This is a genomic window from Lutimonas vermicola (assembly GCF_038433205.1).
GTDB lineage: Bacteria > Bacteroidota > Bacteroidia > Flavobacteriales > Flavobacteriaceae > Lutimonas > Lutimonas vermicola.
In genome coordinates, this window is the sequence record NZ_JBCDNA010000001.1 from 1,551,725 (window position 1) to 1,609,395 (window position 57,671).

Here is a 57,671-nt window from a genome sequence, read left to right on the forward strand (position 1 = left end):
TAGGATCTGCCCAGTTCATCCAGGACTCGAGAATAGCAATGTCTGCATTTTCATCAATTCTCACCAGATTGACGTCATGCCCGACAAAATTCTCATGAGTGATTTGATCTTTAAAGTAGACAGAAAAAACCTGGCTTCCACTCGATACGGTATCCTTAAAAATGATGCCATCATTACTTGATATCAAAACATTCAAAGTTGGTTCGGGAGGAGTTACCTGGCTAATTTCATTTGTCACAACAAGTGCTTTTGCCATTCCCATGCTGGAGTGAAACTTTCCATTCTGCATTTTCACATAACATTCTATAATATAATATCCAGGGTCCAATTTCAAAGTAGTCAGACTGCTGTTCTGTGGTGAGACCAAACCTGAACCTCCTACAAAAGCAACTTTGAAGAACCATTCAGGCAATTTATTAAAGGCTTCAAAACCTTCTTTTGCTTTACCTTCATTGATCAGGTCCATTCCCAATTGAAATACCGGTCCTATTTCCTTTTCAGTATCTTCTATGGTTCGGCCCTCGGGATATTTATCGAGCAGGAAAAAATGTGTTTCGCTGGACCTGTTATCATATTTAAAAGTATGCCAGCCCGAACTAATACTATCAGCTACTTGAAAATCCATGCTATTTGTTATAATTTCAACAACCTCACGAACCGGTTTCGCTTCCAGTTCCTTATCAACTTCTTTTTTTTCGGTCTTACACCCGATGAAAAGATAAAACAAAGCGAACACAGCAAGTCCGGCTATTTTATTTTCTCCTTCTTTGATGTATCTGAATAATGCCATAGTATATATATATTAATTTAAGTCTCAATAAATGAAAAAATCGAGTACTGTGCAAAAGACTTTGGACCAATCTACCAATTCTCTTTCCGAAGGCACTTATTTTCTTTTCAAAATATTTGTTTAACTTTTTTTGTTATAAGTTAAACATTTAGTATCTTTACCGGGAATTTGATTCATAAAGTATGATTTTAAATACCACGTATACCAATAAAGAACATGATGCTCTAATCAATAATCTAGTAGGATCTCCTTATAGTTTTTTGAAAAAGTTTAAAATGAAAGGTATTGGTTCAAGTAGGATGATTATTGATAAAGTAAGCCCAAAACTTCAAAGAGCATTGCTCAACGGACCCGACATCAACTACGCTAATATTGAATTAAGACCAAAAGGTATCCTTGTAAGGATCACAAGAAGACTGGATAATTTCACTTGGGCGATCCCTTATTATCAGCTGTATACCTATATGACAAGCGGGTTTAGTATTCATGGACAGGGTGAATTTTTGCAGTTTAAAAATGATAGATTCCTGAAAAACAACAAAGAGTTCATAAAAAAAATGTTAGACCTAAAAGTGGTATTTACAAAAGACTATTACATTTAAAAAGAAACCAAAATGAAAGTATTAAGCCTCATCATTATTTCAGTAACCTTATTCGTTTTTTATAACCTGGCCATTTACCAACAAGGTCTATGGGAACAAAAATCTGAGGGTAAATTAGTTTCACCCATAAATACAGAAGAATTAATTACCGAAGCACTTACTGATCACAAATCATACTGTATGCAAACTGAGGTTTTAAACCATCATTTCGAAATAGTTGATGAACACCACGGCAGTGAGGATGAATTCGCGATGCAGGTTTCGGGCAAGGATCACAGGTATTTAAATACAGGCATATCATTTATTGAACCTGTAAAAAAATCACACCGAAATTTGGAAATAGCTAACACAGGCAATGACACTGACTCTCAAAAAATAAAACTCTAAGATTCCTGGAAATTCGTGACAATATATTTTTTAAACTAACATACAACACACACCAACAGGTAAGGCCTTATAGAAATCTTGAATGTTGAGGGGCATTCAAACAATGTTTATAAAAGTTCAAACTATTTTATAAGGTCTTTCTGATTTCATTTTTCCTATTTGATCTGACCAGATATATAAATCTAAAAATAAAAATTGTCTTTAAGATAATTCCTGTAATGATCAGGTATAACGGATTTATATAGTTTTGCGGATGTGAACGCAAATATAATCCCGACAAAAATATCAGTAAGCCAGTAAACAGAAATATTAGTTCTCTGCCGGGTTTATATTCTCCACTTTTTACCATGCCGATAATGTAAATCGTTTTACACAGAACACCGGATATAATTAAAAAGAGCCCAAAAACTTCCAAAGAGCTTATTTTCCTAAAAACTATTCCCAATACCAATAAAAAAATACCTGTAAATAAAAGAAATTTAGACTTCATACGAAAATATAATTAAGCTGAAATATACACGTAAAAAGATATACAAATCATGACTTCTATCATCTGCCATGACAAAGTGTTTTTTACTGGCGTAACTTTGAATTCCTATTTAAACTCCAGCTCATAACCAAAAATAGGGATTTCAAGACCAACTATAAAACGCCAGCGAGATACTATAATCCTTGACGGATCTTGGCTGCCAGGAGTTTCAATACCCTCAAAGGGAAAATCAATGGGTTCAGCAAAATCACCCGAAGCACTTGAATACGTCGTCCCCAAAATAAGCTCCACTTTGTTTAATTTGATTTCCAAACCAAAACCATAATGAAAATAATCGGCATCAAAATTAGCATCAGTATCTCTATCCCCATTAGGGATGATATCAAATATATTTGCACTGGCTTCTACTGGTGAAAAATCTGTTGAAAAACTTGCATAAAGGCTCATGCCATCATTGATATAAATTTCAGCTCCTGCCCCAAAATTAATCACTGATCTCAATGATTCTTCAAAGGAAAACCCCTCTCTTCCATCCTCAGCATCAGGAATTATCAAACGGTTGTATTCCGACAAATTCCCGTGCCAGTCTGCTTTTAAATGTAACATGTTTTTACCCAAAGGAACTCCGGCACCAACTGATATACCTAGAGGTTCCTTTCTGTTAGATTGTATATCTTTGAAATTATAATAAGCAAACTCGTCTGACCCATCAAGGGTACCTGATAAAAACCTTTGGTACCTGAATTTTCCGTTTTTTATAACCTCGAGGTAAGGAAAATCAATATTAAGGCCTAAATCAATTTTACTTAATTTCCAGGCAAAGCCCAATTTCCAAAACATTCCATAAGAATTTTGACTCAAATTAATCTCATTATTGAAAAAATCAACATTTTGCGATCGATCAAGAGAACTTAACCTTAAATCATAGAAAGTACTAAAATTAAATACAGAAACAAAGCCGGAAACACCAATGCTAAAATTTTCACTAATCTTCATCCCCCAGGTTCCTCCAAACCACTCATCCCTTTCCTTGCTGTTTAGTTGAAGGTTTCCTACCAATCGGTCAAAATCAATTGTACCATCATTTAGGTTCTCCACATCCAATTCCCTTGAAATATTCACCCCGGCACTTGATCGTTGCCTGGAAATAAATGCATAAGCAAAATGATGTTTTTCCCATTTCTCAATTTTATAGGTTCCGGATACCAAGCTTGGCACTCCTTCAAATTGAGAATCACTTAATTTATCGTCCCTTCCAAAAACATTTTTCAAACGGATAGAACTCAACTGATAGGCCTTTGCATTTATAGAAAAAACAGGATTTTCAATAAGTGCAATTCTTGCAGGATTGTAATAGGTCAGGCCCAGGTCATTTACGCTGCCGGTTACATTTCCCCCCAGCAACAATGATCTGTTTCCGAAATTTTCATTGTTGTAATAGCCTTGTGCATATATTAAAACAGGTATGAAAAATACAAACAGCGATATAAATTTTACTTTAATATCCAAGGTGATTAATTTTAGGCTTAGATAAATTTACTTTTTTTTTCTTAAAATTTGTAACGATACGATTAAAATTATCCTGATCAAACCAGATATTGGAACGTTATGATCATAAATACCAAAACAATTTTGCTCCGTATTTTAATTCAGTAATTAATTTCTTACCTTTAAGAATTAAATGTAAAGACTGTCTTGTATCTAATTTACAAACGGCATATTATTCACTAATTAAATTTTATAAAATGAGATTGAAACTTACTATTATCGCATTGTTTCTTGTTGCTTTCTCTTTTAATGGCTACGCGCAAAAAGATGTTTCAGCCAAATCTGCAAAGGCTATTAAAGAATTAAAAAAAACAAATGATAAAATCACCAAATACTTTAACTCGGCCTATGGCTACGCTGTTTTTCCTTCTATTGGAAAAGGTGGTTTAGGTATTGGAGGTGCAACCGGAAATGGAACTATTTACAGAGGAGGAGCTATTGTTGGAGATTGTAGAATGACTCAGGTAACTATTGGTTTTCAAGCCGGTGGACAGGCTTATTCTGAAATAATCTTCTTTATAGACAAGGCGGCATTTGATCGATTTACAGGAGATAACTTCGAATTTTCAGCCCAGGCAACGGCAGTGGCAGTAACTGCAGGAGCCTCATTTGACGTCGATTACAGAGACGGTATATTAGTTTTTACCCATGCTAAAGGAGGTTTGATGTATGAAGCTTCAGTTGGTGGTCAAAAATTTAAAACTGAAATGCGTTAAGCATTTTATTTTTTCTAAAACCTGCTTTGTTTTTGTTTGAATAAGGCAGGTTTTTGATGCCTCATTTTCACTTTAAAAAGTCTCTTTAGACAGGGTGAAATCTTAGTTGGATCTGTTCAACAGAATCCCTACACTGAAGAAGACCCTTACTTTATTGATGTCATTCACATAAGAAATGTCAAAATTCAAAGGCCCAAGAAACGAATCATATCCTACATTAATCCCCGCCGAAACAATACTGCTCGCCTCAACCCCATCAGACCAGTCTCCATCAGGTGAAAAGGCATTTTCAATGTATTTGTCAAACTCTGTAAAGCCAACCGTTGCCATATTTACATGAGGTATAAAGTAAAATTTTGAAAACGGATTGATCTGAACAGCTGCATTTATCCTCATCATTTGATTCACAAAAATTTCATCCTCATGCAACCCCGGAAAAACATATGAACCTTTTCTTGGAGCTGTTACTATTCCTCCCAAGGAGTATTGTGCGGCATATCCGTAATCACTAAACCACCAGTCGTCCGATTCCAATTTGTCCTCGAAAATAAAAGCTGCATTAGCTCCTAAAATACCTGTAATCTTTTCCGTAAAGGCCCATCGATGTTCAAAATCAAACATGGCCTTGGTAAAACCATTCGTAGATCCTTTTATATCTTCAAATTCTTCATCTGCAAAGAGTACACCCAGGTCATGAATCAATGAACGGGCTACTCCAACTCTGATATAAGTACCTGTATTTGGGTAATATACCTTATCCATTTTGCTATATACATAATGGGCATCAATTTCCAAATTACTAAATAAATAGTTATCAATTAGATTATCGTTAATCTCTGTATTATTTTTTGGTGACAGGGAACTATACTCATAACTGATCCCAATTCCTGCATAACTATGGAGGGAGTTTAAATTCTTATTAAACTGATTATCAAATTGAAAATAATTTGATTTCCACTGATCCGAAACTTCCCCTTTATAAAAGAATTTTTGCTCTAAAAACTCCCCTAACACTTCAGATCTCCACCACCAGGTCTTGTCTGAGCCAAATTGTTTTTGATATTGTACCCTGAACTTGGGTTGTTCCGCAATATCCAGAGTTACGAGTATTCGAGATGATTTACCAATGAGGTTACGACCCGTGTAATTAGCCATAAGGCCAACCCCCCTGTAACTATCAAAATGAAGAGATCCTTTTATGATGCTCATAGATCGTTCATGGCCAGTAAGATGCAACTCCGTCTTTCCGTCATTTACAATTCCGTCAAAGGTGATCTGGTTAAAAAGAGTTGTACCCATCGCTCTGTCAATTCTATTTATAATCTCCTCGGATGAATATTTTTTACCGGTTTGCAGATTCGAACGTGCTTTAACCAGGTCCAAATTTGCCTCACTTATATCTTTGTAAATTATCGTATCAAGAATAATTTCATCTTTTACATCAGGAATGTTGTGCTCCCGCTGTTGGTAATTTTTTAGCTTAGCTGCTAATTCAGCCAAGGCATTTAACTGTAAATTGGTGGCGATCTTCCCTTCTTCATAAATATAAGGTGCCTTCGTAAAATCTCCTGTAGAGTATGTCAAATAAGGCATATGATCTATTAAAATATCGCAGTTGGCTCTATTGGAAGGATTTTTTAAATTACTGGTCAGCATCGTAGCCTGAACCAACTGTGCTGAGATGCTCGTAAGCTTGTCTTTCTCTTGCAAACCTCCCCCAACGTCACTTCCAATAATGACGTCATAACCCATTTTTTTCGCAACATCTACCGGGAAATTGTTCATTACGCCTCCATCAACCAAAAGGGTGTTATTATAGGGAATGGGTTGAAATATAGCCGGAATGGACATTGTTGCTCTCATTGCCAGCGCCAAAGAACCTTCATCAAGCAAGACTTCCTCACCATGAATAATGTCTGTTGTCATTGCCCTGAATGGAATAGGTAATTCATCAAAATCCTTAATGTTAATAACCGGATAGGTATGAGAAGAGATAAATTCGCGAAGTTTCTGATCTTTCAATAAACCAGAATTAACCTTCGGTTTTCCTTCAATAATATCAAAATCCACCAAATGCCTTTTGAACTCGCTCTTTTCTTCCATGCTTACATCATCCAAAGAAATATCGCCTCCCAATAATTCAGACCAATTTGCAGTTAAAGCGATCTCCTTTATACTATCCCCTGAATACCCAACGGCATAAAAACCGCCAACAACACCCCCCATGCTGGTCCCAATGACCAAATCAGGAACAATACCCAGAGAGTCAAGTGCCTGCAATAGAGGTATATGCGCTACGCCTTTGGCTCCTCCTCCACTTAAAATAAGTGCGACTTTTGGTTTTTTCTCTTGAGCGGATAGTTGTTGACAACATATGAATACCAATAGAAGCAATACAAAAAACAAGGGTTTTTTCATGAAAGTAGTTTTATAAAATCAATATTGAGGCAAAAATAAGACTTAAAGTCTAAAACCGGATCTTTCAAAAGAATCTTTATAAATAGTTTAAAATCTTAAAAAAAAGACCTAAGGCCTTGTATAAGTATTTATGATTCGATCCATAAATTCATTGGTTTTATTTTTAATGATCATTCTTTCCTGTTTTTCTTCAAACCAATGAATCGTATTTCGAATGCCATCCTTAAATCTGATCACAGGATTGAATTCCGGAACAAAACTGCGAATCTTACTGTTATCAAAAATGGTACTTACTGCCTTGTCGCCAAGTAAACTGCCTCTAAGGTTTTTATCAAACGTCCCGAGATAATCCGAAGGGATATACACTTTCATTGCCTGCTTTCCGGCCGCCAAAGCCACTGCATCATAAATTTGATTCCAGGTAAGAATCTCATCCGAAGTAATGTGAAAACTTTGACCAATGGCTTGTTGATGACCTATTAAACCAAGAAATCCAATGGCAAAATCATTCGCATGAGTTATTGTCCAAAGCGAAGAACCATCCCCATGGACTATGATTTTTTTACCCTTTTTTATCCTGTCAATGATTGTATACTCCTTCCAACCACCAATTGGGACAGGAATTACAGTATCATATGTTAGAGAAGGTCTCACTATGGTAATCGGAAAATCATGTTGCCTGTATAAGTTGGTGAGCAGATCTTCACAGGCAATTTTGCTGCGAGAATAATCCCAAAAAGGATTGATCAGAGGTGTGGATTCTGTAATGACCGGATAGGATAAGGGTTTTTGATAACAAGAAGCTGAACTTATGAATATATATTGATCGGTATGATCTTTAAATAATTCGTAATCTCGCTGAATATCTTCAGGAGTAAAGGCAATCCAATTCACAACTACATCAAAATAATGTTCCTTTATGAGTGATAAAACTTTTGACTTGTCGTTTATATCCGCCTTTAAATTTCTGGCACCTTCCATGGCTGTTGATGTATTGCCCCTGTTGAGGAGATACAGATCCATGCCTCTTTCAATTGCTAAAGCTGAACTCGCCCGAGAAATATTTCCTGTTCCGCCTATGAATAAAATTTTCATCTCCTGCTTAATTAGTGATAACTGTAGTTCGCATTGCATCTTATTTGAAGATGCGTTATTCGTTTAAAACCCGTTCTCTCCGATAATTGTCCTTTTCCTTGATCAAAATATCTATCACTTCCATTACCCTCCCTTCAACATAAAGGTTTATGATGTCCTTCTTTTGACAATAGCGAATAAAGGGTTCAATATGAACTTTTGGAATTCCCATTTGCTGAACAAAAACATCATCGCCCAACTCCTTCCTTAAATTGGCTGTGGCTTGCTTCTTTTTCGCTAAAAGATCTGCTGCTTCTTTATTTTCTTTTCTTCTTTTCTTGCCTATCATTGAAACCAGATTAACCAGGTTTGCGGCAGGAACCACGTAATTGCTGGTTGTGGGATCATCATAGCCCTGATTTGAAAAATCCACTGCTTGATCAGACACAAGGGGCAAGGAATCACGCATTCTTTTGGTATCAATATAAAAAAGCCCATCCAGATCATGCCCTCTTAATTCAATTTCGGTCAATTCCTCAATTTTAGGTTTGAGTTCAACTTTAAGGGTCTCATTTTGCAGGGTCTTTTCATCAACAATCAATCCGAGGGTATGAAATTGTATCCCGGAAAAAATTAATGTATCATTGACAGACATGGTAATTCGAAATACCCCGTTTCGATTCGTTATCGTTCCCTGGCGTGTGCTTAAATTTAGAACATGGATATCCTGTAATTGAACCGAGTCTGATTCCACCAGGCCGGTTACCAAAACAGGTTCCTGCGCTGACAGCCTAAAACATGCTGTCAGGAGAAAAAAAAATAACATGTTTTTTAAACCATTATTCAAAACTGAATGAATTAGCAGAAGCCCTGAATCATCAGAACTAAAAAAGAGAACCCTATCTATCGAATTTCCAACAATAATACCAAATTTCCTTTGATATTCTGCATTCTCTGGCGATTTAATTAAGCAAAGATTAGCCCCGCTCATGATGAATTTGATCAGGGCCTCATTTCAAAATTCTAACTCAACCGTTGAGATCATCACAAATTACAGGTATCAAATTAGAATCTGATTACATGTACAATCGAAAGCACCGGCATAAAAAGTTAGTTTCCTTTTTTACTAAACCAATGACTTAAGTATTTCCCAAATATTGTCGGCCAGGATCTTTTGGCCTTCAACCGTCGGATGGATTCCATCGGCTTGATTCAGATCAGGAATTCCTGCCACATCCTTTAATAAAAACGGTACAAGATCAATATTATTCTTCTCTGCCAATTGAGGAAAAATCAATTTAAATTCACCCGTATAATCTTGCCCCATGTTCGGAGGTATTTGCATCCCGGTAAGTACAATTTTTACTTTCGGGTTATACCTCCTTACTGCATCGATTATCTCTTGAAGGTTTTTTCTTGTTTCATCTAAAGGGATACCCCGAAGTCCGTCGTTAGCTCCAAGTTCGAGCACAAAAATATCCACTTTCTGTTTCAGCACCCACGATAATCTATTCTTTCCACTTGCAGTGGTTTCTCCACTGAGCCCGGCATTGATTACTTTATAATTCAAAGAGAGGCTATCTAATCGCCTCTGTATAAGTGCAGGAAATGCATCTTCTACCTCAAGACCCATTCCCGCCGTCAGGCTGTTCCCGAAAAACAATATGGTCTTCTGAGTTGATATATCTTCCTGCTCCTCAATTGCCGGAATTAATGTCTGCTTTGTGTCGTTCTTTTTTGATTCAACCCCATCACAAGACAAGAACAAAATGCACAAAGACAAATAACAAAACTTTAACATATCACTCATAAGTACCTAAAATTAAACTTGTTCATTTTCCTTATCTTTCTCGACGTTAAAAAGAAGCAACGAAGAATGACAAATATATTAAATGTAAAGAACCTGGAGAAGACTTATAAAAGTGGTGAGAAAGAATTAAAGGTTCTCGACAACATATCATTTAGCATACAAACCGGGGAGACTTTTGCCATTGTAGGTCCTTCAGGAAGCGGTAAAACAACGCTGCTTGGTCTATGTGCAGGACTTGATCAATCGAATAGCGGAGAAATAGAGCTTTGTGGAACTAAAATAAATACGCTGAATGAAGATGAACGCGCTTTATTGAGAAACCAAAAAGTTGGATTTATTTTTCAGGACTTCCAGTTACTTCCAACACTTACTGCCCTTGAAAATGTTACGGTACCTTTAGAATTGCAGGGAATAAAAAGACCCGAAAAAATAGCCAAGGACCTATTGGAAAAGGTAGGCCTTGCTGATAGGTTTGATCATTATCCATCTCAATTATCCGGGGGTGAGCAGCAAAGAGTAGCATTGGCAAGAGCATTTTCAAACAAACCAAGCATATTGTTTGCTGATGAACCAACTGGTAACCTGGATGCAGAAACAAGCGAAAAAGTTGTTCAGCTTCTTTTTGATCTTAATAAAGAAGCGGGTACTACCCTGGTTATCGTAACACATGACATGGATCTTGCAAAAATGAACCAGCGTATCCTTAGACTGCAGCGAGGGAAAATCATGCAGGAACAAAGCATATTGTAGGGTGAGAAAAACAGCAAAATCAAATGTTAAAGCACAATGGCTCTTCAAAATGGCCTGGAGAGACGCCAAAGCGAGTTATAAAAGACTATCGCTTTTTATGGCTTCAATCGTATTGGGAATTGCAGCGGTGGTTTCCATTCAGTCATTCAGTGAAAATTTAAAGACAAATATTGAGCTGCAGTCAAAATCCCTTATGGGAGCAGATTTTATAATCGATAGTCGTAATCCCCCAAACGAAAAAGTTCAAAAAATCATTGATTCACTGGGAGGGGCCGATGCGAAAGAGATCAATTTTGCTTCAATGGGCTTGTTTACAAAAAATGGAGGTACTAAGCTAATTCGGGTCATAGGGATGGAAGGTGCATTTCCATTCTACGGTGATTTGGAAACCACTCCTGCAACTGCAGCAGAAAAATACCAGGAATCGGGTGCGGCACTTGTCGATGCCACCCTGATGTTACAATTTAATGTCAAACCAGGTGATAGTATCAAAATTGGCAATATAACTTTGCCGATAGGCGGTTCTTTAGATGCTGCCCCTGGAACAGGTGGCTTTTCAAGTGGTATTGCACCGCCGGTTTATATTCCTTACAGGATGATTGAGCAAACTGGCTTGATACAAACTGGCAGCCGCCTTGAATACCAATATTATTTTGTTGCTTCAGACAATACGGATCTTGATGCACTTGATAAAAAACTTGATCCAATTCTGGATGCAGAAGATGCCGATATGGATACACATACCAGCACGAGTCAGCAACTAGGCCGTAGATATGATAATTTTGGCGTTTTTCTAAACCTGGTTGCCTTTATAGCCCTCTTGCTCGGTTGTGTCGGAATTGCAAGCTCTGTACATATTTATGTTAAAGAAAAATTGCGTGCCGTTGCCGTGCTCAAATGTTTAGGTGCCACGCGGAAACAAAGTTTTTTGATCTTTTTGATTCAAATTATAGGCATGGGATTTTTAGGGGGATTATCGGGTTCCATTTTGGGAATAGGACTACAAGAACTCTTTCCCTATCTTCTGAGTGATATGTTGCCTTTTGATATCGAAACAACCATTTATCCGGCTTCTGTAATTCTTGGCATCGTTCTGGGGATATTTATGTCGGTCATGTTTGCCTTAATTCCGTTGTTAAGCACCTGGTATGTTTCACCCCTGCGCGTGTTGAGGATAGATGAGTCGGCAAATAAAAAGTCACGTAAAGCCAATCTGGTTGTTGCCGGGATTATTTTGGTTTTTTTATACCTATTCTCGTTTTGGCTATTGAATAACTGGAAATATGCCTTGTATTTCATTATTGGGATCCTGGTTACTTTTTTGATCCTTATGGGAATAACGACCTTGTTTATGTGGGCCATTAAAAAGTTTTTCCCCAGTTCGTGGGGATTTATTTCAAGACAAAGCCTTTTAAATTTATTCAGGCCCCAAAATCAGACCATGACCTTGATTCTGGCCATAGGCGTAGGAACCTTTTTGATAAGCACCTTGTATTTTACCAAAGATATGCTGCTGAGCAAACTATCATTTGAAAGTGGTGAAAACACGCCGAATATCATCCTTATGGATGTTCAAAATAATCAAAAAGATGCTGTGGCAAATACCCTTGGTCATGTGATAGACAATATTCCCATTGTTACGATGAGGGTTCACAGTATCAAAGGAAAGCCGGCCAACGAGATCCGCAAAGACACGACGAGTAAGATCAATGAATGGGTACTCAATCATGAATTCAGAGTTACCTATCGGGATTCCCTTATCGGATCGGAATCGCTGGCAAGCGGGACCTGGATACCTGAAGAAACTTATGACGGTGTGAATCCGGTATCAATCTCGATTGCTGAAAGTATTTCAAGGGATGCTTTACTGGAGGTTGGTGATACGATTACATTTAATGTTCAGGGCGTTTTAATGACCACCAAGGTTGCCAATATCAGGACCGTAGACTGGGGAAGAATGCAGCTCAATTTCTCAATCGTATTCCCTAAAGGCATCCTTGAAAATGCCCCTCAATTCAACGTTCTGTCGACACATGCTTCAGATGAAAAATCATCTGCTAAATTACAAAGTGAATTGATTCAAAAATATCCGAATATTTCCATTATTGATTTCAGGCAGGTTTTGGTCCTTATTGAAAAAGTACTCAACAAGATATCCTGGGTCATCAATTTTATGGCCATATTCAGCATTTTTACCGGTATCATAGTGCTTATCGGTGCTGTTCGAACCAGTAAATTTCAAAGAATCAAGGAGAATGTATTGCTCCGGACCCTCGGAGCTACCAGTAAGCAAATCTTGAAGATCACTGCCCTTGAATACCTTTATCTTGGTGTTTTAGGAAGTTTAAGTGGTATTTTGCTATCCTTGATGAGCGCTCAAATACTGGCCTATTTTATATTTGACTTAACATTTCTTCCTTCGTCCTTTCCTTTCCTGGTATTATTTCCGGGAATCACCATACTGGTCTTGTCAATTGGCCTGATGAACAGCAGAAGCGTTTTAAACAGCCCTCCTTTACAGGTATTGAGAAAAGAAAATGCAGGTTGAGATTGCATAATCCTGTCCATAAAACATTTTGTAATTGGACCTCTTGTGTTTTTCTGGTCATATGATTTCTAAATGAATTGGACAGATTTAATTCTTTGATCCATCGCGCTTGAATTTCTTTGTTATTTTTTTATCATTCCATTGATCTGGGTTATTCAAATCATTGATTTTGGTTAATGCATATATCATTTCTTAGAATTAATTTTATGGTCAGGCGTATTTGAAACAATTGATTGACTCCTGCGGGAATTGTTATTTCCTGATTCAGAATAATTCTTGTTTTAAACAAATCATGAAAACGGATCAACAGAAAAGAATAACATTTAAAAATCCTTATAAGAAGAATGGGAGAAATTCTCCGAATAAGAAACAGCCCCTTTTATGGTTTTATATTCTTCTTATTTTATTTATCATCTTTTCCCTAATCACGAATTATGGCTACAGACCCAAGGAAATTAGCTGGATGGAGTTTAATCGGGACATACTAAGTCAAAATGACGTTGAGAAAATTGATGTAATCAACCAATCAGTAGCTAGAATTTATATTAAAAAAGATCGGTTATCCGCACCTGAATACAAGGATCTCGAAAGTCGATTCACCTCATCAAATTCAGGGCCGCACTATTTAATTCAGCTTGGGACCCTTGAAAATTTTGAACGCAAATTAGAAGAGGCCCAAAAAGACCTTCCCGTCGAAGACAGAATTCAGATCAGATATGTAAATGAAATCAGTTGGACGAATATCCTTTCGTGGATAATTCCAATTGTTTTGATTTTTTTCCTTTGGATCTTCTTACTGGGCAGTATGGGTGCAAGAGGCAGGGCAGGTTCGATCTTTAATTTCACCAAATCGACAGCTAAACTTACAACCAGAGAAACTAAAAGCAGCACGACCTTCAATGATATTGCGGGCTTAAAAGAAGCTAAGGCCGAAATAATGGAGATAGTTGATTTCCTTAAAAATCCTAAACATTATACCAGGTTAGGTGCAAAAATTCCTCGGGGTGTTATGCTTGTCGGACCTCCCGGAACAGGAAAAACGCTGCTGGCTAAAGCTGTAGCGGGAGAAGCCCAGGTCCCCTTTTTCTCTTTATCCGGATCTGAATTTGTTGAAATGTTTGTAGGTGTAGGAGCTTCCCGTGTAAGAGATCTCTTCAAACAAGCCAAAGAGCATGCCCCAAGCATCATATTTATTGATGAGATAGATGCAGTCGGTCGATCGCGAAATAGGGCAAACCTTTTTCAGGCTAATGACGAGAGAGAGAACACCCTGAATCAATTGTTGGCAGAACTCGATGGATTTGGGGTCAATACAGGTGTTATTGTTCTTGCTGCCACGAACAGAGCTGATATTTTGGATAAAGCTTTACTTCGCCCTGGTCGGTTTGACCGACACATTTATTTGGAATTACCCAATAAAAAAGAAAGGGTTGAAATATTCGAAGTCCATATTAGGCCCCTAAAAAAATCAAAGGATATTGACATTGAAACCCTGGCAACTTTATGTCCCGGTTTTTCGGGAGCAGACATTGCAAATATTTGCAATGAGGCTGCCTTGATAGCCGCACGAAAAAAAGAAAAAGAAGTTCATCAGTCAGACTTTATGGCAGCCAGGGACAGAATTGTAGGTGGGCTTGAAAGAAAGAACAGGATCACATCACCTAAAGAGAAAGAAATCATAGCTTATCACGAGGCGGGTCATGCGGTGGCGAGCTGGTACTTAAAAAATGTGGATTCTCTGGTGAAGGTGTCTATCATACCAAGAGGTAAATCTTTGGGCTCGGCCTGGTATCTTCCTGAAGAGCGTCAATTAGTTACCAAAAGCCAATTTCTTGATCAGATATGCGCCTCCCTTGGAGGTCGTGCGGCAGAGGAAATCATTTTCAAAGATGTATCCTCAGGTGCTTTGGACGATCTTGAAAAAGTCACCAAACAGGCTTACAGTATGGTCGCTTATTTTGGGTTGGATGAGGAGATCGGCCCTATCAGTTTTTACGATTCCACCGGAAAAAATGAGCAACTTTTGGTAAAGCCTTACAGCGAAGAAACCGCAAGGAAGATTGACAAGAATGTTCGTGATTTGATTTGTAAAGCCTATGACAGGACCACTAAAATCCTTTTGGAACATGCTGATGAATTGGAAAAGCTTACACGGCTTTTAATAAAAAAAGAAGTCGTTGAAGAAAATGAACTGAAAAAAATACTCGGGAAAAGAAATGATAAAAGACCGGTTTCTTCTACCAAAAAAGTAAAAACATAATGAATAACAAGAACCCTTAATTGGCAAAAATACTTGAACCACATAAAATCGTTACTTATGAAAAAAGAAACTATTTACAATGCTGACCTTCATTTTGAACATGAAAATTGGCAAAGAGAAATCAACTTTTGGGAAGATGAATTAAAATCGTTTCATAAAAGGTTGGAAGAGCTTGTTTCGAGATGGACAGATAAATCTGTTTTAGCTGAAATTGAAAAATTCCAAAATAAATTTATGATCCAGGGAAAAGAATTTGATTCTTTGAAGGATCAGATTGCCATGCATGAAAAAAATATGGCTGCACACTATGAGAAAAATGAAGATGTTCTAAACAAAATGTTTGTTAACCAGCACCTTGATTTTAGAAAAGTATTGGAAACAGAGAGAAACCTCTATAACGATCTTAAAAAAGATTTTTTTCGCTTTTTAACAAAATACATGTAAGTACCCAATCGGCCAGCTTCTTTAAGATTGTCAATCATTCAAGTCATGCGTTGCTGAGGATTGCATGAACATTTCACTTTTGGCAACAGTGACTGACTTTGATTTGTTTTGGTAATGCGATGCAATCTCTTGAGATAGCACTTCGGGCAATTAGAAAAGAGTTCAAGATCCCAGGTGTCGGCAAATACCCGCCCGGCACCAAGGGATACGCCATAATCCAGTACCTCTTCGAGTGAATTCAGTTCGGGCTTTTCAAATTCCCCTTTTTTCATCAATATATCCATTGCACCATTTCCGGGCCGAACGGGAATAACGGTACAACAATCAACCCCTGCCTTAAAAGCAAGGTCTATTGATTTTTTAGCCCAATAAATCCCTTCTTCTTCATTCATAAAAGGTGGTCTCAATAAAATAAAGGCCCTTGTTCTAATTTGGTGCAGGTCCAAATACTTTACGGCCTTTACAAAATCAGCCACTTCCATTTGCTTGTTCAGCTTTCTTAAAACTTCAGGGTGTACCGTTTCCAAACCCAGGGCAACCTCCAGCTCGGTACCGAGCATATCCCTGAATTCAATACATCTGTTATCAATTAGTTTGGGATGTGATTCAACAATTACCGTGTCAAAACCAGATACCAGATCAGCTATATCCTTATAATCTTTAACCGGTACTGCCTTTTTATCAAAAAAACTGCCACTGTTGTATAACTTGATTTGTTGCGCCTCAGGCATTTTTTCCAGGGCCCATTTGATCTGATTTGTTATGGCACCCGACGGGACCGATTCTTTGAACGTGTTTTTCCAAAGATCACACATTAAACAACGAAAGGAACATTCTTTGTTACTCAGAAAAATAATTCCTGTATCCTTCAAGCTTCCCGAAGCACTTCTTTCCTTCTCTACCAAGCATTCATAAGGCCTGTATGGATCCAGATGGTTTCGCTCAGGTCTTTTCGAAACGATCCAGTTACTGTTCATGAAGCTATCCTCGCCTTTACTCATATTTTGACATGAATTCCTTTCTATATGTGATGTCTTTTTCGGGAAAATGCTTATTAAAATTATTATGTGAAGCCGCTCCGTGCTGGAAACGACGCTTTTCAAAAACAGGCATATCCATACCCGTAATCGCCTTAACCCCAGCAGCTACAATCCGGCCTTTTAGGTCATATAATTTCTGATGATCCCAATCAGTAAGATCAATATATGGAATCCCTTCGGATATTTCGATCACATTTGGCAAGGTATACGGGCTAAACCCTTCAAAACCCAAAAGATCCGCCGGAGAAAAAGTACGCATATATCCCCGGCTCAAACCGCCTGAATAAGTTAGGGAATGCTTGATGGAGTCAACACCCCAGCCCTCGTGATATAACATCAAATTATTCAGTACGCTTCTAATGGTTAATTCAGGATTGTCTTCAATCGGATAATCTTTGAGGTTTTCATCTCCTCCGTCACCATCGATGATATATTTCCAATCGGGGTAACGCGACCTGATCCCTTGAAGCAAGGACAGGTTCATGGTTGCCGACTGTATATCAAGAGGCTTATAATCTTCAACCACATCTATGGCTTCTCTCCAGTTAAGAGCGGCATAATCAAGCTCAATGGGCTCCAAAAACAGTTCGAGATCTAACTTTTCCAAAAACTTTCGCGCCTGTATAAGGTCAGCTCCTTCTCCTTCAATAGACAAGGTAAAGGCCTTTAATCGTGAAGGACTCTCCCCAAGCTCCCTCAGGGCATGGTACATCAGGATAAAAACAGAACCGCTATCGATACCGGCCGAAAAAGTAACGCCAACCGGGCCCTTGGTTGCCCTGAACTGAAGCCATTTTTTAATCTCGGAATAAACGGCTCCAATATAATCTCTGCCAATCTGCTCGATTTGATCGGGTTGGTATTTGTTGCGTTTAGGACTAAAGAATCTTTCATAAATCGGATTTGGATCCGGACAACCCAATAACTCTATCCTGGTTACATAATGGGCAGGCGCCATCCTGGTATAAGATGGATGGAATTGATCGTCTAATCCTTCTTTTTTCAGATGCTCATAAATCACATCAATCCTTTCAGCAATAATCAATTGAGGCCCAACTGCCTGTTTCGCTATAAAATATCTAATAGGCCTGCCTATGGACCTGGCCATTCTGATTGTTTTACCTTCAACAGATATAAGACAAAACTGTCCGTCGATCTTTCTAACTGCCTCCAGGTCTCCGGACCGAACAACCTCAACAGCCTCTTCATGACTCATGTTGTAGATGATATTTTTCTTAGGGTCGGTCAAATCGACTACTTTACTTATATATTGACTATTCATGCTAAATATTTAATACTGTTATTATCTTCTTTAGAATTTGCTGCTAATTTAATGAATTGACCCAATTATGCCCATGGCTGTAAGCCATAAAGCTTTAAATGATCATCTTTCTCTATAAATATCCCTTTCCTTTGACAAAATTGAGATACTGATTCACTTTTACCTGTTTGAATACTTCTTCATCACCATCCGGCCATAGTATTTTTAATTCATCGATCATTTTATGATCACCTAATCCAACATGAACCCGGGGTTCTTTATTCGAAAGATAACCACTTGTCCATTGATTGACTATTACCTGTGTTTTATCTCCGGTACGCACAGTTATTCTCGCACCAATACCAGAAGCAAGTCCCAGTTCCCCTCTCAAACTTAAGCCCAGCCAGTTATTTTTACTGCCCCCGTCATTTCTAAGCAAGGTAGCCGAAGCCTCCAGGTCAACATGAGAAATGGCAATGTCTAAATCGCCATCGTTGTCAAAATCCAGAACTGCAAGGCCTCTTCCCGACCTCTTATTTGAAAAATAAGCTCCATGCATTTTGCCTACATCCTTAAAATTACCCCTGCCGTCATTTTCAAGGAGCAAAGGATATTGTAATTTTAGTTCCTCAGCGGTTCCGTTGGCTGTGATCAGATCCAGGTCTCCGTCATTATCATAGTCGAATAAGGCGGCTCCCCAACCTCCTTTACCTGCCATATGCCCGGCTATACCGCTCTTCTCAGTGATATCCTCAAAAAACCCTTTCCCTGTATTGCGATAAAGAGCCCCGTATTTTAGATCTGAAACAAAAATATCAATGAATCCATCACCATCTATATCACCTATGGTTGCGTGCATTGACCCGGTCTCCTGACCCTTGCTGTTTGCAGCAACACCAGTTGCAACACCCATTTCTTTAAACACACCACCATCATTTATAAACAAGAAATTATGCTGATGGTCATTGGCCTGAAAAATATCCATGTCTCCGTCATTGTCATAATCTGCTACGGTAAGGCCCATGCATTTTGAATCAGGATAATACAAAGCATTTTTCTCTGTAACGTCTTGAAAAGTACCGTCATCCTGTTGTTCATACAATATGGAAGCCTGACCTTTATACTCTGTAGGGTGAGGCATCATTCCAGGCGTCTGGGTGGAAATATAATCGGGATCAAAAGCCAAAAAATTACCAACCATCGCATCTAAGCGACCATCAAGGTTGTAATCCCAAAAAGAAACACCAATACTCCATTTGGTAAAACCATTTAAGGTCTCAGGGCCTGCAAGCCCAAGTTTTGGCGTAATATCCTCAAAAGTCCCGTCACCATTGTTGTGATAAAAAACATTGGAACCATAGTTTAATAGAAAAAAGTCTTCAAAACCATCATTGTCAAGATCAATGGCACCTGCTGCCATGCTCCATTGCAGATCATGTATACCTGCCTCATTGCCGGTTTCGGTAAAGGTTCCGTCACCATTGTTTTTAAACAATTTGTCACGACTGTTCTTAAACCCTTTGCCCCCTTCATCTGATATACCTTCGAGGTATGTGCCATTCATCATCAAAAGATCCATAAAGCCGTCATTGTTATAATCAAACACGGTAATCCCCGAACCACTGCTTTCAAGAATATTTTCGTAGTTATAATCTCCGAAGGTGTACTTGAAATCCACTCCCGATTCCTTTGCTACATCTCTAAATATAACTTTTTGCTGTGCTGACAGTACTAAAGGGAGCACTAACAAGATCAGGCCGGAAAAAAACTGCCATCTATTATTCACTTGAGTTTGGTTTTATCGAATTCTGAAAGGTCTCAGGGCCTATCATTCTTGTGTTATATGATTCATGGTATATTTTCAGATCCGGGTCATCGGGGTAAGAATCTTCCTCATTTGGAGGATAGGCCTTCATGTCATGAAATGGCAGGGGAAGTACGGTACTGCCGTCAGCAGTATTGAAATCTCCATCTTTAACCCAACCCACACTGTGTATGAGAAAATCTCTTTTCCAGCCAGGCTTTAACTCAGGCAAACTACCGGCATCAAAGGAGATGGAGGTTTCATCTCCGGCATTGGAAATAATATATTTGTTATCTGCCCCTTGCAACAAGGGCAAAACATCACCATATTTGGTATAATGCCCTGTAAGATCCCGCCATTTACCATTTGTAGTGACTTCTGAATAATCGAACCAATGAGGTCCATACCTTCCTCCCTTGCGATAGGTTTTTGAAAACCCCCGATAATGAAGGTCAGCCTTAGTCGGTTGCAATACATTAGTGATGATGCTATTTTTATTTTCGACATTGGCAAAGAATATTTCATCCCAATAAATTTCCATATTGGTTCGAATACGCAAACGATGATCACTACTTAAAAATTTACCCCTAAGATCAACAATAACGGTTTTATCCTTTCCCATCGGAAAACTAATATCGGTTGCTATAGGCTCCCATTGGCCCTTTTTGTTCACAACCTGTATCTCCGGAAATTGCAGCTTTAAAGCTGCTGACTGCGACAGAGCCACATTGATACTGGCATCAGTAGGAAAGATCCATCCTCTTAAAAACAAATGAAGGTTTTCCAATTGACCTGCTTCTCCGGGATCCAGGATCAAATCATGCAGTTTGGTAATTCCCTGGTATCTGCCAGGAGTTAAATTAGAAATATATTGATCATCTTTTTGGAGAATCTCAGGAAGCACATCGCGATCCAGCTCATCTTTTGCTGAAACAGGAGGGTGCTTTTTTTCCACCTGCAAAACATTCATTCCCTGAAAAGGCGGGGGAGTAAACTGTTCCGGAACAAAAATATCTACCTCCACAGGATGATCAACCGCCACTAATTCAATCTGATCCATATAAATTGTTTCCCACAATTCTGAGGTGACCTGGATAGCATAAGTATTATTCTTAGGTTTTAATTGACTCTCGTCAATCTTGATATAGTCATCTGAAGCGTCGGCAAAAGCATATTTGGTAGTGCCTCCCATGATTCCTAAAGGCATGCCCAGTGCGCTCCTCCAGGTGATGTCTTTTACGAACTCATATTCCTTTCCGTTCCAGGTGTACAGAAAAGGGCAGGAACCTTTTAAGGTTTGCGATTCAATCAGGGCCTGATCGGCATCCGGCAATAAAATATTTTGCGGCACTCCGTTGGTCCAGGTAATCCTTATGATGTCGGCTTTTGACCTGTTCCCAAGTCCGAAGTAAATATTTGGGTCGGTAACAACCGTACTTTGATACAGGTCTCCGGCACGCATCTCAACTTTTGCTCCAATTCCAAAGTAATTATTTTTGGCGCTGCCTGTTCTCAGGCCCACAAGTTTCATATTGACATAATGGTTCATGTTTCCACCATCATTTCTCAACAGGCTTACACCTCCATCCTTTAAACCCAGTAAAATGTCCTGATCTCCATCATTATCGTAATCCAAAGAAGCCAATTTCGATCCTGTATAGGAATTCTCAGGTAAAATATCGGAAACGTTCGTATAAGCCCCTGAACCGTTATGATGGTAAAGCAACAAACCGGAGCCGTTCTTTTTTATGGCCTCACCAATGAAAAAGACGTCCTGAAAGCCGTCGTTATCAAAATCAACAAATGCAACATCCTGTAGGTTGATATTTTCGATTCCGGGAAACAGATTTTCAGAATCTGGGCTTTGTTCGAATTTCCCTTCTTTTGTATTGGTATAAAGCCTGCTTTGTTTTGCTTCTCTGGCTGCTTTAAAAATATCCAGAAAACCATCATTGTTAAAATCTCCGACCTTTAATGTCCTGCCGCCTTTATTTGACTGCAGGCCCGTATCAGTTTGCTGCTCGAATTTTCCTTGCCGCTTATTTGTATAGAAAGCGATCGTGCCTTTGTCATTTAAGGTGATCAGGTCCACATCCCCGTCATCATCAAAATCGCCAAATGCAACATCAATGGTATTCATTGCTTCCTCAAGGGCAAACCCCATCTCCCTGGTCATTTCAGTAAAAGTTTCATCTCCATTGTTTCTAAACACCCGGTTCCCGGTTTTTAAAGCTTCAAAAAGATCGAGGTCCCCGTCCTGGTCCATGTCGAAGAATAAAGCTTTATTCACCTGATCACTTTTGATTTTAGCTGCCTGGGTCCTGTTTTCAAAAACCCCCTTATCAGCATTTTTATACAAGAACGATCCTTCATCCATATACACATAAAGATCTAAAAACCCGTCATTGTCATAGTCTGCGAATGTCGCTCCATTTTCTTTTCCAACATGTTCCAGGCCTACAAGGTTCCCTACGTTTTCAAAGCCCCCGGAGGTATTGTTAAAAAGGAAATGCTCATAGGATTTTCGTGAAGTATCATAACTGCCTATATAAAGATCCGTTTTACCATCCCCATTATAATCTGCAGTCTTAAGGTGAGTTGTGTTCTTAAAATTTACATCTCCATTTTTATTAGAAGGAAACAGTATGAGCCCCATTTCGGAAGTAACATCTTTGAATTTTAAAACGTCTAAAACAGGCTGGTCCTCAAGGGGTTGTTCATTGAGACTTCGGTTATAGGTAATCAGCGGGAATCCTATCTGTGAACCGCCTGGGCCCTTTAACTCATTAATCCCCGATTGATACGGAAAAGAAACCCTGAGATAATTATAAAAAATAGTATAATTGATGATTGCCTTTTCGTTTTCGGATAACAGTAAATTTTCTTTGGCCTTATCATAAAATTCTTTGGACTCTTTTGGAAACTCAGGGAATTGTTTTTCCAGGATTTCCAGTCTTTCTATAGCCGCATCCGAGCTCCCTTCCCTGATCAATATTTCTGTGAGTTGTAACTGAGGTACTATGTTAGCCGGGGCGTATTTTACAAGTTGTTCCAGATAGCCCTTTCTGATTTCCTGAGCAGCATCTCCGCTTTCAGCCGAGTACAATTCAGAAAGGTCGTAAAGGATTTTAACCTGACCGGGATCCGATTTAAGGGCCGTTTGCAAAGTCCTGATCGCTTCCTCACGTCTTCCATCCAATTGATATACGGTAGAAAGCAGCAAGCTGATGTCACCATCATCCGGATCAATATCCATGGCTTTAAAAATCTGAGCTTCTGCGTCTTTGTATTTTCCCATCCGGAGGTATACCAACCCAAGATTGGCATAACCAAGTTTATCATCGGGGGCCAATTCAATCAACTTAAGAAATTCCCTTTCAGCCTCAGAAAGCTTAAACTCCTCAAGATAGGCCAGCCCAAGAGTCTGGGTCGTCATTATTTCGATTGATTTTTTACGCCTGTCTTCTTCAGACTCTTTACAGCCGGACAAACTCACAAATATCAACAATAACAAACCTAAAATACCAATGTTCTTCATTGGATCAAAGTTAAGTAATAAATAGATAATTGTTTGAAGTTTTTTTGCCGGGCAGGGTAGATTTATTCCTTTAATATCCTTAGTTCTCCCGGATTTTTTACTCTTCCCTGAGAATCAAACTGAACCTTAGCTCTAAGTCCTTGATAATTAATTTGAGACATGGTTTGCTGCAAACTGAGATCGTGATTTTCAGACTGCTTCAAGGCATCAGCTAAAATCAAGATCCCGTCATAAACAAAGGTGGCCATCGGTCCTGGCTTTTGATCGTATTGTTTTATAAAGGCACTTTCAAAACCATAGAGATCCGAATGCATCCCCTTTCCTGAACCAATGACATAAAATCTATTTATGTATTCAATCCGGTTCGAAATAAACTCCTGAGATCCTTGCACCGAAAGATGGGTATAAATAGGAATGGTCTCGTTTAACTCCTCGAGTTGATTTAGGATTTTTAACAGGGGAAGCTGCGTTCCTATAAGAATAACTGCTTCTGCCCCGTTCCTGTTTACCTCAGCCAAAAAGCCCTCTGATCCTGATGCTGTGGGCGGGTAACCGAATGATCTGATTTTAAGCCGATCTCTTCCTTTCGTACCCTCAATCAAACTTTTTAAAGCTTGTTCTGCATCATAGGTATGATCATGAACAACAAATATTTTTTGAAACCCATTCTTCACATTAACTTCATCAAGAAGCAGAGTTGCCTGCTGATCATCGGTAGGTACAAGAGAAAAATACCATGGCACATAAGCTTTAGAAAGGCTGGGGTCACTTGACCAGGCAGAAAGATACAGAACTTGCGTTTTTGCGATGACCTGCTCCGCCAAATGAGAATTCCTGCCATCAATGGAACCCAGTATGGCTGTCACTTTTTCGTTAAAAACCAAATCAACCACTTCGCCCGATCCGGCTCCCCAGGAACCCTCAACAGATCGGGTTATTAATTTCAGGGGTTTTCCGTTAATACCACCATGATCATTTATGTTTTTCACGGCCAGCTTGGCAGCGAACCCTGCCTGAAATTCATTAAGGTCATTCACCAAAAACCCAAGTGGCACAAACTCATGCTCCTCAACTTTCTTCTGACCGTGTAAATTCAAGGAAAAAACAGCTCCTGACAAGAGTATAAAGAACGATATCTGTCTGATATGTAAAAACTTCACTTTGGTGTTTTTATATTGAGTATAAAACCGAAAAGGAACTGCTAGTATCCCACCATTTTCCCGGAATGGCTTCTTTTTCCCAAATCGGGACCGGGACTGAATACAAACTGTCCGTTTTTAACTTCAGCCATCCAAATATCCCCAATATCGTTCCAGCTTTCGTCTAAAATAATTTTACCTGTAACCCCTTGGTAACCCTGAAAAGTATTCAGATCTGTCAGTACATCTCTTATGAGCACGCGATTAAGCCCTACTTTTTGAATCGCCGCAATGATCAGGTTCATTCCATCAAAAGCATGAGCTGCAAAGACATCAGGTTCCAAACCAAACCTGTCTGAATAATCCCTCCTGAAGTTTGCTAATTTTTTACTTGAAGACCTTGGGTTATAAGGACTGGTACTAACAACACCTTCGGCAAGATCACCCGCTATATCAAGGAATTCATTTGAAACGATCCTGTCTGAAGCATACACAGGTTGCTTCATGCCCATTTTTCTTAACTGGTTCAGGATCAGGGCAGATTCCTTAGCATTCGCCCAAATCAGAATGGCATCTGGAGACACTCTTTTGATATTATCCAATTGCATGGAAAAATCAGTTTCCCCATCATTGAAACGCTCCTCAATCATCATGGGATGTCCCAGCCTCACGGCTGCACCCGAATACTCCATAATACCGACCCTTCCGTAACGGGTATTGGTTCTAATCACGGCAACACGCTGATGCTTCTTTTCCTCAAAAATATGTGTGGCCAGGGCATAACCGCTCTGTCGATCATCACTGATCACACGAATGGCCCAGGGGATATTAGTCTCCGTAAAAGTGGGGTCAGGATCACCTGTATTCACCATCATGATCTCCATTTTAAGGGTAGCCCTGAGCGCCACATGCGAAACAATATCATCAATTGACCCGAGCCAGGCCCAAACCTTTTCTTCATCCATTTTAACCACTTCATTCGCTGCGGCTCCCCAGAGTCCAACATCGTTATGAACCATAAGGGTAAAAGGGAGGCCTTTGTATCCTCCGGCAGCATTCGCCTGTTCCAGGGCTAAAGTTGCGCCATTGAGCATTTGCCTTCCAAGAGGCACCAGTGATGATCCTTCAAGAGGACCTAGAAAACCTATCCGAACCTCCTTAAGATTATCCGGTGCCACTTTATTTCTTCCGGCTCCATAGAATTGAACGGGCTCGACAAAATGATACTTATAGGCCTTTTGAAACTTCTGATAAGGAAAGAGTTTATCAGGTGTTTTCCCGTAATTCAAATCTTTTTCCTGGGCATGTAATCCTGCCAATTGAAACAGTACAACCCATACATACCAAAGTCCTATTTTGAAGCTAGCCCGCATCGTCATTGTTTTAATTTTTCTTACATACTGCATATACTTCAATCTCCACGAGGAGTGTCTCCCAACAAAGCCTTGCCTGAATACCTGTACTTGCAGGAAGTGGGTCCAGATTCAACCATTGGTAGAAAGAGGTACGAATCTTATTAAATTCTTCATAGTCTCTTTCTATGTCTCTTAAATAATTACTTGTTCTTACCACATCATGCCAGGTCATTCCTTCGGCCTCGAGCAGGTTCGTCACATTGACATAGGTTCTCCACAACTGGGCTTTAAAATCTCCTATGTGTTCAGGTTTTCCTTCTTCATTTACACTTGCTGTTCCTGAAATCAACAGTACTTTATAGTCGCCAAAATCAAGTCTGAGGGCTCTCGAAAAGGAAGAAGGTTTTTGGTAATCATAGGCTTCATTTATGGTATGTGGCGCATGCACTACATGCTTTTCGATGGGAGGTCTTTCTTTATGAATAGGAGGGTATATTGACTCCGTGATATGATTCGCATCAGACAGGATTCCGAGTTTTCTCATTTCAATTTTTTCTCCATCCGTTAGTTTATTCAGATCAATTAGTAATTTTCTCTCTTGAATGTCTGTTGTATTTCCCATAATATTTATTGTTTACGATTATTTATCTAATTATTCTTTTGTTTTTTTTACTTTACTACAAGGCCTTTGCCTTCTTTGCTTAAAGCTTCTCCACGGCAAACCCCCTCAGAAGTCGCTACCCAAATCACATCATCTTTTAGATCAACTCCCAGAATATAGTTATGCGAGACAGAGGGATACATATCGATTTCTGATTTTACACCTGCTTTAAGGATAGTAGCTTTGCCGTTATGGTCATCTTTGTTTCTGGTATATGTAATCCAGTTTTCGCCATCTGTGCAACTTAAACCTTTATCAGTACAAATTAGAACCTGATCGCCTGAGGCCTTTATGAAATTGATGAAGTTACTGGCCAAACCACTGTCGTGGTCAAAATATCCTTTCCATCTTGTTCCGTCATAACGACTCAAACCAAAATAAGTGCCTACCCAGAGTTTACCATTGGACCAGGAGGTCCCTGTTGTGATATCATGAACAATTCCGTCATCAGGAAACAAATCTATTTCCATGTTTCCGTCAGGATCGGTATAATCTCTGAATTGTTTTGTTTTCTTGTTGTATTCCACAACACCTCCCCCCCAGGCCGCAATAAAAATTTTATCGCCTCCACTACAAACCCCGTAGGTCCAGGGTTCATGCATAGGGGCATTTTGTTCTGTGAATATTTCCCATTCTTTGCTATGCGTATCGTATTTGCCAGCTCCACCACCCGTGGCGACCCAAACGTCTTTCTCATCACAAGCAACGGCGTAAATAAGGTCATTCGGCATTCCGCTGTTTAACTGGTTAAAATTTTCAAACTTTCCGGCTGACCAGCGCGACAGTCCTCCCATGGTCCCCAACCATACATCACCTGTTTGCTCACTGACATCTATGGCTAAAACCCCATTATGGGCGAGTCCGTCATCTGTTGTATAAGTCGACCATTTTCCTTCTTCGTAAACTGCCAGGCCATTATGTGTGCCAACCAAAACCCTATCCCCATCGATTCGCACGCAATACGTTTTATCTCCCGGCAAACCATCTTTTGTCGTAAAATTCTTCCAGTTACCGTAAACAGGCATTCCGGTCGATTCTTTTGTTACAAAGGGTTCAGATGAAGCTTTGATGCTCCTGGACTCGTCAATGGTAGTTGCATCCTTTTCAAAAAAGAGCATTGGGCCCTTTTGCTTTATTCTGATAAATCCTAATGAAACCAAGACTGATCCTATTAAAATCAGTAGTACTGCAAAAGGTCTAATATTTTTAATCAGGTATTTCATAAGCCAGTTTTTAATTTGAATAAAATAATGAGCCATGTTGGATATTGGGAGCCTCCTGATCATATTCGGGGCTCCTTAAGGATTTTAAATAATTTACCAGGTCATTGAGTTCCGATTTACTCATATCATTCACATATCCATGTTTGTCATCCGTGCCATAAATGGTCCATATTTCCTCCAGGGTTTTGGCCCGCCCGTCATGTAAATAGGGAGCCGAAGCAAACACATTGTTCAAATGAGGTGTATCAAAGGGTATGGAATCATCAGAATCTGCCAGAGTACTCACATCGGCCAATTTAAGATTGCTGTAAAGCGGCGCCGGATGACAGGTCACGCACCTGTTGTTTTCGGGGATCGGATTCCCTGCATGATCTTCAGTTCTCTCGTAAAGCAATTTTCCCCTTTCCTGGGAAGCTGTTAATTCTCCTGTGGGATTATACATTAAATTTGGTGGCTGTTTGATCCCTCTCATGATATAAGCCGATATGGCATCCAGGTCAGCATAACTGAATTGCTCTGTTCTGGTCAGAACAGTTGAAAATCGCATACCGTCCTGCTTGTATACGGTTTGATTCATTCCGTTCCATTTAAAAGGTGCCGTATCTCCAATTTCCCTAAGCGATTGTGTATTGGTCAAATTACGACCCATGCCTTTAGCTGCCATATTATAAATCAGGCCGTCTTCGTGATTATCGGGGTGGCAGGTATAACAGGAATACTGGTTTTGAAAAGTATGGCCCGCATTATTAAAAAGCCTGCGGCCTTGCCTGGCTACCGTGATTCGGATCGGGCCACCAAGGTCAATTGACAGGGTCTTTTCAAGTGTTTCGGTATCGATCACAGATACCATGTCATTCAATTGTTCGGCCACATACAGTTTTTTACCATCCGCAGAAAGGGCCATCCCTTTCGGGTTTTCACCTGTTCTTATTCTTTTGATAACAAAGCTCCTGCTTAAATCAAGGTTATTTGCATAACTTCTTCTAAGCTGGGGATCTGTTACTTCGAGCATTTTTCTAATTGAATCAATAGCGATTACAGAAATCATATCAACCCCCGAACTAGACACATAAGCCCTTTTGCCATCAGGTGAAATTTCTATATCAAAAGGATCGGGATAATAAGCATTTGGTTCATCCAGCAGAAACTGGCTGATCCTGCCATTTTTGTTTCTCTCGATCACTCCGATGCCATGGGTCATCATCCAACCACTCTCAACCTGAACAGCAGGTAATTGATTCTTAGGCCTGATTAACGTGAACATCGCAAGATCCCCTGAGGGCGTGTAGGCTGCATTTTCCATGAGATAGGCCTCTTCCACATTCATTTTTAAAGCGCGTTGTTTTTGCGTATTGATCATGGTAAGCTCTGTGATCAAGGGCTCATTAAAAGCTGCGATATTAGCTCTTCTTCCCGTTACTAAAATTTCTTCATCAACCGGAGACAAGGCAATTCCTGTTGGGTTGTTTCCTGTACTCAGCCTTTTGACCTCCTTTTTCTCATTCAATTCGATTAAAGAAACATCCGAACCAAAACAATTGACGATATAGAGATGCTTTTCTTCGTGGTCAAGGGCCATCCCTGCAGGTCCGTTACCGGTTGATATCGTATCTGCCACTTCGAACGAATCCAGGTTTATAACACTGACGTTGTCTGACCATTCATTACTCACATAGGCCTTTTGCCCCTTCTGATCAATAATAACAGAATGAGGATGTTTCCCTACCGCTATATTTTTGACAACCCTGTTTGTTTCGAGGTCTACAACAAGCAATTCGTCGCGGTCCTGGGCCACTATATACAGCCATTTATTATTATGATCCACGGCCAGGTTAAACGGAGAATAATAATCGGCATTGATCATTTTCGAGATCAATTTGTTCTTTGAAATAGGGATATGACAGGAAGTACATACCAATGGATGGTCGGTTACAGCCGTTCTTTCATTTACATGTTCTCTTGCAAGTTGTTTGCCCGGATAAAACACAAGCAGCCCCAGCCCAAGCATTAGTGCAAGTATGATATATGTTTTATTCCTATTCATTTTAATATTATTGACTTTTTGCCATTAATTGCTTTTCCTGAGGCATTATGAGTACCGGTGGCTTTAACACTGACAGAGGTTGCCTGTTTTCGGGTACCATCTCATTTCCCTGATGACAACCCACACATGCCCTGCGTTCATTTGGTCTCAGGTTGATCCAGCTGCTCGGCCCGTTAACAATGTTACCTGATTTATCAAGCGTTTGTATTTGAAAAGGCATATCCGCCTTAATTTTTAAGTAAACAGAGCCATCACTTTCCACATCAACAACTCCCAGTGAAGATTGGGCACCAAGTAACTCAATTTTAACGGCCCTTTCGTCTTCACTAATGATAGAATCACTATGAAACCCCATAAAATTTATATCCTGACAAAGCAAAAGAGCCGTCTCCTCCTCCATTTTAACCTCGCTCGGAATCTTTTTAGGCCTGTTGCGCAACTCTACGGCCACAGCATCCAGCATTTGATAATGGCTGTCGGTATAAACAGCTTGAACACCGCCAGAATTTCTATAATCCAATTCATACAATCCGTAGTTGTCGTTTTCACTTGCCTTATAACAAATGAGCAAGTTTTCATTTGTCAAGGGACTCAGGCCCAGTATTTCTCCTGATAATCCTCCATTGATGTGTTTTTTGCTGTTCATCGGATTGTTATAAGAAACAGTGAACAGGTTATCTTTGCCTTCTTTGCTTTTTTCAAGTAACAAAATTTGACCATCTACCGTTTCCCTGCCTGTAGCGATCAATTCATCCAATTCCCTGCTCTGATAAAATAATGTTTCCTTGGTTCCATCAGGTCTCATAACCATAAGGTTTCTTTTCTCTGTCTCACTGCCAGCTTGTCGGTTCAAGGTGATTATCCGGCCATCGTGGAGAAGCGTACTTCCAAAATAAGATCCGGGGCTAAAAGTGATCTGTTGTGGCTGCGAACCATCAGCCTGCATTACCATCAGTGAATGGCCTTTAAATACTGAATCGTGACCAGAGGCTTTGCTGAAAGCAATCTTCTCTCCCGGAAGATAAAGAGGGTCAGTGCAATTCTCAGTAGCATTTGTTAATTGCTTATATCTTAAACTGCTTAGATCCATTTCATAAATCTGCCAGGTATCACTATCCGATTTTTGCCCTGCAAAAACCATTTTACGGGCATCGAATGAAATATCAGGAGAACAGGCAGAATAAAAATCCTTTGTGAGCAGCAAAGCCGATGTGGTTTCGCTTTCAGGATCGATGGCCAGTAATTTTGCACTTTTGAGAAAGCCCGTATATGTCGGGGATTTAAATTCTAAAACCCGCTCTTTATTGTTGACAGCCGTAATGATGATATGCCCCTGCATGGAAGCATTGTTGCACGAAGTCAACAGATACAACATTGCAAAAGCAAGGATCACAAAAAACGACTGTACTTCTCTATACATTTGCTTCTATTTTTTATTGTGGTTCGACGACTTTTATTATTTGATTCGCATTAACTTTTTCCAGAAGCTGAAATTGCCCCGAGGGCCACTTGATTTCAATTCTGTCTACAACTTCGTAATCAGCGATTCCGAAATGAATTCGAGAGTCATTCTGAGAAAGGTAACCTGTCGTACTTTTTTTCTGAGCAGTTTGCACCAGCGTGTCTGTAACAATTTTAATACGGCACCCAAGGCCATCCTTGTTACTCACAGTTCCCTCAAGATCCAGCATAAGCCAGTTCGACAGATTCCCGAAATTGTTTCGCAGGAATTTTCCCTTTCCATCAAGGTTCACAATATAAATATCGAGATCTCCATCATTGTCATAATCACCTATGCAGGCTCCTCTCCCAACGTGTTCCTCTTCGAAGTAGCCGCCTAAATCAAGAGAAATATCACTGAATTTGCCATTACCCAAATTATCGAACAACTGATCTTCCTGCCCGTATAAGTGTTTCAATTCACCGTTGGATTTGAAAATGTCAGCATCCCCGTCATTGTCATAATCTAAAAAGGAGGATGACCAACCCACAAATTGTCCTGAAGCCATGGAAATGCCCGAAGTGTAAGAATTATCCTTAAAAATTCCGTTGCCCAGATTTTCATACAGCGAGCAATAATTATCATCTGAAATAAAGATATCGAGAAGTTCATCCCTGTTGTAATCTGCAAAATCAACCGACATACTAACGGTTGCTTCCCCTGCCTGGCTAAAACCTGTCCCTGATAAGGTTCCTTTATCGGTAAATCCCTTTCCCTGATCATTATGCCAGAGATAATTCACCGTATGATCGTTTGCCACATAAATATCGACAAATCCGTCATCGTCATAGTCGGCGGCACCAACCCCCATGGCCCTGCCATCAATATCTATGATCCCCATTTGATCTGTCACATCCTCAAAACTTCCATTTCCAGTATTCCTAAACAGTTGATCCTTCTGGCTATCATAAGCCAACGGACCGGGAAAACCATCAGGAGCGTAGTAATATGAATATTCTGGGTCAAAATTCAGGTAATTACCCACATAGAGATCCAGCAAACCGTCATTATCAAAATCGAGCCATACTGCTCCTACACTACACTTATTGGCTCCACCAACCCCTGCCTTATCAGTTATATCTTTAAAGGTGCCATCTGTCAAATTCTGATAAAGCGTATTCTTTCCATAATTAGACAAATAAATATCCGGATAGCCGTCATTGTTAAAATCACCAACTGTAATCCCCATACTGTATGATTCGCCCTGAACCCCCGACTGGCTGCTAACATCCATGAATGTTCCGTCCTGCATGTTTTTATACAAATGGTTATAAGGAAGTTCCTGTGGTTTTTCGCTTTTACTAAAACCCTCCAGCCAGGTTCCGCTGCAGGTATAAATATCCATATAACCATCCTTGTCATAATCGAGAAAAGCAGCTCCCCCTCCAACTGATTCAACGATATTGTTCATCTCTTCGGCACCTATGGAGTGAACAAAATCCAGCCCTATGGATTCGCCGATTTCCTGAAAGAATTCCGAATTGGATTTGGCAGGAACGAGCAACAAATTGTCATTTTTTTTATTGGTTTTGCCCCCTTGCTCACATGCCCCAAGCATAAAGAACAGCGCAAGCACCAGATTCAGTATACAGAAGTTTTTAAGTGTGTAAGGCTGTGCTTGCTTATTGATTTTTTTTATATTGAAAAGTAGGCTTCCCATCTAAATTATTGACATTTAATGATTAAACCACAATAAATCAATTGAACTGACATAATAATCACCTGTCAATGATCAAACTGCTCAGGCTTTAAAGGTGCAATTCAAGGTCGAAAGCGGCAATTGTATTTACTTGTCAAATTTGGCGTAGTTTTGGCTGAAAAAGAATGATATATGTCATTAAAAAAAATCTTGATTTCTTATTCCTTTACAAAGATTTTTCAGATTTTTATCAAAAAATTTAAGACTGTTTAACAACCTTATTTTGCAACAAAGCAATTCGCTTAAGTTTGACAATTCTATTTCATTCATTTTGAAAAAACTTTTTACATGAAAATTCAACCTATCGGTCTGATCCTTGGATGCTGCTTTTTGATTTTAAGCTGCAACCGAAATCCGAAAAAGGATCTGTTCAAATTTGTGGATGCTTCGAGGTCACATATAGAATTTGCCAATACCATTATTGAAAACGACAGCGTAAATCCCACTGACTGTTTAAATTGTTTTAACGGAGGAGGCACGGGTATAGGTGATTTTAATAATGACGGCCTGTCGGATATAGTTTTTACAGGGAATCAGGTTTCTTCTGCGCTGTACCTGAATAAAGGATCCCTGGTGTTTGAAGACATCTCTTTGGAGGCAAATTTCAAGACCGACAGTTGGGTTACCGGAGTTTCTATTGTGGATATCAACGCCGATGGGCTGGATGATATCTATTTGAATGTAGCAGGTGTAAACTGTGACAATAATTGTCCTAATCTATTATTTATCAACCAGGGCTTGAATCAAAATGGGATTCCCACCTTTATTGAACAGGCAGAAGCCTATGGACTCAATGACCCAAATTATGCCACTCAGGCTGTTTTCTTCGACTATGATATGGATGATGATCTGGACGTATATATTGTTCATAACAAAAACAGCATTAAATTCAACAGGAATTTCCCCAGGCCTAAAGATGTTTGGCCCGATTTCCTGCAGGATTACCTTTTAAAAAATGAAACCCGTGAAGGAATTGATCATCCTGTTTTTGTAAATGTTTCAGAAGAACTCAATATAATTCACAAAGGTTTTGGCCTTGGAGTTGGCATCACAGATTTCAATGATGACCAGTTGATCGATATTTACGTTTCCAACGATTTTATTACCGAAGATTTTCTGTATATCAACAAGGCGCATCACGATAGTTTGAATCCGGGTTTTGAAGAGCTCAATAAAAAATATTTAGGGCATACCACCACAAATGGTATGGGCATGGATATCGGCGATATCAACAATGATGGTTTTTGGGATATTATTGTTTTGGATATGTTCCCCAATAGTTATTACAGACAAAAACGCGTACAGGGTAAAATGAGCTATGCTGAGCACATGAATACGCGGAACATGGGTTACAGTGCCCAGTATATGAGAAATACTATGCAATTAACAAACGGGTATTTGAATGGCGAGCCCGTAAAAAGCAGTGAAGTTGGGTTATTTTATGGTGTTTCAAGCACAGACTGGAGCTGGGCTCCCTTGATGTTGGATTTTGACAATGACGGAGATAAAGACATTTACATTACCAATGGATATATCAAGGATGTGATCGATCGGGATTATATTAATTTTATGTCTCAGACCAATAATACTTTTACAAAGAACAGCTCCCTTGAAAAATATCTCAAAGACCTTCCTTCGATCAAGGAACCTAATTTTTTCTACGAACAAAAGAATCCTGATGAATTTGAAGATGTTTCCAATACCTGGATAGAGGCGGTACCTTCACTGTCAAACGGTGTTGCTTATGCTGATTTTGATTTGGATGGTGATCTGGATATGGTCGTTAGTAACATAAATTCCAAGGCCTTCCTCCTGGAAAACAAAACATCATCCAAGCTTGAAAACCATTATCTGAGGATTAAATTAAATAGTCATCCCAAAAACAAGGACGGGATTGGTTCAAAAGTCACCCTGTGGAACAAAGGGCGCGAACAACATTACTTTCAATCTGTCATCAGGGGCTATTTGTCATCTGTTGATCCGGTTGTTCATTTCGGAGTTACAGGAACAACTATTGATTCGCTGCAAATAATCTGGCCAAATGGGAACAGAACCTTTATGAAGAACCTCCAAGCCGATCAATTGCTGGAAGTATCATATGATTCAAGCAAACCTTATAAAAAACCTGAGAAGAACCTACCCTATACCTTCCGGTCAGCAGACAGTTTATTGGATTTTACCCATATAGAAAATCTTCAAAACGAATTTTTTAAACAACAAATGTTAATGAGACAATACTCCAGGTCAGGGCCTTGTCTGGCTGCGGCAGATCTAGACGGTGAGCCAGGTGATGAAATCTTTATTGGAGGAAGTTTTAACCAGGCAGGTTCTGTATGGTTTCAGGATGCATCAGGGCAGTATTACCCCAGGCAGCTACTCGATTCAATTTACGAAGATACAGATGCCATTTTTATTGATGTGGATAATGACAAAGACCTGGATCTTTATGTGAGTAGCGGAGGAACTGAATTTAGCGAGAATTCTCCTAATTATGCAGACCGAATTTATCTAAACAACGGAGCAGGTGAATTTTCACTTTCTCCCAGTGCATTACCTGAATTATATGCCAGTAATGCTTGTGTAAGAGCAATTGATATTGATCACGATGGTGACTTGGATCTGTTTATTGGTGCCAGAATAACGCCCGACAACTATCCAAAAACTCCAGAAAGCTCCATATTGATTAATAATAATGGGGTTTATAAAAAACAGGAAAATAACGATCTGTCAAATCTTGGAATGGTTACAGATGCCATTTGGTCTGATATTGATGGTGATGGATGGGAGGATCTTTTGGTTGTTGGAGAATTTATGCCAATCAGGGTATTTAAAAATCATGAAGGGGTTTTGAAAAAGATGCCTTTAACCTGGCTCGACAAAGATGATGATAAAATCACCACTGAAGGATGGTGGAATTGTATTGAGGCTGCTGATTTTGACAAGGATGGAGATATGGACTTTATTATCGGAAATCAAGGACTTAACGGATATGTAAAACCATCTAAAAACTACCCGGTTTATGTGTATAACCAGGATTTTGACAAGGATGGAAGACTCGACCCTTTATTAGGCCAGTATTTTGATTTTGAAGGCAAGAAAACTTTGTTTCCCATCCATACAAAAGACGATATCAAAAGGCAGTATCCTGAAACCGTCATTCATTTTTATTCTTATGAGGAATTCGCGAAAATCACATTTAAAGGCCTTTTAAAGATCAATGATCTCGAATCAGAAACTTTAAAAGTAACAACTTTTGAAAGCTCCTATGTCGAAAATTTAGGAGGAGGTATATTTAAAGTCAGAAGCTTGCCATCTGCTTTGCAGGTGTCTCCTTTGAATGACTTTCTTGTCTCTGACTTTGATAAGGATGGTCAAACTGATATCCTTGCCGTTGGAAATGATTTCACTGCCGAATCCAATTACGGGCAGTTCGATGCCCTGACCGGCTTGTTTATAAAAACAAACGGGACTGATTTTGACGTGATCCCAAGCAGGAATTCAGGGTTCTATGTGCCCGGTCAATCAAATCATATGATCAAAATCACTGATAAAAGAGGAAGGGATTTTGTAGTTTCCGGACAAAACAATGACAGGCTGAAAATTTTTGAATTCAACCGGTAAGTAGTCTTACGTGGTCTATAATTAATATTAATTTCGGTAAAACAGTCCTTTCATGATTATTTAATGCCGGATAATGATGGGTTTATAATCAATCCTGCTGAAAGGCCTTCCAGCTTTTGGCAAATTCTTCATCAATAAGCCAGGAGGCTTTTGTTTTGTCCCCTATAAATTCGCTGAAAGGATGAATCTCCAAAGTGGAGGAATCTCCCAACCAACCATCGGATTCATCAAGGGCATATAGCTCGTTTGAACCTTCCTTAAGTCTTGTTGCCAGTACTTTTTTAAACAGCATCCGAATAAAGATATCGGGTTTTATCAGTTCTCCGTAATGATCAACCCCCGGCTCTTTTAACAGGCTCCAATTACCCCCTGCACTTCTTTTTTCCTCAACGGTCGAAATGATCCTGCTATTTCTTTGAGGCGCATCATTTTCACCGTAAATCATCAATCCAGGTATTCCTTTATTGGTATCCTGAGTGAAGTTTAACCCCCCTCCCCTGATATTGGCAAAGGCCAGGACGCGTTCATTTTTGAATCCTGAAAAACTGTAACTGAATACACCTCCGGCTGAATAACCCCTCAGGAGCAAAGGTAAATCCTTTATATATTCATTTCCGCTTCCTTCTGCCAGTTTTTCCAAGGCATTTAACAATGCCTGTCCACTGCCAAGATGTGCTTCAGGATAATAACCCGAAACATCGCTGATTGTTTTAAAATTCACTCCAAGAAGGGCAACGTTTTCCAAATTTCCAAAAGCCTGCCATTCAAAAGTCTTTACAAGCCCCAGACCATTGAAATTATAACTGCCCAACAAGATGGCAACGGCACGAACCTGCTCAGTTGATTCGGGTACCCAGAGCCTAAATTCCGCTACACCAAAATTATCCTGTTTCTTTGGAAAAACCCGATAGGTATTTTCGTCAATAAACTCTCCCAAAGGCTGATCCTGAAACGGGTCAGGGTCGTTATTTTCCTCATCACAGCCAATAAAGCATGTAAAAAGTACGATAAAAACAAGATGCGTAAATAGTCTCATAATTATTTTGTCAGCCATCTAAAGGTATAAAATATTGATAAGACACATCGTATAGAAAATCAAACTCCCGTTTAATTGACCGGAATTCGTCGTTTGATGGGTCCAAATCATTTTATTTCTCATCTTATTATCGCATATTTGTTGTTATGATGTTTATATATGTCAAAAAACCGATTGAGATGCCTTGGATTTATATCCCCGGTTTGTAGCTGTACTTCCAAAATTGAGTATTAAACACATCATAAACCCTTTATTTAGAAAAATATGAGCAAAGTAATTGTAATTGGTGCCGGCATGGTAGGCAGTGCCATGGCCATAGATATGGCAAAAAAACACGAAGTAACCCTAACTGATATCAGCTTATCAGTTTTGAAGAATGTTAAAACAGAACATAAGGAGTTGCAAATTCTCACTCTTGATGTTACTGATAAAGATACCCTGCAAAAGACTGTAAAAGAATTTGACCTTGTGATCTGTGCGGTTCCGGGTTTCTTGGGTTTTAGCACCTTGAGAGCCATCATTGAAGCCGGGAAAAATGTAATTGACATTTCATTTTTCTCAGAAAATTCGCTGGAACTTGATGCGCTGGCAAAGCAAAAGAATGTTACTGCCATAGTAGACTGCGGGGTTGCCCCAGGAATGGATAACATCATTTTAGGTCATTATAATGAAATCATGAAACTCAGCGATTTTGAATGCCTTGTCGGGGGGCTTCCCAAAGAGAAGAAATGGCCCTTTAGCTATAAGGCCCCTTTTTCGCCAATTGATGTGATCGAAGAGTATACCAGGCCCGCCAGATATGTCGAAAACGGCCATAAAGTGGTTCGGGAGGCCTTAACTGATTGTGACTATGTTCAATTCGAAAAGCTCGGTACACTGGAATCATTTAATTCTGACGGGTTAAGATCAATTATCGACACGATGCCGCATATTCCAAATATGAAAGAAAAAACCCTGAGATACCCGGGACATGTTGAATATGTGAGGGCGCTTAAGGAAAGCGGCTTCTTTAGCACGGATGAAATTCAAGTGAATGGCGTGGGTGTTCGTCCTCTGGACTTTACGAGTAAAATCCTGTTCAATGAGTGGAAACTGGAAAAAAACGAGGAGGAAATTACCGTGATGCGAATTACTTTAAAGGGAGAAAATGCAAATGGTCAAACAGAAGAAATAACCTATGACCTTCACGACGAATACTGCCACAAGACCAGGACTTCATCTATGGCGAGAACTACGGGCTATACGGCTACTGCTGCCGCGAACCTGTTTTTGGACGGCTTATTCTCCGAAAAAGGTGTTTTCCCTCCTGAATTGGTTGGGAAACACGAGGCTTGTTTTAAGTATTTTTTAAATTATTTAAAGGACAGGGATATTCACTATATAAAAACCGCAAAAATTTTGTCGTAAAAGAATAGGCTTATTCAATGGTGAAGGCAATATAGCTGTTACCGGAGGGGGTACCCATCTTACCTCCTCCGCAGGCAACAACAACGTATTGTTTATCTCCCACCATATAGGTGCTAGGTGTTGCATAGGCACCGGCCGGAAGTTTATATTTCCAAAGTTCATCCCCGGTATCTTTGTCAAATACCCTGAAATATTCATCCTTCGACGCACCGATAAAAATAATTCCCCCTGCAGTAACCACAGGGCCGCCGTAATTTTCGGTACCTGTTTTTGGAATCCCTTTTTTAGAGAGCTCCATATACTCTCCTAAAGGTACTTGCCAAAGGATTTTACCTTTATTCATGTCAACCGCTGAAAGTGTTCCCCAGGGAGGTTTTACAGCCGGGTAGCCCTTGTTGTCAAAAAAGCGGTTATAGCCCGTATGGGTAAAGGGCACTTCGTACTCGTCGCGGGCCCCGATATCGGGTATATGAGTCGTTTCCGTAATTTCACCTCTTACATAGGATAAAATATTTTCCAATTCCCTTTGATCAAGATGTTTAAAGGAAGGCATAAAACCTTTGCCATCCATCAGTATTTTGAGCATTTCTTCTTTGCTGTATTTTAGCTTCACCTGAGTCAGGTTTGGAAATGTCCCTGAGGGATCCCCCTTTCTGTCTTGTCCGTGACAAACCGCACAATTTTTAAGAAATGATCTTTCTCCCTCTTTCCCTTTAGACGCACTTCCCTGATCCAATGGAACCATCATATGGATCCAGGGCATGATATTGGAATTGACATAAAGTATTCCCTTTTCAGCTTCAGCGGCGGCACCTCCCCATTCTGCACCTCCGTCAAATCCCGGAAAAATAACCGTCCCCTGGGTACTTGGAGGGATATAGGATTTTCCCGTCCTCAAAGTCCGGAGGATACTTGACACATAAAGCCCTGAAACTGAATCTATGTCAGTTACCATTTCCATATCAAATACCTGAGGAATTAGAGGAGGCGGTAATTGGGGAACCGGTTGTGTGGGCCAGGCAACTTCTCCATCAAGATCAGAATTGGGTACCTCAAGCTCGTCAATAGGGAAAAGGCTTTCTCCGGTACTTCTGTCAAATAAAAAAATATATCCTTGTTTGGTTATCTGAGCCACTGCATCAACTTTTGCTCCATTTCGTCTTACCTGAATAAGATTTGGAGGAGCAGGCAGGTCCTTGTCCCAAATATCATGATGTACCGTTTGGTAGTGCCAAATCCTCTTACCGGTAGCTGCATTTAAGGCAATTAGGCTGTTTGCGAATAAATTCTGGCCCTTTCTGTTGCCACCCCAAAAATCATAGGCAGCAGAACCTGTAGGGCAATAAACGATCCCTCTTTTGACATCAAGGCTCATTCCGGCCCAGTTATTGGCTCCACCTATACTGCGATAAGCCTCCTTTGGCCAGGTATCATAACCAAACTCACCCGGTTGTGGAATGGTGTGAAATATCCATTCCAATGCACCTGTCTTTACATTAAAAGCACGAATATGCCCCGAAGCCGCGCCCATGGTTTCTGATACCGTAGACCCTATGATCAGCAGATCCTTATAAATGATTCCCGGGGTTCTGGCCACGACATAACTTTTTTCTGAACGTTTCCCCAATCCTTCCTTTAAAGAAACAATACCCGAATTTCCAAAAGTATCAATCAGTTTTCCCTTTTCGGCATCGATGGCATATAAATTTGACCCGGCGCTAAAGAATAATCGTTTATCATCTTCCTCCTGCCAGTAACTGATTCCTCTGTTTACATGCAATGAAAAGTTTTCATTGACATTTGAATCAAATTGCCAGATCTGCTTTCCGGTAGCAGCATCAAGGGCAAAAAGTATGAGTTCGGGTGAGGTTCCATACAAAATCCCGTCGATGATGATAGGATTACATTGAATCTGCGAGAAACCAAGACTATCTCCTGATCCTGAGTTATATCTCCAGGCAAGTTTCAACTGAGTCGCATTCTCTTTGTTGATCTGATCGAGCGGTGAGAATTGATTGCTGTTTTTACCTCCCAAATACACCGGCCAATCTCTGCCTGCCTCCTGTAATTTAAGTTCGGTTTTGCCACATGACAAAACAAGGATTGCTATCAAGAAAACAAAAGCAGCAATAGAGGATTTTTTACAACAGGTCATCGCACTTATATGTGAATTAAAGTTCCAAAATCCTTTGACCAAAATCCTTTACCCGGCCCCAATCAGTATATTCTATTTTTGTGTTCTTATCGGTAGGACCCTTGGTCATCCACATAATGAACTGTATCATGATCCTGTCAGAAAAAGGATACTTTTTATAATCCAGCTGACCTGCAAAAACCTCGACCAAGGTTGGCCTCCAGGTAATTTCCTTAAAAAATTTGATCACGTATGGATTCGTGTCTGCCTGATTCTTTTCCGGTTTTCTCGCTACGAGGTTTACAGAAAAAAAGGCTGTTTTATGTGAGTCAAGCTCTTCCTTGTGCAGATTAATAAAATCGATCACTGCTTTGTGATGAACGCCATACCTGATACTGGACCCAATGATCACTTTATCAAAAGTTTCCAGGTTACCGTCAAAATCACTCACTTCATACAAAACAACCTGCTTCCCTGTTTGTTTTAACTGGTCGGCCAGGATATTTGAAATTTTCTTTGTTTGTCCGTCTACCGAAGCATAAATAAGTAAAATAGTATCTGTCATTGAATTCAATTTTACCTATTTGTCTGGGTAGTTTTTATCTTCTCGAGCTGTTCCTTAAGTTTTAAGGCTGCAGGAGTAATGGCCAAACCACCCAACCCTGTGCATTTTACACAGGTGGGCATATCGGCACTTACTCTTTCAACGGTTTCCAGCACCTGATCGAGTGGTATAAGATGCGCAAAGCCTGATATTGCCATGGTTGCAGAAGACAAAGCATTAACTGCAGCACTTGTGTTCTTTCCCAGACAGGGTGCCTCAACCCTGTCGGCTATAGGATCGCAAACGAGGCCAATCATGTTTTGAATCGCCATAGAAGCTGCACCCAGGCCCTGAGCTGCAGTCCCTCCAAAAAACTCAACGATTCCGGCAGCTGCCATACCGGCAGAGGCTCCGCATTCTACCTGACACCCGTGTTCCTCTGCTGAGAATCCGGGCCCCATCGCGAAATAAGCCCCAACAAGTCCTGCTGCGTAATAAGCCATAATCTTGTCATCCATTGAAGCTTTAACTTCATCTGAAACCGCTTTTAAAGCAGCACCTACTGTACCGCAGGACCCTGCTGTAGGATTTGCCACAATGACCTCCAAAGCACTTTTAGATTCCATGATCGCAGCAACGTTTTCAATAATTTTATTGATAATGGATCCTTGAAGTATTTTCCCTTTTTGTTCAGCCCTCGCAACCAGATTCGACTGTTGTGGTAAAATCCTGTCTTCATATTCGGTTCCTGACAAACCCCTTTCAATGCTTCCTTCAATGATCTGAATTATGGTTTTCATTTTATCTTTCAAAACCTCTTTAGAAAGTCCGCTTCGGTATTGTTCATAAAGTAAACCTACAGATCCCAGCGACATCCCCTCAGCCTCGGCGTATGCGATAAGCGATTCGATCGTAGAGAAGGGAAGCTCTCTGTCTTTCCCCGAAATAATAGGCATAACAGGTAACACATTTGCCATTTTAAAGACCTCATCAACTTGTAAAATACGATCTGTTAATACACCGTCAAAAGGCTGATAACTCTCAAAGACATAAAGGTTGAAGTCAGTCGATTCGATACATTTTAATTGAACCTCCGATGATTTAATTTTTAACAAATCCTTTTCTATATCGCCATGTGACCAAACCAAAAGTTCGTGATAATCTCCTTTCATCTTCACCCTGCATCCATCAATTTTTTGAATCTCAAAAGAACCTCCACCTAAAGATGCGGCCAGGACTTCAACATGATCTCCGCCATCTGAGGTCAAGGTGAGCTGCATACTGTTGGCATGTGTGTTTTCAAATGTGCTAATCTTATAGGAGATGTCGACCCCTCTCTCAGAAGCTATTCTTTCGGTTTGTTTCATCAGGTCATCTGCCATATCAATTTCTAGCAAACCACCGTTCATTCCTAAAACCGTACCCTGTTCCTCATAATTCGTTACCCATGCTCCATCCTTGTCGAAAGCAATTGAAGCATGCTTAAGATGACCATCTATCATTTGCACGGCCATCCTTGCAACCCTCCAGGAGGCTGCAGTATGAGAACTAGAAGGCCCTCTCATTACAGGACCGATTACATCGTTGAATATACTTGGTAAACTATTCATGTCATTTTGTATTTATTCTGTTTAGATACAAGGGGAAAAGAGATTGCTTTTCTTCCGATTAAAATTACACATTAATTTTTAAATCAATATCGAGACCCAAAGCCCGTAAAAGTTCATTTTTTACTTTCGGCCCAAACACTTATTTTCGTATATCATTGATTTCTTCAACCAAAACATATGATATCCAAAAAATATATCCCGCTCCTTGTTAGTGTTATTTTTATTTCAGGAATCCACGGCCTGCTTGCTCAAAAAGACCAGATCCCGCTTGATCCTAAATTGGCGAACCACAGTGAGAGGTTATTGCTCAAAATCGGTATGATCTCAAAAGACAAACCTGCAAGGCTTAAGTTTGGTGATTTTTCTACAGACAAAAGAAACGGGCCAAGTATTTTAAAACAAAATGATGCAGCATCCGGAATTCAATCAAAAGATCCCTCTTCCCTGTTATTTTCTTTCGAACTGACAAATAGAAAGGGTGACATTGCGAAAGTAGAGGCAGCCTCTAACAATGAGGCAAATCCCGATATCGATTCGAATACTTCATCAGATGATGTAAGTGCCTATATTACCACAAGTATCGACCCTGAAGATCTTTGGGTACTGCTTATGACAAAGACCCCGGGAACTGAGTCTTTTTCTTTAAAGAATCTTTTTCTAACAAATGGCAACGACGAAATTTATTTTGAAATGGCTACAGGCGAACCCACAGGCAAATTGGAGAATACCGCTCCGAAGGGAATTCAAGCTTTTATTAATGGAAATCCCATAGGAGCCTTGCAATATTATTCAGGAGGTTCTTTTAGCTATAAAAAATTCATCTGGATCACAGACCAATCAGATCCTCAAATGCAACTGGTCACTGCAGCAGTTTTTTCGGCTATGATCGAGATAGCCGATTATTTTGAAGAAAGTAGTTTCACTGAGTAAAAACTGAATGTACCTGTTTTAAATCTTCCCGAGAATTTTATCCATAAACCAACTCGTATGCAAAGCTGTAGCTCCTGTTGAAGGATGCATGTAGTGATCATCAAAAAGTGCCCTTTTCATTTCCTGCACATGTGGTAGCTGTATGGTTTGAGGATGCTCTATATACACTTCCTCCCTGCCTTCTTTTTTTTCACATACCAAAGGCCCATCCTGAAAAACAGAAAAAGTGATCTTCCCGGAACTTCCGTATATGTCCACTTTATCTTCATTGCCAAAACTCCCAAAATTCCAGCTGGCAGATCCTGTTGCACCGCATTTATGAATCCATGAAGCTGCCACCGCATCCACGGCCGAATACAAACCTTGCTGATTGATACTGAATCCGGAAGCTTCCTTGACCTCACCCAATAAAAACTCAAACAAATTGAGTCCATGGCTTGCAAGATCATCAAAATAGCCTCCTGGTGCCACCCGGGAATCTGTTCTCCAATTTTGTTCTTTCGACAGATCCGCGACGCTGGGTCCAGCGTTCAAAATCCAATTGATGTGCCTTAACTCCCCAATTTGATCCCCATCCAACATTTCCTTTACTTTTTGAAATCGTGGCAGGGTTCGTCTGTAATAAGCTACAAACAAAGGCAGCTTTTTTTTGTTAAAGGACTCGTGGATTGCAAGACATTCCTTATAGCTTGGAGCCATTGGTTTTTCTATACAACAAGGCTTTCCCGCTGCTGCTACTTTTAGGGCATAGTACATATGTGAATCGGGAGGGGTTGCAATATACACAGCATCAATGTCTTTATCGCTGATGAGTTCCTGAGCATCATTATAAATTTTTTTAACATGATGGCGATGCGCATAATCCCGAGCCTTTTCGAGACTTCTTCTCATCACTGCTGCCAACTCAAAGCCTTCTGTTTGCTGATAAGCCGGCCCGCTTTTTACTTCGGTTACATCACCACAGCCAATGATACCCCAGCGAATTGATTTTAAATCCTTGTTACTAAAATGCACCTGCCTTTTGAATTATTTTGAATAAAAGTAAATATACTAAAATCTGTGCTTTAGGACTCTAAAGGTTTATTTTTAACAGTAGTTTGTTTGCGGTTCATTCGATATCCCAGCATAAACAAGATTCCCACAAGTATAAATGGAAACGTAATGGTTGCGATGATCAGCAGGCTCATCCCTACTGAACCATTCATGCGGTAATTGTGCATAAAAACCAAAGGGCTTAAACCAATACCCACAAGCAGGAAGATAATTCCTCCGACCAGTTCCCATCTCCAGGCAATAATCAGGATGAGCAACAAAATAAAAGAAGGAATCAAATGCATGGCAAAAGCCTGTATCTGTTGCCAGACAGTTAATTCGGGCTGAAAAGCATCCAAGGCGAATACACTTATAAAAAGAATTGCAATAATGCATATAATCCTGGGAAGCCAGAAGATAAAACGAGGATTGATTGTCATAACCTTGTTTTAAGGTAAAACTAGTTATCGTCAACCAGAGTACAAATGACTTGGATCAATGGAAATCTTGACGCCTGTCAAAAAACAAGATTCCTATGACCTACATTTTGTGCAGATAAACCAGCCGGTCATTCAATGGCTGTTCATTCCTGTAATTTTCCAAAGGCATATTATCCTTTAATTTTAAGACCTCCTCCAAGGAGACCACAATAGGTTCTTTAAAAATGACCCATTGCACATTTTCTGTACAAGGAGGAGTGGTCAATGAACCCTCATATGCATAATATGATTTGTTAGCAGGGAACAATCTAGAAAGGTCAAAGGCCCTTTCTATTTCTTTTTCCTGTCCTTTTTGCAAGGGAAGAAAGCTTTCCATATCTTCCATGGTTTGGCTTTGTTCTCCCTCAAATCCAAAAATACTTAGCACTGTATAATTTTTTTCCTGACTTTGGTGAACCAGGTGGATCTCAATAGGATATCTTATCCCATTGATGGTATGTTCAGAAGGTTCGTGAAAATGAATTTGAACCAAATTAAAATTCGTTTGATTATAAGCGATTGAATCTCCCTTGTCAAAAAGAAACTGAATCGAATGCCCGTTATTTCGTACCTTATTTAAAATGGTTTTAGGAGAATAAAACAATTCAATGGTACTTTCCTGATTCTGGTCCTCAACAGTGTGGATATCAATAATATTAACCGGAGATTGTCTTTGCCCTGAACAATCAGAATCTTTTTCCAGCTCCGCCCAGTGTTCAGGCGATGTTTCTCCCTCATAACTCCAATGACTTTCTTGTGATCCTTCGTGGACCTGTTGTTTCTGATCTTCTCTATTGCAGGAGTAGGACATGCTTAACATAAGTATCACTATGGCAATTCTTGGGTATAATTTCATGAGCTTGCTTTTGAATATTGTCTTTATAACTAAATACTTTAGGTTGATTTGATAAATAAGATGATCTGGTTTTATAAAACGATATAAAAAAACAGACGATCTGATTTAAAGCTATAAAGGTATCTACCTGAAAGGAAGTTAAACATGACAAAAATCAAATTTAGCCTCAATGATAACAATTATTTATATCCATGCTACATATTTCGGTCATTGCCTGGGCAAGTTTTTGTGTAAGCTCTTTAAAAAACATTTCACCCTTTTCTTTGCTTGCCAATTTTGGATCCCCGATTCCAGTATCTGCCGTTACCTTCGACCATTTCCTCTCGGTCCAGAGCCAGCTTTCTGAAAATGCTTCAATCTTGTGTTTTTTCTCCGCTCCATCTCCCCATGATTCTTTAGGCAATACCAGTTCAGGTTTTAAGTATAATAACAGGCTCGTTTCCATTTCTTCGGCGTGATCTCCATCCAACTCAAAATATTTTTTACGTTCCATGGCTTGAAACCAATTCGAGGTGGCCAGAAACATTTCAGGAAATTCAAGTCCAAGTTCTCTGAGCATGGTTTTAAAATCATTGCCTCCATGACTGTTGAATATCAATAATTTATTGATTCCCTGCCTGTTTAAAACTGTTATGATATCCCTTAGGATGGCCAACTGTGTAGAAGGATTCAAGTTTATATCCAGGTAAATATCACTTTGCCCGGTATTTACCCCAAAAGGTATCGTGGGTAAAACAATGAGCTTTGCCCCTTTCTCCCAGGCGAGTCCTGCCGATTCTGCCGCAAGGTAATCGCATTCAATATTATCTGTGGCATAGGGTAAATGATAATTATGTGCCTCAGTTGCACCCCAGGGCAAAACAGCAAGTTCTATCTTTTCATCCTTAAGGTGCTTCCAATTTGTTTCTGCTAAAATATAGGGTCTCATATTATTGTTTTATATGAAGTTAAGATAGTGCTAAAATAGAAATTTGAAAAAGGATTTTGACAGAATTAATGACATTATCTATGTATTGGCCTTAAACTTTGCAATATCAATTGCTCCTGCTATAAACAGGATTTTTACATAGAAGATCCTCAAAAAAAATCCCATGAAAACATGTCCATGGGATTTTTACAATTTTTAATAGAGCACATACATTAAATTAGTGCTACCATCCTGATAAAATGCGAATGTTTTTAAAGATCAAAAATTATTCTTCAACACCTACTTTTTCAAGCTCTACTACCATCGCTTCGGCATAGGTAAGAATCAATACTTCACCAATGTGAAGTTCGGTCATTAACTTTTCATCTTCCATGGGTATGCTCACGTAGTTTCCATTAGGACCGCTTACCGTTGCCACCATAAAAGGCCTGTTCAGTGCCTCAATAGTTACTACAGCCTTCACAACGGCACCAACAACTGCTGCCGGATCTATCCCTTCGGGAGCTTTTCCTGCTTCAGCCATAATCTGGACAGGTTCGGCGACCTCCTCAGGGGTCGGATCGCGAAACTCAGCCTTTAAATAGGTATAATAATCAAATTTAATAACGTCGTCTACAGCAATTTCATCAAATCTTTCGACCTCTTCTCCTGCTATTACAGTCATTAATCCTCCATCATTGCCCATAAGGGTAATTTCTCTTGTTTCGGCATCAATCTCTGTAACGGTACCCTGCATGCTTACCTCATTCCATTTTTCCCGTGATGGTCTTTTGTCCTGGGCATAAGCACTAAACGTTAGTGAAGTCATAACCAATAGTACAATAGCATAAATTTTTGTTGCTTTCATAATTCAATTTTTAGTTTAAAATTTGGTTTTGTTAATGTTGCTGCTAAGGTAAGGTATTCATTCAATTTTTAAACCTGTGAGTCATACGATAAAAAATGAATTAATCGCTTTTTTGGCTAGATACGATTATTAATTCATTGACTTCTCTTTGTAATATTTCTGTAATACAAAAAAGGCCTTTTTCTTTTGACCTGTTTCTGATATAAGGCCCTTTCTATTCCAGAAATTCTGATATACAGGATGTTGCCTTCTTGGCGATTTGAAATCTACCAGGATCCATGGAGTCATTCCTCTTAGACCATCAATTTTTTCGAGCATCTCAATTTGATTTTTATAAAGTAATTCCTGAAATTCTTCACTCCAGACGGTATCATCATCGGCGTGAAACCCTGCCAGGGCACCTCCTCCAAACTCAGAAATAATAACCGGTTTATTGTATTGAATAACAAAATTATATTTTGGCAGCTCTTTAGGTTCTGACCAATACCAGCCCCCGTATTCGTTAAAACTTGCAAGGTCGATTAATTCGCCTAAAGGATCTTCCACTGTAACAGTGTAACCTTCCCTTTCCACTTCCAAAGCAGCAGCAATTAAACGGGTATTATCAAGACTTCTGGCTTTTTTAATAAGATTACCCATAAAAACATTTCTGGGTTCGGTCACCGGAGTTTCATTACCTACGGACCAAATAATAACACTTGCTCTGTTTTTGTCCCGTTCAATCCCAACGGCTAATTGATTTTCTGCATTCTGAAACGTTTCCTCTTTGGTCCATGAGATGGTCCAGTATACAGGAACTTCTGACCAAACCATCAGCCCCATTTCATCCGCAAGCCGCAACATTGTTTCATTGTGCGTATAATGTGCCAGGCGAACATAGTTACAACCTAGCTCCTTTGCCCAGTTCAACATCATCCGCATATCCCCTTCACTTCGCAACCTGCCTCCGATAAGGGGGTTTTCATCATGCATCGATATCCCTTTTAAAAACATGGATTTGTTATTCAGAAAAATATTCTTTCCCTCAGTTCTGATCGTCCTTAAACCAATCTTATCAGAAACATCGTCCAGGCTTGACGAAATTTCCACCTGATATAATTTTGGATCCTCAGGCGACCAGTAACGCACATTTTTCACAGGAATCTCAAATTCAACCCTGCCGCTCTCATTGGTATTAAATCTGTTTTTTATCTTTAATTCCGGGATTTCCAGGACAACAGGTTCTATTGCTGCGACCCCTTCCATTTGAATAAAACCTTTAATCAATTGCCTGTCATTCTTTGCCAATTGGACTTTGTAATCTCTTATAAATGTTTTTGGGGTTTCGATCAGTATAACATCCCTTGTAATACCTCCATAGTTCCACCAATCTGTATTTACAGTAGGAATCTCGTCTTTCTTCCTGGTATTGTTGACCATTACGACGACAAAATTATTTCCTGAATTTAAGTGATCGGTAACTTCATATTGAAAAGGCGTAAAACCGCCTTTGTGGGTGCCCAATTTCTTGCCATTAAGGTACACATGAGCCTCATAGTTCACTGCACCAAAATGAAGAAAATATCTTTTATCATTTTCCGGACTCAATTGAAATTCCCTGCGATACCATAATGTTCCCTCATAAAACTCTAGTTTTTCCGATTGAGAATTCCAATCACCCGGCACTTTTAAGCTTGGTTCATAATCAAAATTATACTCTACTATTTTTGATTTTTCAACTTTGGTGATGTTATCAAAGAACCCGCCATTCCCTGATTTTCTCTGATCGTAAGGTTCTTGCCTGTAATCCAGGTACCCCATCTGATAAGGATCTATAATATAATTCCAACGCCCGTTAAGGCTCATCTGATCCCTGCCTTTGATATTTTGAATATTACTTTGAGACTCCCGTTAAAGAAAAATGTTAATAGTAATACTACAACGATGATTAGTTTGGTAATTTTGAAACTCATTGGCTTTTTTGGTTTTATTAAAGATAACATTGCATCAATTCTAACCTTTTAAAATGGGATAATTAAGAATATCATATATCCTTTAATATGGGTCTATTCGTGTAAATGACCTGCTAATAAAAGTTTTAAGAGGATGATATAAGCAGCTGCCCGTTATGAGGAACCATATCATACAAAATATACGACCCTTTTTCATCCCTCTGGATATCCAGTCCTTTTAAAACAATATTTTCCCCTTTTTTAACTTCAACTTTTTTCCAGTTTCCCGGAATATAAGTTTTGAAGCTAAGGGGCACGTCATATATTGCAGGGTCAAGATCAGATGACAGCGACAAAACTATTGTCTCATCCTCCAGCTTACCGGATATATCAATATTTTTTCTTTCCCTGATGTATTTCGTCACATCAGCAAAAGTAGCCACCCAAAGATCATGCTCCTTTTCTTTGATATAAGTGAAGTATGTTTCCAATTCCTTTGCTGTTTTGGCTTCCCATCCAAAATTATCAACCCCGTGAAAAACAAGTACCAGCCATATATTTTCGTTAGCCTGGCATGTATCTATCCATGATTTCATCACATCCATACCGGTATCTGTTAAAGGCCCTCTTTGCCATTGGACGTATTCATTTTCCGAAGCCTCCGGGTCCTGATCACTTGACCTGTTCAACTCATCAAGCCACTCCTCCGGCATCCGATTGCGCAGTGCGGGATACACCAATCTTGCGTACTCCATTACCCTCTCATTTTCTGTTCCATAAGGGCACTCTACCGAAAATGTGTACTTTTCACCCAGGTTCTTGTATATGTCGGCTTTACTCTGTTCGAGTTCATATAACAGGTTGACCTCATCTAAAACCGCCATTCGCGGATGTGTGATACTATGGCTTGCTATTTCGTGCCCTTCAGCGGCAAATTTTCTTAAATCTTCCCATGACGTAGTATCTTGAGGGTTATCGTGATATACAACTTCATCAGTATTTTTTAAGGTTCCGTTTCGTAATTTTTCAAAAGCATCATCTATGGTTTGATATGCCTCTTCCACTTTTCCCGATTCAAAAAGCGACCCTGCATTCGAATGCGCCAGCATTGCTTCGCTCGTGCCGGTATACCCAATCAAGGAAGCGCGTTCAAAGAAGTTTTCGGCATTTGTTTTGGTCAATGCAGTTTCTCGGATAATTTCATCTTGTGGTCTTCCTAAAAACTTACCGTTTTCAGATCCGTTTATCTTTCCGGTTAGCACAAAAAAAGTAGCCGGGAGGTTCAATTTGTTCATGATGGGTCTGGCAACGGTAAACTGCGTAATGATGCCGTCATCGTAAGTGATCGAAACGGCTGATTTCTTGTTTCCCTGCCATTTGCTTACTTCAGTTTGCCCCACATGTTGATTCGGGCTTTTCGTGCAGCCAGAGAAAAGTATTCCCGTTAAGATTGTCACTATGATCCATTTTGTCGTTTTGGGCTTGCTCATATTCTTTACAATTAAATTATGTATTTCAATGTTTATAAAATTCCATTCCCTTATTTGCCTTATTGTCATGATCAAACAAGGTGGCGTTGTCCCAGTGGGAGCCTTGACCCCATAGTGTATTGCATTTGGTCGATACCCAGGCCGGTTCCCAGTACACAAGGCCTTCGCCCCCTGCATCCTCAATACGCTTTTTCAAGAGATTCAGATAATCCAGCTGACCTTGCTCAGTGGCAGGAAAACCTGAAATCAAAGCCTCATTACCAAGGATATTGTTAGCCGAATCAGCATTGTCCATTGTAAATGGGTAAGCAGTTTCAACGACCATCAGTCTCTTTTTATAGGTGTTAATCAATGTTTTAAAAGCATCCCCTACCTCATTTAAATCATATTCAGACCACAAAGGATAATACGATAAGCCTATCCAGTCATAATCAGTTAAACCGTTTTCTGTAGCTTCTTTAAACCACCACAAAGCATTTTCGGGCTGGGCAATGTGCAGCATGACCCCAATCTCTCTATTCTGCTCTTTTGCAACCTGGCGCACCGCCTCTATACCTTTGTTGATCAGATAGGAATTTCTACCCCAGTTAATGGGCCATGCCAATTCTTCTCCTTGCAGTATCATTGGATTTATCTCATTACCCACTTGAACAATTTCAGGAAGTAATTGCTCCTGTGCCAGATCAGTCAATGTTTTGTAGGTATAATCGTACAGCAAAGAACCAAGCTTCTCCTTATCATTAATGAAAGTTTCCCAGGCTGCGGGTATTTGCTGCTTGGCCGGATCGGTCCAGGTATCTGAATAATGAAAATCCAACAACACCTGCATACCCTTTTCTTTTGCCCTTCTAATTGTTTTTAAAACATCCTGATAATCTGAATAGGCTGTCCAATCCGGATTGTGCCACAAACGAACACGAATCAAATTAGCTCCCGCATCACTAAAAATGGAATAGGGATCTTTAACAATATTCTCAGAATTTCTGTAGACAGCTCCGCAATCGATCATTTCATTCACATATGACAGGTCGGCACCATAATAAAAATCGGTTTTTATTTCAGGAACATCAGGGTTATTATAGTCAGGAGGTATTATAGGGTCTAAACCACCCTGCGGTATTTCTTGACTATCGCATGAAAGGAAAGCCATCCAGATAAGAAAAAGTAAATTCATCAGACTTTTTATTTTCATGGATTCATATTTAATAGAACAAATCAGACTAAATAACCTCTCAGCAGATTTATTTTCAAAGGTAGTAAATAACAAAAAAAAAGCCCATCATCAGATGGGCTTTTAATTTGTAAAAAAATTCTTTATTATGAGATAACTCTTACGTTAACTGCATTTAATCCTTTTTTTCCTTGTTCTAATTCAAACTCTACTTCGTCATTCTCACGAATTTCGTCTACAAGTCCTGAAACGTGTACAAAATGTTCTTTACCTGTTCCTTCCTCGCTTATGAAACCGAATCCTTTAGCGTCATTGAAGAATTTTACTTTACCTGTATTCATTTTAAAATAATTTATTAATTTAGTGCAAAGATAGTATAATTTGATGAATAAAATATTTTTTTTTAAATAAAATTCTATTTTACTGCTCATCCAACCTAAAGAAAATCATTAATCTAGAGGATCTAATTCAATTTTCAGACCCAAATAGTTTCATATAAAATAGTAAACAAAGACAGTCTAATATACAACTGCTTGAAGGGGTTGTTCCATTGATAGCGCATGAGGATCATCTCAATTATAAAGTTTCCACTTTATCAGTTTTAATGATATCGTTTTTCTTTGGACCTTATAAAACAGTTTCTCTTGTGTAATGCAACTGTACAAGCCCTGTGTCAAATTCTCTTACAGGCAGGGCCTTTAGCTTTAAGCTGAGTGTTCCTCCCAAGAACAGTCTCTTCCCTTGTTAAAACATAACATTCCCACTGTTCGGCTTGTGGGAAACCCTTCCTGTTAATTTCAAAACAAAGTCATAGGTAACCCTTCCGGCTATATAGGTATCGACTTTACTGCTGTAGTCGGCATAACCATAATCTTCCTCTTTTTTCTCTATAAATGACATCCACGACAAATCATCGTCTTTGGAGGCTAAAAAGCCATCCAGGCTCATACTGATAAAACAAACTCAAGTTACGGTTCTTCATTTTAAATTTATGAAGTGTATCAGGTGATTTGATTCTTGTGCTTGGTTCATGATGGTTTTTCTTTTTTTAGAAATTGTTAAAGTTACATATAACAAAAAAGCACCCATCAGATGGGTGCTTTTTTGTTTATCAGTCCAGGATTATAAATGATGCTTTTCTCCGGATAAAAATTTAAACGGCTTATGCTGTGTTTTTCAACAATTCAAATATGGCCATTTATTCATTTAAAATCTGCTTTCACCTTTTAAGCCCACTACAAATGCATCTTCAAATCCATTTTTCCTCATCTTCTTCATATGATTTCTTGCCTCAGAGGAAGATTCAAATATACCGGCATAATACCTGTTTAAACCATCGTCATATCGATAATTGAAGAGATCAGTTAATTTGTTGAATTTATTATTTTGCACATCTCCTTTAAATGCCCCAAGCTGAACCGTATAAACCTCTCTGTCATCGCTAAAATCGTAATTCAAATAAGCTCCTGAATTTGGGACCTTACTATTAACAGCATAGTTGCCAGATGCAGCCTTGTTAACAGATTGAGCAATTACGGCATCCGAAAATTTATCTACAATTAGAAATTCCGACCTCCTGTTTAATTGGTGCTGCAAGCCTGTGCAAGGCTTCTCTTTGGTGCATATTTCAGCTACCTGGGTTTCTCCATGGCCTTCTCCTGAAATTCTTTCAACTTCAATTCCCTTGTCGAGAAGGTATTGCACCGTATTGTAGGCCCTGTTATTGGATAATTTTAAATTATACCCCTTTTTTCCCCTGATATCCGTGTGGGCATTCACCTTGATTTTAGTTTGTGGGTTTTGTTTTAAAACGACGGCGATCTTGTCTAATTCAATTCTCGCATCGAAACGAATATTGTATTTATCAAAATCAAAATAAATGGTATTGATATGAATCGGAACATCATTTGGTTTTTTCGATTGAAAATCATCTGTTCCGTCATCAAGAGTCTCCGCTGTTCCAGACACGTCCATGGCAATTACCTTCTGTGATTCGGTTTTTTTTAGGTCCTCTTTTACAGGAGTCATATCTTGATTATCCTCAGCATTTGCCGCAATCACTTCATCGACCTTTTCACTTTCTTTTTCAGACGCAATAATTGCTGCGGCAGTTACTTCAGGCACCATTTCTGTTTTTGAGGTTGCCTTTTCCTGCTTATCCTCAGCATTGACGGCAATCACTTCATCGGCCGTTTCACTTTCATTTTCTGATGAAACAACAGCTGCTGCCGGGACTACAGGTGCCATTTCTGCCTCTGAATTATTTTTAGTAACTGCAGTTTCCTTACTGTTTTTTTGTCCCACATTTGAATGACCAGTTTCTGTTTCAGAAACAGAAGAGACCACAGTGCTTTCATCCTCATTTGAACCTGGCACAGGTTTATCCTCTTTAAACGGCGAATTTGAATCCGCAAGGACTTCCTGTTTTTTATTAGGATCCGAAATCAAATTCAGTATAATCTCAATAGGCTCGGCATTGAGGTCATTTACTGTTGTAATATCCATTTCCCCTATCAAATACCCTTCCAGATAACCTTTGATTGTATACGAGGTATTACAGGATTGCTCAAAACTGAATGAGGCCGCATCCTTGCTCGAAATAAAAGATTCCAATTCTTTGCCTTTGGCATCGTATAAAATAATCAAGGCATCCGGAATGAGCTCCTGTGTATCAATATCTTTTACAACACCTGTTATTTCCTGAAGACATTCGATATAAATAGGCGGAGAAGCAACAAATGTGTAAATATCATCATCTCCTTCGCCACCTTCCCTGTTTGAAGAAAAGTATCCTCTGTGCTTGTGGTCATCAATGATATAGGCAAAATCATCATGTTCGCTGTTCACGGGCTCCTCCAAATTGATGGGGGTCGAAACGGTTGAATCAAATATTTTACTGGCGTATACATCCAGCTCACCATGGCCTGAATATCCATCTGAAGAAAAATAAAGCACATTATCCTTGCCTATAAAAGGGAACATTTCTCGTTCAGGCGTATTGATTTTAGCACCTAAATTCCTGGGGGAGCTAAAGTTGCCATCTTCATCAATGTCTACTACAAAAATATCTGTTTTGCCTATGGATTCCGGACGATCCGACACAAAGTACAATTTACTGTCATCCCTGTTCAGTACCGGGTGCCCGGTTGAAAAGTTCTCACCATTAAACGGAAGTAATTTCGAATTGGTCCATTCGCCTGTTTCTGATACACTCGCCATAAACAATTGAACATAACTCGTCCCTTTTTTCTTATTTTTACCCTTTTTCTTTTTTACATAATTATTGGCGCTGAAATACACCGTTTTCATGTCTTTGGTAAACGACACCATTCCTTCATGATACTTAGAATTGATGTCTCCTGGCAATTTTTGTTTTTTTACAATCTGGCCATCTTCAGTGACCTCTCCAATATAAAGATCCAGAAACGGTTGGTTATGATATTCTTCTCTGTTAAAGGTTAGCCCTTGTTTGGGTGCCGCAAAAACAACTTTGTCGTCACCAAAAAAAGCGGTTCCAAAATCTGAATTCTGAGTATTTATCTTTGCATTCTTGACAGTGTATACACCAGGCGAATCTTGAGCATTTATCCCGAAAGAAATAATTGCCAGCATTATCATTAGTAACTTTTTCATCAATAAGTAGTTAGATATATCATGGCTAAATCAACTTGATCTATATATGAGTACAAACTAATGACTTCCTTTGATATATTTTATAAAGCAGGTGATTAGTTGTTAAGATATTTATTAACGACAAAAATTGCTGGAGTAAAGTAAAAATTAATACCGTTTAGATGCATCAGTTGCTCATGCGCAACTTTTTAACACATTCATTAAAAGATCGCGAAATATATAAAAACCAAAGAAATAAACTCAGTTACTCAATAGCCTTTTTAAAAACTATCAGAGCTGCAAAGTGCGGCCTTGTAGTCAAATGGAGTAATTTCTTAATTGATTTCTGATAAAATCTCAGTAACTTGATCAGGAAAATAACATTCGTCAATCCACAAAAAAAGTTTAACCACAAACCTTGAATCATGAAAAATCAAAATTACAGCAACCACAGACGTTTTGTTTTCGGCTATCATTTTTTTGCCATGTTAGGATCACTGATCTTAGTGATAGGGTCAATTGTTAATTTAGTTAAAACAACTCATGAGGGTCTTTACTCTGCATCTTTAATCACCTTCGGCTCTGTTATTTTGCTCTTCACTACTTTTTATGCCAGGGCATTTGCTATTAAAGCCCAGGACAGGGTCATACGCGCAGAAGAAAATTTCAGGTATTTCCTCCTTACTAAATCAACATTACCTGAGGCCTTAACAATCCGTCAGATCATAGGGCTAAGATTTGCCTCAGATGATGAATTTCCCGCCTTGGTTGAAAAAGCAGTTAAGGAAAACATGTCAGAAAATGACATTAAAAAATCAATTAAAACCTGGCGCGGAGATTATTACAGGGTATAACCGGCTTCTAATGAAGAGAAAAACGGCTTATCCCTATTTTAAACAGATTCCACCTACTCATTTTTAAGTCGAAAAAATAATTGCGAC

Annotated in this window: 44 protein-coding genes (2 of these 44 running past the window's edge); 11 read left to right on the forward strand and 33 right to left on the reverse strand. The window is 39.4% G+C overall.

The annotated features are described in order from the left end of the window. A protein-coding gene (locus AABB81_RS06950) for a hypothetical protein (RefSeq protein WP_342159496.1) crosses the window boundary here: on the reverse strand, positions 1 to 790 show its 5' portion. The gene continues 179 nt to the left of window position 1, outside the view; only the first 790 of its 969 coding nucleotides appear in the window; its start codon is at positions 788 to 790; its stop codon lies beyond the left edge, outside the window. A 182-nt stretch (positions 791 to 972) separates the two neighbouring features. Here AABB81_RS06950 and AABB81_RS06955 point away from each other — a divergent pair, with 182 nt between their 5' ends. Both AABB81_RS06955 and AABB81_RS06960 read left to right on the forward strand, forming a co-directional pair. Continuing rightward, the gene (locus tag AABB81_RS06955) at positions 973 to 1,392 is read left to right on the forward strand and encodes a hypothetical protein (protein ID WP_342159497.1); all 420 of its coding nucleotides are present in this window, start codon (positions 973 to 975) and stop codon (positions 1,390 to 1,392) included. A 12-nt stretch (positions 1,393 to 1,404) separates the two neighbouring features. Next, on the forward strand, positions 1,405 to 1,779 hold the full coding sequence (locus AABB81_RS06960) for a hypothetical protein (protein ID WP_342159498.1): 375 nt from the start codon (positions 1,405 to 1,407) through the stop codon (positions 1,777 to 1,779). A 595-nt stretch (positions 1,780 to 2,374) separates the two neighbouring features. Here AABB81_RS06960 and AABB81_RS06965 read toward each other — a convergent pair. Further along, positions 2,375 to 3,778 (reverse strand): OmpP1/FadL family transporter, encoded by a 1,404-nt coding sequence (locus tag AABB81_RS06965; RefSeq protein ID WP_342159499.1) that lies wholly within the window; start codon positions 3,776 to 3,778, stop codon positions 2,375 to 2,377. Between the two features lie 236 nt (positions 3,779 to 4,014). On the opposite strand from AABB81_RS06965, the gene AABB81_RS06970 reads away from it, so the two are divergent. Further along, complete coding sequence (locus tag AABB81_RS06970) at positions 4,015 to 4,533, forward strand: YSC84-related protein (protein ID WP_342159500.1); 519 nt, start codon at positions 4,015 to 4,017, stop codon at positions 4,531 to 4,533. 102 nt (positions 4,534 to 4,635) lie between these two features. Here AABB81_RS06970 and AABB81_RS06975 read toward each other — a convergent pair whose 3' ends face one another. The 4 genes from AABB81_RS06975 to AABB81_RS06990 form a co-directional block, all read right to left on the reverse strand. Next, a complete protein-coding gene (locus AABB81_RS06975) occupies positions 4,636 to 6,951 on the reverse strand; it encodes a patatin-like phospholipase family protein (RefSeq protein ID WP_342159501.1) in 2,316 nt (771 codons plus the stop codon). A 108-nt stretch (positions 6,952 to 7,059) separates the two neighbouring features. Further along, positions 7,060 to 8,046: an SDR family oxidoreductase gene (locus AABB81_RS06980; protein WP_342159502.1), complete on the reverse strand. Its 987-nt coding sequence runs from the start codon at positions 8,044 to 8,046 to the stop codon at positions 7,060 to 7,062. A 55-nt stretch (positions 8,047 to 8,101) separates the two neighbouring features. After that, positions 8,102 to 8,851 carry a peptidase associated/transthyretin-like domain-containing protein gene (locus tag AABB81_RS06985; protein WP_342159503.1) on the reverse strand — a complete coding sequence of 250 codons (750 nt, stop codon included), beginning with the start codon at positions 8,849 to 8,851 and terminating at the stop codon, positions 8,102 to 8,104. A gap of 300 nt (positions 8,852 to 9,151) precedes the next feature. Beyond that, a complete protein-coding gene (locus AABB81_RS06990; RefSeq protein ID WP_342159505.1) occupies positions 9,152 to 9,835 on the reverse strand; it encodes an arylesterase in 684 nt (227 codons plus the stop codon). Between the two features lie 66 nt (positions 9,836 to 9,901). Here AABB81_RS06990 and AABB81_RS06995 point away from each other — a divergent pair, with 66 nt between their 5' ends. From AABB81_RS06995 to AABB81_RS07010, 4 genes are all read left to right on the forward strand, one after another. Further along, entirely contained in the window at positions 9,902 to 10,585 is a 684-nt protein-coding gene (locus AABB81_RS06995) for an ABC transporter ATP-binding protein (protein ID WP_342159507.1), read from the forward strand. A 49-nt stretch (positions 10,586 to 10,634) separates the two neighbouring features. Beyond that, positions 10,635 to 13,133, forward strand: a complete 2,499-nt coding sequence (locus AABB81_RS07000) for an ABC transporter permease (protein WP_342159671.1) — start codon at positions 10,635 to 10,637, stop codon at positions 13,131 to 13,133. A gap of 292 nt (positions 13,134 to 13,425) precedes the next feature. After that, on the forward strand, positions 13,426 to 15,393 hold the full coding sequence (ftsH, locus tag AABB81_RS07005) for an ATP-dependent zinc metalloprotease FtsH (protein ID WP_342159509.1): 1,968 nt from the start codon (positions 13,426 to 13,428) through the stop codon (positions 15,391 to 15,393). Positions 15,394 to 15,450: 57 nt separating this feature from the next. Further along, positions 15,451 to 15,837, forward strand: a complete 387-nt coding sequence (locus tag AABB81_RS07010) for a hypothetical protein (RefSeq protein WP_342159510.1) — start codon at positions 15,451 to 15,453, stop codon at positions 15,835 to 15,837. 38 nt (positions 15,838 to 15,875) lie between these two features. Here the strand turns inward: AABB81_RS07010 and AABB81_RS07015 are convergent, their stop codons facing one another. The 11 genes from AABB81_RS07015 to AABB81_RS07065 form a co-directional block, all read right to left on the reverse strand. Further along, positions 15,876 to 16,838: an archaeosine biosynthesis radical SAM protein RaSEA gene (locus AABB81_RS07015; protein ID WP_342159512.1), complete on the reverse strand. Its 963-nt coding sequence runs from the start codon at positions 16,836 to 16,838 to the stop codon at positions 15,876 to 15,878. Next, positions 16,831 to 18,159, reverse strand: coding sequence for an asparagine synthase-related protein (locus AABB81_RS07020; RefSeq protein ID WP_342159513.1), 1,329 nt, complete (start codon positions 18,157 to 18,159; stop codon positions 16,831 to 16,833). The genes AABB81_RS07015 and AABB81_RS07020 overlap by 8 nt, the downstream gene beginning before the upstream one ends. A 112-nt stretch (positions 18,160 to 18,271) precedes the next feature. Then, a complete protein-coding gene (locus AABB81_RS07025; RefSeq protein WP_342159515.1) occupies positions 18,272 to 19,924 on the reverse strand; it encodes a CRTAC1 family protein in 1,653 nt (550 codons plus the stop codon). Next, complete coding sequence (locus tag AABB81_RS07030; RefSeq protein WP_342159516.1) at positions 19,917 to 23,480, reverse strand: CRTAC1 family protein; 3,564 nt, start codon at positions 23,478 to 23,480, stop codon at positions 19,917 to 19,919. Before AABB81_RS07030 ends, AABB81_RS07025 begins: the two co-directional genes overlap by 8 nt. Positions 23,481 to 23,542: 62 nt before the next feature. Beyond that, complete coding sequence (locus AABB81_RS07035) at positions 23,543 to 24,640, reverse strand: ABC transporter substrate-binding protein (protein WP_342159517.1); 1,098 nt, start codon at positions 24,638 to 24,640, stop codon at positions 23,543 to 23,545. A 41-nt stretch (positions 24,641 to 24,681) separates the two neighbouring features. Continuing rightward, entirely contained in the window at positions 24,682 to 25,992 is a 1,311-nt protein-coding gene (locus tag AABB81_RS07040; protein WP_342159518.1) for an ABC transporter substrate-binding protein, read from the reverse strand. A gap of 10 nt (positions 25,993 to 26,002) precedes the next feature. Further along, the gene (locus AABB81_RS07045) at positions 26,003 to 26,596 is read right to left on the reverse strand and encodes a Rid family hydrolase (RefSeq protein ID WP_342159519.1); all 594 of its coding nucleotides are present in this window, start codon (positions 26,594 to 26,596) and stop codon (positions 26,003 to 26,005) included. Positions 26,597 to 26,643: 47 nt separating this feature from the next. Next, positions 26,644 to 27,858: a ligand-binding sensor domain-containing protein gene (locus AABB81_RS07050; protein ID WP_342159520.1), complete on the reverse strand. Its 1,215-nt coding sequence runs from the start codon at positions 27,856 to 27,858 to the stop codon at positions 26,644 to 26,646. A 10-nt stretch (positions 27,859 to 27,868) separates the two neighbouring features. After that, complete coding sequence (locus tag AABB81_RS07055; RefSeq protein ID WP_342159521.1) at positions 27,869 to 29,902, reverse strand: hypothetical protein; 2,034 nt, start codon at positions 29,900 to 29,902, stop codon at positions 27,869 to 27,871. 7 nt (positions 29,903 to 29,909) lie between these two features. Then, complete coding sequence (locus AABB81_RS07060) at positions 29,910 to 31,322, reverse strand: HzsA-related protein (RefSeq protein ID WP_342159523.1); 1,413 nt, start codon at positions 31,320 to 31,322, stop codon at positions 29,910 to 29,912. A gap of 13 nt (positions 31,323 to 31,335) precedes the next feature. Then, positions 31,336 to 33,063, reverse strand: coding sequence for a CRTAC1 family protein (locus AABB81_RS07065; RefSeq protein WP_342159524.1), 1,728 nt, complete (start codon positions 33,061 to 33,063; stop codon positions 31,336 to 31,338). Between the two features lie 327 nt (positions 33,064 to 33,390). On the opposite strand from AABB81_RS07065, the gene AABB81_RS07070 reads away from it, so the two are divergent. Continuing rightward, positions 33,391 to 36,723: a VCBS repeat-containing protein gene (locus tag AABB81_RS07070; protein ID WP_342159525.1), complete on the forward strand. Its 3,333-nt coding sequence runs from the start codon at positions 33,391 to 33,393 to the stop codon at positions 36,721 to 36,723. 88 nt (positions 36,724 to 36,811) lie between these two features. Here the strand turns inward: AABB81_RS07070 and AABB81_RS07075 are convergent, their stop codons facing one another. After that, positions 36,812 to 37,777 carry a hypothetical protein gene (locus tag AABB81_RS07075; RefSeq protein WP_342159527.1) on the reverse strand — a complete coding sequence of 322 codons (966 nt, stop codon included), beginning with the start codon at positions 37,775 to 37,777 and terminating at the stop codon, positions 36,812 to 36,814. Between the two features lie 246 nt (positions 37,778 to 38,023). On the opposite strand from AABB81_RS07075, the gene AABB81_RS07080 reads away from it, so the two are divergent. Continuing rightward, positions 38,024 to 39,166, forward strand: coding sequence for a saccharopine dehydrogenase family protein (locus tag AABB81_RS07080; protein ID WP_342159529.1), 1,143 nt, complete (start codon positions 38,024 to 38,026; stop codon positions 39,164 to 39,166). A gap of 10 nt (positions 39,167 to 39,176) precedes the next feature. Here the strand turns inward: AABB81_RS07080 and AABB81_RS07085 are convergent, their stop codons facing one another. The 3 genes from AABB81_RS07085 to AABB81_RS07095 are packed head-to-tail and all read right to left on the reverse strand — an operon-like array spanning position 39,177 to position 43,454. After that, complete coding sequence (locus AABB81_RS07085; RefSeq protein WP_342159531.1) at positions 39,177 to 41,321, reverse strand: outer membrane protein assembly factor BamB family protein; 2,145 nt, start codon at positions 41,319 to 41,321, stop codon at positions 39,177 to 39,179. Between the two features lie 16 nt (positions 41,322 to 41,337). After that, a complete protein-coding gene (hemG, locus tag AABB81_RS07090) occupies positions 41,338 to 41,865 on the reverse strand; it encodes a menaquinone-dependent protoporphyrinogen IX dehydrogenase (protein ID WP_342159532.1) in 528 nt (175 codons plus the stop codon). An 11-nt stretch (positions 41,866 to 41,876) separates the two neighbouring features. Next, complete coding sequence (locus tag AABB81_RS07095; protein ID WP_342159533.1) at positions 41,877 to 43,454, reverse strand: L-serine ammonia-lyase, iron-sulfur-dependent, subunit alpha; 1,578 nt, start codon at positions 43,452 to 43,454, stop codon at positions 41,877 to 41,879. 177 nt (positions 43,455 to 43,631) lie between these two features. Between AABB81_RS07095 and AABB81_RS07100 the strand changes: the two genes are divergently transcribed. Next, the gene (locus tag AABB81_RS07100) at positions 43,632 to 44,384 is read left to right on the forward strand and encodes a hypothetical protein (RefSeq protein WP_342159534.1); all 753 of its coding nucleotides are present in this window, start codon (positions 43,632 to 43,634) and stop codon (positions 44,382 to 44,384) included. Positions 44,385 to 44,402: 18 nt separating this feature from the next. Here the strand turns inward: AABB81_RS07100 and AABB81_RS07105 are convergent, their stop codons facing one another. The 11 genes from AABB81_RS07105 to AABB81_RS07155 form a co-directional block, all read right to left on the reverse strand. Further along, complete coding sequence (locus tag AABB81_RS07105) at positions 44,403 to 45,398, reverse strand: Gfo/Idh/MocA family protein (protein WP_342159535.1); 996 nt, start codon at positions 45,396 to 45,398, stop codon at positions 44,403 to 44,405. A 50-nt stretch (positions 45,399 to 45,448) separates the two neighbouring features. Then, complete coding sequence (locus AABB81_RS07110; RefSeq protein ID WP_342159537.1) at positions 45,449 to 45,856, reverse strand: DUF7670 domain-containing protein; 408 nt, start codon at positions 45,854 to 45,856, stop codon at positions 45,449 to 45,451. Between the two features lie 100 nt (positions 45,857 to 45,956). After that, on the reverse strand, positions 45,957 to 46,751 hold the full coding sequence (locus AABB81_RS07115) for a carbonic anhydrase (RefSeq protein ID WP_342159539.1): 795 nt from the start codon (positions 46,749 to 46,751) through the stop codon (positions 45,957 to 45,959). Positions 46,752 to 46,917: 166 nt separating this feature from the next. Continuing rightward, a complete protein-coding gene (locus tag AABB81_RS07120) occupies positions 46,918 to 47,679 on the reverse strand; it encodes a creatininase family protein (protein WP_342159540.1) in 762 nt (253 codons plus the stop codon). A gap of 265 nt (positions 47,680 to 47,944) precedes the next feature. Further along, a complete protein-coding gene (locus AABB81_RS07125; RefSeq protein WP_342159541.1) occupies positions 47,945 to 48,526 on the reverse strand; it encodes a hypothetical protein in 582 nt (193 codons plus the stop codon). Positions 48,527 to 48,655: 129 nt separating this feature from the next. Continuing rightward, positions 48,656 to 50,371: a glycoside hydrolase family 2 protein gene (locus AABB81_RS07130; protein WP_342159542.1), complete on the reverse strand. Its 1,716-nt coding sequence runs from the start codon at positions 50,369 to 50,371 to the stop codon at positions 48,656 to 48,658. A 232-nt stretch (positions 50,372 to 50,603) separates the two neighbouring features. After that, positions 50,604 to 51,947, reverse strand: a complete 1,344-nt coding sequence (locus AABB81_RS07135) for a polysaccharide deacetylase family protein (protein ID WP_342159543.1) — start codon at positions 51,945 to 51,947, stop codon at positions 50,604 to 50,606. 25 nt (positions 51,948 to 51,972) lie between these two features. After that, entirely contained in the window at positions 51,973 to 53,139 is a 1,167-nt protein-coding gene (locus AABB81_RS07140; protein ID WP_342159544.1) for a glycoside hydrolase family 53 protein, read from the reverse strand. 125 nt (positions 53,140 to 53,264) lie between these two features. Continuing rightward, a complete protein-coding gene (locus AABB81_RS07145; RefSeq protein WP_342159545.1) occupies positions 53,265 to 53,459 on the reverse strand; it encodes a cold-shock protein in 195 nt (64 codons plus the stop codon). A 403-nt stretch (positions 53,460 to 53,862) separates the two neighbouring features. After that, positions 53,863 to 54,066, reverse strand: coding sequence for a dihydrofolate reductase family protein (locus tag AABB81_RS07150; RefSeq protein WP_342159546.1), 204 nt, complete (start codon positions 54,064 to 54,066; stop codon positions 53,863 to 53,865). Positions 54,067 to 54,324: 258 nt separating this feature from the next. After that, the gene (locus tag AABB81_RS07155) at positions 54,325 to 56,751 is read right to left on the reverse strand and encodes an OmpA family protein (protein ID WP_342159547.1); all 2,427 of its coding nucleotides are present in this window, start codon (positions 56,749 to 56,751) and stop codon (positions 54,325 to 54,327) included. Between the two features lie 404 nt (positions 56,752 to 57,155). Between AABB81_RS07155 and AABB81_RS07160 the strand changes: the two genes are divergently transcribed. Next, positions 57,156 to 57,584, forward strand: coding sequence for a DUF6526 family protein (locus AABB81_RS07160; RefSeq protein ID WP_342159549.1), 429 nt, complete (start codon positions 57,156 to 57,158; stop codon positions 57,582 to 57,584). 53 nt (positions 57,585 to 57,637) lie between these two features. On the opposite strand, the gene AABB81_RS07165 is transcribed toward AABB81_RS07160, so the two are convergent. After that, on the reverse strand, positions 57,638 to 57,671 hold the 3' end of the coding sequence (locus AABB81_RS07165) for an MFS transporter (RefSeq protein ID WP_342159551.1). 1,103 nt of this gene lie beyond the right edge of the window; the window shows 34 of its 1,137 coding nt (coding positions 1,104–1,137); the start codon falls outside the window, past its right edge; its stop codon occupies positions 57,638 to 57,640.

Bases quoted from the DNA above. Each gene is read 5' to 3' on its own strand.
- AABB81_RS06955 (WP_342159497.1), top strand. From the start codon at position 973: ATGATTTTAAATACCACGTATACCAATAAAGAACATGATGCTCTAATC.
- AABB81_RS06960 (WP_342159498.1), top strand. From the start codon at position 1,405: ATGAAAGTATTAAGCCTCATCATTATTTCAGTAACCTTATTCGTTTTT.
- AABB81_RS06970 (WP_342159500.1), top strand. From the start codon at position 4,015: ATGAGATTGAAACTTACTATTATCGCATTGTTTCTTGTTGCTTTCTCT.
- AABB81_RS06975 (WP_342159501.1), bottom strand. From the start codon at position 6,951: ATGAAAAAACCCTTGTTTTTTGTATTGCTTCTATTGGTATTCATATGT.
- AABB81_RS06980 (WP_342159502.1), bottom strand. From the start codon at position 8,046: ATGAAAATTTTATTCATAGGCGGAACAGGAAATATTTCTCGGGCGAGT.
- AABB81_RS06985 (WP_342159503.1), bottom strand. From the start codon at position 8,851: ATGTTATTTTTTTTTCTCCTGACAGCATGTTTTAGGCTGTCAGCGCAG.
- AABB81_RS06990 (WP_342159505.1), bottom strand. From the start codon at position 9,835: ATGAGTGATATGTTAAAGTTTTGTTATTTGTCTTTGTGCATTTTGTTC.
- AABB81_RS06995 (WP_342159507.1), top strand. From the start codon at position 9,902: ATGACAAATATATTAAATGTAAAGAACCTGGAGAAGACTTATAAAAGT.
- AABB81_RS07000 (WP_342159671.1), top strand. From the start codon at position 10,635: ATGGCCTGGAGAGACGCCAAAGCGAGTTATAAAAGACTATCGCTTTTT.
- ftsH (WP_342159509.1), top strand. From the start codon at position 13,426: ATGAAAACGGATCAACAGAAAAGAATAACATTTAAAAATCCTTATAAG.
- AABB81_RS07010 (WP_342159510.1), top strand. From the start codon at position 15,451: ATGAAAAAAGAAACTATTTACAATGCTGACCTTCATTTTGAACATGAA.
- AABB81_RS07015 (WP_342159512.1), bottom strand. From the start codon at position 16,838: ATGAGTAAAGGCGAGGATAGCTTCATGAACAGTAACTGGATCGTTTCG.
- AABB81_RS07020 (WP_342159513.1), bottom strand. From the start codon at position 18,159: ATGAATAGTCAATATATAAGTAAAGTAGTCGATTTGACCGACCCTAAG.
- AABB81_RS07030 (WP_342159516.1), bottom strand. From the start codon at position 23,480: ATGAAGAACATTGGTATTTTAGGTTTGTTATTGTTGATATTTGTGAGT.
- AABB81_RS07040 (WP_342159518.1), bottom strand. From the start codon at position 25,992: ATGCGGGCTAGCTTCAAAATAGGACTTTGGTATGTATGGGTTGTACTG.
- AABB81_RS07045 (WP_342159519.1), bottom strand. From the start codon at position 26,596: ATGGGAAATACAACAGACATTCAAGAGAGAAAATTACTAATTGATCTG.
- AABB81_RS07050 (WP_342159520.1), bottom strand. From the start codon at position 27,858: ATGAAATACCTGATTAAAAATATTAGACCTTTTGCAGTACTACTGATT.
- AABB81_RS07055 (WP_342159521.1), bottom strand. From the start codon at position 29,902: ATGAATAGGAATAAAACATATATCATACTTGCACTAATGCTTGGGCTG.
- AABB81_RS07060 (WP_342159523.1), bottom strand. From the start codon at position 31,322: ATGTATAGAGAAGTACAGTCGTTTTTTGTGATCCTTGCTTTTGCAATG.
- AABB81_RS07065 (WP_342159524.1), bottom strand. From the start codon at position 33,063: ATGGGAAGCCTACTTTTCAATATAAAAAAAATCAATAAGCAAGCACAG.
- AABB81_RS07070 (WP_342159525.1), top strand. From the start codon at position 33,391: ATGAAAATTCAACCTATCGGTCTGATCCTTGGATGCTGCTTTTTGATT.
- AABB81_RS07075 (WP_342159527.1), bottom strand. From the start codon at position 37,777: ATGGCTGACAAAATAATTATGAGACTATTTACGCATCTTGTTTTTATC.
- AABB81_RS07080 (WP_342159529.1), top strand. From the start codon at position 38,024: ATGAGCAAAGTAATTGTAATTGGTGCCGGCATGGTAGGCAGTGCCATG.
- AABB81_RS07085 (WP_342159531.1), bottom strand. From the start codon at position 41,321: ATGACCTGTTGTAAAAAATCCTCTATTGCTGCTTTTGTTTTCTTGATA.
- hemG (WP_342159532.1), bottom strand. From the start codon at position 41,865: ATGACAGATACTATTTTACTTATTTATGCTTCGGTAGACGGACAAACA.
- AABB81_RS07095 (WP_342159533.1), bottom strand. From the start codon at position 43,454: ATGAATAGTTTACCAAGTATATTCAACGATGTAATCGGTCCTGTAATG.
- AABB81_RS07100 (WP_342159534.1), top strand. From the start codon at position 43,632: ATGATATCCAAAAAATATATCCCGCTCCTTGTTAGTGTTATTTTTATT.
- AABB81_RS07110 (WP_342159537.1), bottom strand. From the start codon at position 45,856: ATGACAATCAATCCTCGTTTTATCTTCTGGCTTCCCAGGATTATATGC.
- AABB81_RS07115 (WP_342159539.1), bottom strand. From the start codon at position 46,751: ATGAAATTATACCCAAGAATTGCCATAGTGATACTTATGTTAAGCATG.
- AABB81_RS07120 (WP_342159540.1), bottom strand. From the start codon at position 47,679: ATGAGACCCTATATTTTAGCAGAAACAAATTGGAAGCACCTTAAGGAT.
- AABB81_RS07125 (WP_342159541.1), bottom strand. From the start codon at position 48,526: ATGAAAGCAACAAAAATTTATGCTATTGTACTATTGGTTATGACTTCA.
- AABB81_RS07130 (WP_342159542.1), bottom strand. From the start codon at position 50,371: ATGAGCCTTAACGGGCGTTGGAATTATATTATAGATCCTTATCAGATG.
- AABB81_RS07135 (WP_342159543.1), bottom strand. From the start codon at position 51,947: ATGAGCAAGCCCAAAACGACAAAATGGATCATAGTGACAATCTTAACG.
- AABB81_RS07140 (WP_342159544.1), bottom strand. From the start codon at position 53,139: ATGAAAATAAAAAGTCTGATGAATTTACTTTTTCTTATCTGGATGGCT.
- AABB81_RS07145 (WP_342159545.1), bottom strand. From the start codon at position 53,459: ATGAATACAGGTAAAGTAAAATTCTTCAATGACGCTAAAGGATTCGGT.
- AABB81_RS07150 (WP_342159546.1), bottom strand. From the start codon at position 54,066: ATGAGCCTGGATGGCTTTTTAGCCTCCAAAGACGATGATTTGTCGTGG.
- AABB81_RS07155 (WP_342159547.1), bottom strand. From the start codon at position 56,751: ATGAAAAAGTTACTAATGATAATGCTGGCAATTATTTCTTTCGGGATA.
- AABB81_RS07160 (WP_342159549.1), top strand. From the start codon at position 57,156: ATGAAAAATCAAAATTACAGCAACCACAGACGTTTTGTTTTCGGCTAT.